Genomic DNA, 57,671 nt, shown 5'->3' with positions numbered 1-57,671 from the left:
GTCCGGACGCCCGGCGGCGCGGCTGGCAGTTCGCGCACTGGGCGGTGGCCAACGCCTCCGCGCTGCACATCGAGCGGGTCACCTACGCCGGGCGGGAGTGGACGGCCGGTTCCTCGGGCAGCCGGTGGCACACCAGCGACTCGGACGGTGCGCAGGGCGCGGAGCGCGACGGCGGCTCCGGGGCGGTCCGGATCGTCACCGCCCAGTAGACCGGACCCACTCTCCCGGGTGACTCGCACGGCGCGGGAACGACGGGGTGTGCAGATTTTCGCGGGGTCACCCCGCTGATCGCCGGAAGCCTTGGAATCACGGCGCCGGAAGGATTCAGCAGACTTTCCGACCGAGCCCCGTTTGCCCGTTTTTCGGTGCAACCGATAATGCGACACATTGCCATTTCTTTACGTTGTCCCGCCGCAACCTTCGTGGAGTTCGAGCGGTAGTCACTGCGTCCGAGCCCGGCCGGTCAATGGCCGGGCACGGTCGGAGAACCCAGTCGGACAACTCACCGTTCACTCCCGTCGAAGGAGCATCATGTCCCTCCCCCTGACCCGCCGGATCGCCCGTGCCGCGCTGCTCGTCGCTGCGGGAGCGGCCGCCGGGGTCGGTGCGGCCGGCTCCGCAAGCGCGGCCCCGGAGCTGCCGACCACCCCGAACCTCAGTGGGCTGACCGCCCTGGACGCCGCGAACGCGGCGAACACCGTGGACGCCGCGGCCCAGAACGTCACGGAGACCGCGGGCGAGAGCGGAAGCAAGGCGCTGAAGGAGGCGGTGCCCGCCGCGGGCAAGACCGGTGGCTCGGTCCTCAAGAAGGCCACCCCGGCCGCGCAGGACGCCGCGGGGGACGCGGCGGGGACCGCCGGGGACATCGTCGGCGGCGCGGCGCAGACCGCAACCCAGGGTGGGCTGCCCACGGACGCGGTGGGAGGGCTGCCGACGGGGGCGCTGCCCACGTCGGGGCTGCCCACCTCGGGTCTGCCGCTCGGCTGAGGCCGGCTGCACGCCTTTCCGCCCGCTTGCCTGCTCGAAGGGGCCCGGGGTTCGCTCCCCGGGCCCCTTCGGTGTGCCCGCGTCCGTGCAGGGGCCGTGTGCCGTCCGGTCACCAGGTACCGCGGCGGGCGCGGCGGGGCGGGGCGGGGGGGCCGGTGTCAGGTGAGGCGGGCAGCCGCCGCCTGGACCCGTTCGTCCGTGGCCGTGAGGGCGACCCTGACGAAGCGGTCGCCCGCGGGGCCGTAGAAGTCGCCCGGGGCCACCAGGATGCCGAGGTCGGCGAGGTGGGCGACCGTGTCCCAGCAGGACTCGTCCCTGGTCGCCCACAGGTAGAGGCCGGCCTCGCTGTGCTCGATGCGGAAGCCGTGCCGCAGCAGCGCCTCGCGCAGAGCGGTGCGGCGCGCCGCGTAACGCTCGCGCTGGACACGGACGTGCTCGTCGTCGCCGAGGGCGGCCACCACCGCGGCCTGGGTCGGCGCCGAGGTCATCATCCCGCCGTGCTTGCGGATCTGCAGCAGCGGGCCGAGGACCTCCGGATCGCCGGCGAGGAACGCCGCGCGGTAGCCCGCCAGGTTGGAGCGCTTGGACAGGGAGTGGACGGCGACGATGCCGTCGTAGGAGCCGCCGTTGACGTCGGGGTGGAGGACCGAGACCGGGTCGGCCTCCCAGCCCAGCTCCAGGTAGCACTCGTCGGAGACGACCAGGACACCGTGCTCGCGGGCCCAGGCGACGATCCGGGCGAGCTCCGCACCCGGCAGCACCCTCCCGGTGGGGTTGGACGGGGAGTTGAGCCAGAGGAGCTTCAGGCCGGCCGGGTCCGCGGCGGTCGGGTCGTCGTAGGCCTCGTGGTCCGCGCGGGCCAGGCGGGCGCCGACCTCGTAGGTCGGGTAGGCCAGCCGCGGGAGGGCCACCCGGTCACCGGGGCCGAGGCCCAGCTGGGTCGGCAGCCAGGCGACGAGCTCCTTGGAGCCGACGACCGGCAGGACGTGGCGGTGGGTGACGTCCCGGGCGCCCAGCCGGCGCTCCAGCCACCCCGTGATCGCGTCCCGCAGTGCCGGGGTGCCCCACACCGTGGGATAGCCCGGCGAGTCCGCCGCATCGACCAGCGCCTTCTGGATCAGCTCGGGGACCGGGTCGACCGGCGTGCCGACCGACAGGTCGACGATGCCGTCCGGGTGTGCGGCGGCCGTCTTCTTGTAGGGCTCCAGCTTGTCCCAGGGGAAGGTGGGCAGCCGGTCGGAGACTGCGGACACGGGTACTCGCTCACTTTCTGATACGGCAAACGCCCCGGTCCCGCGCAGGCGGGACCGAGGCGGCGCGGGTGCGGGCCGCTTTCGACGTCAGTCGGCCTGCGGCGGCAGCGCGGCGATGAAGGGGTGGTCGCGCTCGATCAGCCCCAGCTTGCTGGCACCACCGGGCGAGCCGAGCTCGTCGAAGAACTCGACGTTCGCCTTGTAGTAGTCCTTCCACTCCTCGGGAGTGTCGTCCTCGTAGAAGATCGCCTCGACCGGGCAGACCGGCTCACAGGCACCGCAGTCGACGCATTCGTCCGGGTGGATGTACAAGGACCGCTGGCCCTCGTAGATGCAGTCGACCGGGCACTCCTCGATGCACGCCTTGTCCTTGACGTCGACACAAGGCTGCGCGATGACGTAGGTCACGCTGTCGTTCCTCCTCGATACGGGCGCTGGCGGGGCCACCTCAGGCTCCGCCGCCTGGCGCGCGGGAGCGCGGCGTCGTCGATGCCCGCCCCTAGTATCTCCGTTCCGGGGCATGATCCGAACAGGAGGGGTGTACCGACCCGTGGAAATCTCTGCCGCTGGGCGTCTCGAGGTCCGTATCACCACTGCTGACGTGGGTAAACGCGTTTCCGTGCGCTGCTTGAGGCAACCTGTGGTCACGGGTGGGAGGTTTACCGACACGGTCGGTGTTCTCACATCGTGGGACCAGGGTGTGCTGGTGATCACACGAAAGAGCGGTGAGACCGTACGGATTCCCGAATCCGCGCTCGTCGCGGGCAAGGTCGTGCCGGCCGCGCCGGCGCGCCGGCGCGGCCCCGCCGCCTCGTACGAGGAGCTCGCCCGGGTCGCCGCCCGGGCCTGGCCGCCGGTCGAGAGCGCGCGGCTGGGCGAGTGGGAGCTGCGGGCCGCGTCCGGGTTCACCCGGCGCGCCAACTCCGTGCTGCCGCTGGGCGATCCGGGCATGCCCCTGGACGAGGCGCTGGGCACCGTGCGCCGCTGGTACGGCGAGCGCGGGCTGCCCGCCCGGGTGCAGACCGCGACCGGCGCCGAGGGCACCGAGGAGCTGCTGTGCGCGGAGCTGGAACGGCGCGGCTGGGTCCGGGAGGTCACCGCCGAGCTGTGGACCGGCGCCCTGGCACCGGTGGCCGACCGGGCCGAGGGGGCGGGCGTGCTGCTGTCCCGGACGGCGGACGAGGCGTGGCTGGCGCGCTACCAGCGCAAGGGCGTGCCGGAGGCGGCGCTGCAGGTGCTGGGCGGCGGGCCGTCGGTGTGGTTCGCGACGGTGCCCGGCGAGACCGCCCCGGCCGCGATCGGGCGCTGTGTCGTCGACGGCCGGTGGGCCGTCTTCGGTGCCGTGGAGGTCGATCCGGCCGAGCGGCGGCGGGGGCTGGCGACCATCGTGATGGCCGCGCTGGCCGGCAGGGCGCTCGACGAGGGTGCCTCGGCGGCCTGTCTGCAGGTCGAGACGGACAACACGGCGGCGCGGGCCATGTACGCCGGGATGGGCTTCGCCGCGCACCACGTGTACCACCACTACCGGGAACCGGCCGGAGCCGGGCCGGAGCGGTACTGATCGCCGTGAACGGGCACGAACCTGCTATGCGGTCCCCCTGGCCCCCACCGCCCGAGCGCTCCGCCGAGCTGCGGCACCGGTTCGCCGAGGAGGCGCGCTCCGAGCAGCCGGACCTGTCGGCGCTGTGCCTGCTGGTGGGCGGGGTGGCCGACGGGACGCTGGACGAGGCGGGCATCGACGCCGCGCAGATGGAGCTGGACCGGCTGGCCGGGCAGCTGCCGTACCGGCCCGGCGGACCGCGCGCCTGGGCCGAGGCGCTGCGGGAGCTGCTCGGACGGCGGTACGGGTTCCGGGGCTCTGCGGCGGAATACCGGCGGCTGGAGTCGTCGCTGCTGCACGAGGTGCTGCTGCGGCGGCGGGGGCTGCCGATCCTGCTGTCGGTGGTGTGGATGGAGGTGGCCCGGCGGGCCGGGGCCCCGGTGTACGGGGTGGCGCTGCCGGGGCACTTCGTCGTCGGGTTCGGTCCCGACCGTCACCCGACGACCGCCCCTCAGGGAGCCTCGCCCGGTGCCTTCCCCGAGGAGCAGGTGCTGGCCGATCCGTTCGACGGGGGGCGGCTGCTGACCGGGACGGACGCGGAGCTGCTGGTGGCCGGGGCGACGGGGGCGGCGCTGGATCCGTCGATGCTGACGCCCGCCGATCCGCTGGACGTGGTCCTGCGGATCCTGAACAACGTCCGGGCGTGGGCCGCGGCCCGGCCCGAGCGCTCGGACGTGTCGCTGTGGGCCGTGGAGCTGTCCCTGCTGCTGCCGTCCCACCCGGCCCGGCTGCGCTACGAGCGGGCCCGGCTGCTGGTGCAGCGCGGCGACTTCCTGGCGGGCGCGGCCGAGCTGGAGGCCTACGCCGAGATCGCCGCCGCGGTGGACGAGCAGGCGGCGGAGCAGGTGCGGGGGGAGGCCCGGGCGGCGCGGGCCACCCTGAACTGAGCCGTCGGCTCGCCGTCCTGCCGGGCGAGCACGGCGAGGGGGCGGCCGGCGCGTGCCGGTACCCCCTCGGCCGGTGCGGCGTCAGCTGGGGTCGGTGTCGATGACGCCGACGCGGTCGGTCCTGCTGGTCAGTGCCGGGCGGAGGGCGGCGTACACGTCCTGGGGGGTGACGGGTGTCCGGTCACCGTTGCCCCGGGCGATGAGCACGCCGTCGAACGCCTTGCCGTAGAGCTCCTCCAGGGCGGCCAGGTCGGGCTTGTCGACGAGTTTGCCGTTGACCGCCTCCACCCTGAGGAACTTCCACAGTGACTTCTCCGGGCTCATCGGAACGGAGTGCGCCGCATCGGACTGCACGGTCACCCGGGCCGACATCGCCGGCTCGGCGAACTCCTTCATCATCCGGTCGACCTCGGCCTTGGAGACCTTCGGCTGCCGGGTGGTGGTGGGGACCTGTACCGGTGTGGCGGTGCCGGACCTGATCTGGGTGCGGTACGCCTCGGTCACGGCGTCGGTCGACCTGGCGGCGTCGATGCCCTTGCCCGCCTTGGGGTAGACGGGCACCGCACGGCCGGACTCGAAGGTGATCGAGCCCTCGGTGACCGATCCGGCGCCGCCCGCCGCCTGCTCCAGGGAGGCGTGCAGCTTCTCCTTGTCGACGGGCAGGACGGGCTCGACGACCCGCTCGTTGCCGAAGAGCGAGCCGATCACGGAGACCGGGTTGTAGTCGCTCTGCGCCGCCGCGGCGACGGTGGCCTGCATGTCGAAGCGCAGCCCGGCCTGGTCCGGCCGGAGGGAGACGGTCTCGCCGTCCACCGTGAGCTCGAGCGGCCGGCCCGTCCGCTCCTCGAAGGCGGCGTCCAGCTTCTCGACGGCGTCGTCGCGGGTGCCGCCGCCGATGTCGACGCCGAGCACGGTGGTGCCCTTGGGCACGTCGGAGTGGTTCATCAGCAGCCCGGCGCCGTAGGCCACACCGGCGACCGCGATCACCCCGCCGCCGAGCAGGACGAGCTTGTTCCGCCCCTTCTTCTTCGGGGGCCTGGACGAGCCCGCCGGGGGCGGCGAGACCGGCTCGGGCAGCTTCGGGGGGGTGTGCGGCAGCGGTCCGTCGCCGGGCGCGCCCGGGGCGAACGGGCCGGCGCCGCCCCGGTCCCCCGGCACGACGGGGATACCGCTGCTGAGGGTGTCGCCGGAGACGTTGCCTCCGGGATTGCCGTAGCCGGGGGTGCCGGGCTCCGGGGCGGGCTTCTGCGGGGTGAGGATCGCGGTGTCGTCGCTCAGCCTGCCGCTGCCACCGGCGGGACCGGGGGTGCCGGGGCCCGCCGGGCCGCGCAGGTCTCCGGGACCGCTGGGACCGGGGAACGGACCGGAGCCCGGGGCAGCGCCCGGCCTGCCGGGCGTGCCGGGGCCGGACGGGACGCCCGGGGCACCCGGACCGCCGGGGGCCCCGGGAGCACCCGGACCGCCGGGGGCGCGGCCCGCCTGCGGGGGGAGCAGTCCGTCGCCGGTGGCCGGGCCGCCCGTGGGGCCCGCCGGACCGCTCCGCCCGTGGTCCGGGAAGTACGGCAGCCCGTCGCGGCGCGTCTCGGGCCCGGCGTCGGGGGCCGGTGCGGAGCCGTTGCCGCGCGGTCCCGCCGCGAGGGCCTCGGTCACGTCGAAGGAGCCGGTGCCGCCGCCGTGCCCGGGGGCCACGGGGCCGCCGGTCGCACCGGGCAGGCCCGCGCCCTGGGTGCCGCCGGTCCGGGAGCCGCCGGGGGCGTTCATGGAACCGACGACGCCGCCGGGCCGTCCGCCACCGCCTTCGCCCGGCCGGGGACCGGCCTGCGCGCCGCCGCCGGTGCCGGGGATTCCGGGAGCGCCCTGGGTACCCGCTCCGGCGCCGCCCGCACCGGGAGCTCCCGCGCCGGTGGCCGAACCGGGAGGCGCCCCTGCGCCGTTGCCGGCGGCGGGGCCCTGGCCGCCCTTGGTGGAGGGGGACTTGCGGGGGGCGAACCAGTCGCTGGCCGGCTTCTCCTCGGCCGGACGCGCGGGCTCCGCCGGGGTCTCGCCGGGGCCGGCGGGCGTGCCTGCCCCGGGGACGGGCGTCGCCGCGGTGGTCTCCGGGCCGGCCGCGCGGTCCTCGCCGGCCGCGCCGCCGTCGACGGGCTGGCGCACCACGACCGGCGGGATGGGCCGGGACCCGGGAATGTTGATCCGGATCCGGGTCGTCAGCGTCGTCTCGGTCTTGCGTTCCTCGGGGCGCGTGGCCGAACGACCCGCGTCCGCACCGGCGTCGGAAGCCATGGGCGTTCCGTAGGGCGGTGTGCCCGACGGGTATGCGGCTCCGCCGCGCCCGTTGGGCCCGGAGGACGGACTGTCAGTTTCACGACTCAAGGCAGGTTCTCCCGGTTGGCTCCGCCGCCCGCACTACATCAAGCTGGGGATCCCCCTGCTCGGAGAGCTCGGGGGCGGCTCGGCGGCGCGCACCACCATACTGTCCGCTTCTCATGCGTATCCCGGGACCGCTGGGGAAACCCACACCGGACTCCCACGCCCGCGTCACGGCGCACTGGTGCGTCATTTGCCATGTCGGACGGGGTCGTCGTCCGGTTGCCGTACCGGGGCGAGGGTGGCGCACATCACAGCGAGTGCGATACCGCCGAGCAGGAAGAGATAGGAGCCGCTTCCCGCGGCGAAGACGAAGTCGCCCTCCGGGCGGCTGACGGTGAGCAGGACGACCGCGAGCGCCCAGCCCGCGGCGGGCGACACGGCCGCACCCCGGGTGCCGACGGCACGGGCCGCGCCGAGGCAGAGTCCGGCCTCCGCGGCGAGGGCGAGCAGCAGCCCGCCCGGGAACCACGCGGGCTGCACCAGGGCACCCGCCACACCGACCACGGCTCCCGCGGCGAAGAGGACCACGTGGAGCAGGGCACCTCCGAAGGAGGGCGGCCGCAGCGGCCGGGCGAGCGGCGACGTCGTACGGCCGGTCACGCCACGGTCTCCGCGATTCCGGCGAACAGGTCGGTCAGCGGGGCGGCGGCCGGGGCGGCGGCGCCCGCGAGCTCGTAGTACTCGGTGGTGAACAGCGGCTGGGCCAGCTCGTTGGAGAGCACGAAGTACGGTTCCGCGACCGTGATCTGGGTGGCGTGCGCCCGCATGGCGGCGGCCTTGGCGGCGGCGTACGGGGTGCCGTCGGCGGTGATCCGGGCGGTGATCCGCTCGTCGGCCACGACACCGGGCACGTCGTCCAGGGTGGCCGCCTCGGCGAAGGGCAGGCCGGGCAGGTCGTCGTGGAGCCGGGCGAAGGCCCGCTCCCCGGCCGAGCGCGGGACGCGGTTCCAGTAGACGCGGTCGACCGGGCAGCCCTCCTCGGCGGCGAGCTCGGCGGCGCGCATGGCGACGCGGTGGGCCTGGATGTGGTCCGGGTGGCCGTAGCCGCCGTTGTCGTCGTAGGTGACCAGGACCTGCGGGCGTACCTCGCGGATCACCCCGACGAGGAGGGCGGCGGCCTCGTCGACGTCGGCCTGCCAGAAGCAGCCGGGGTCGCCGTTGTCGGGCAGGCCCATCATCCCGGAGTCGGCGTACCGGCCCGGCCCGCCGAGCAGCCGGACGTCGCCGACGCCGAGGGCGCGCATCGCGGCGGTCAGTTCGCCCAGGCGGTGCCGGCCGAGCGCGGCGCCGGTCAGATGGCGCAGCTCGGGCGGGATGACCTCGCCGCGCTCGCCGAGGGTGCAGGTCACCAGCGTCACCTGGGCACCTTCGGCCGCGTACCGGGCCATGGTGGCGCCGTTGTTGATCGACTCGTCGTCCGGGTGCGCGTGCACCAGCAGCAGACGCCGGGAGGGCTGTTCCGTCATGGCCCCACCCTACGGTCCCGTCGTCCTCGGGGGCCCGTCCGTCAGGGGCGCCCCGGTGACGCCGTCAGAACTTGATGCTGCCGATCATCCCCGCGATGTTCGAGGTCACCTCGCTGATCGTGGGGGCGATCGTGGAGGAGGCGAGGTAGAAGCCGAGGAGCATGCAGACGATCGCATGGCCGGCCTTCAGGCCTGACTTCTTGATCAGCAGGAAGACGATGATCGCCAGCAGCACCACCGCCGAAATCGAGAGTGCCACGGCGGCTCACCTCCAAAGAGCCCGGGGGGACAGGGGGTCGGACGGTCGATCCGCGGGGGACGGATCCACGTACGTAACTCCACACAGGGGGCAGCCGGTTGATACCCACTATGCGCTAGCGATCATAACTATCCGTACGCGTGCATCGATCGGCGCACAGCCGCACAAGGGGGCGCATGGCCAATATGGTCAAGGCATGACGACTGAGCCTGACTCCTTCCCCAGACGGCACGCCCGCACCCAGCGGTTCACGCTCGGCGCGCCGCGTTCGTTCACCGTGGCTCCCGACGGTTCCCGTGTCGTCTTCCTGCGCTCCGCTTCCGGCACCGACCCCGCGGGGGCGCTGTGGGTGCTGGACACAGCGGACGGCCGGGAGCGCACGGCCGCCGACCCGCGCGCCCTGCTGGGCGATGCGGCGGAGCAGCTGCCGCCCGAGGAACGGGCGCGCCGCGAGCGCAGCCGCGAGGGCGGCGCCGGCATCGTCGGCTATGCCACCGACACGGCCGTGGAAGTGGCCGCTTTCGCCTTGTCAGGGCGGCTTTTCACGGCCGAGCTGCGGGTCGGGACGGCCCGCGAACTGCCGGTGTCGGGGCCGGTGGTCGACCCGCGTCCGGCGCCGGACGGGCGCCATGTGGCCTATGTCGCGCGGGGCTCCCTGCGGGTGGTCGGCGCCGAGGGCGACGGCGACCGGGCGCTGGCCGAGCCGGACGCGGAGGGCGTCACCTACGGGCTGGCGGAGTTCATCGCGGCGGAGGAGATGGGCCGCAGCCGGGGCTTCTGGTGGTCTCCGGAGTCGGACCGGCTCCTGGTGGCACGCGTGGACGACACGCCGGTGCAGCGGTGGTGGATCTCCGACCCGGCCCGTCCCGAGCGTGACCCACAGCACGTGGCGTATCCGGCGGCCGGCACCGCCAACGCGGACGTGCGGCTGTTCGTGATCGGTCTGGACGGGGCGCGCACGGAGGTGCTCTGGGACCGCGAGCGGTACCCGTACCTGGCGCGGGTGCACTGGTCAGCGGCGGGTGCGCCGCTGCTCCTGGTACAGGCGCGCGACCAGTGCAGCCAGCTGTTCCTGGCGGTGGACCCGGAGTCGGGCTCGACCCGGATGGTGCACGCGGACGAAGATCCAACTTGGCTGGAACTTTTCCCCGGGGTGCCCTGCTGGAGTCCGTCCGGGCAGCTGGTGCGGATCGCCGACGAGGGCGGCGCACGGGTGCTGGCGGTCGGTGAACGCCCGCTGACGGGGCCGCAGTTGCAGCTGCGGGCGGTGCTGGACGTCTCGGACGACGATGTGCTGGTCACCGCGTCGGCAGGTGAGGAGGCGGTCGCTCCCGAGATCGGCGAGGTGCATGTCTACCGGGTCAACGAACTCGGCGTGGAGCGGCTGTCGCAGGAGCCCGGCGTGCACTCGGCGGTGCGCGCCGGGGACACGACCGTCCTGGCGTCCGCCGCCCTCGACCGGCCCGGAGCGCGGGTCCAGGTGCTGCGGGACGGGAAGACGGCGGCGGCCATCGCCTCGTACGCCGAGGATCCCGGCCTGTCCCCGCGCGTGACCCTGACCCAAGGGGGCGCACGACGTGTCCCGTGCGCCGTGATTATGCCTACGGACTACCGGGGTGACACTCCCCTGCCCGTCCTGATGGACCCCTACGGCGGTCCGCACGGCCAGCGGGTGGCCGCCGCGCACAACGCCCACCTCACCTCGCAGTGGTTCGCCGACCAGGGCTTCGCGGTGGTCGTCGCCGACGGCCGCGGCACCCCCGGCCGGTCCCCCGCCTGGGAGAAGGAGATCAAGGACGATCTCGCCGCGGTGGTGCTGCAGGACCAGGTGGACGCGCTCCGGGCGCTCGCCGACGACTTCCCGCTCGACCTGGGCCGGGTGGCCGTCCGGGGCTGGTCCTTCGGCGGCTATCTCGCCGCGCTCGCGGTACTGCGCCGGCCGGACGTCTTTCACGCGGCCGTGGTGGGCGCCCCGGTCACGGACCTGCGGCTGTACGACACCCACTACCAGGAGCGCTATCTGGGCCATCCGGACGCGCAGCCGGATGTCTACCGCCGCAACTCGCTGATCGACGACACGGGCCTGGTCGACGCGGCCGCACCGCACCGGCCGATGATGATCATCCACGGGCTCGCGGACGACAACGTGGTGGTCGCCCACTCGCTGCGCCTGTCCTCGGCGCTGCTGGCGGCCGGCCGGCCGCACGAGGTGCTGCCGCTGTCCGGGGTCACCCACATGACCCCGCAGGAGGAGGTGGCGGAGAACCTGCTGCGGCTTCAGCTCGACTTCCTCAGGCGTTCGCTGGCGCCGGCCTAGCGCCACGAAGATGCCCGAACCTCTTTAACACCCAGGCAACTTGACCGACGCGGTTCCGATATACGGACGCGGAAGGCTGTACAGCGTACGGCCGTGCGGGTGCCGTAGACGGGCCGGGGTGCGCCATGTCACCCCGGCCCGTTCTCACTCGCCGCTCCCGCCCGCGCGACCTGCTTCTCCTCCGCGAACAGACAGGCCGAGGCGTGCGCCGTGGGGCCCGTCGTCAGCCGGTACCCGGCGGGCACGGCCAGCGCCGGGATCTCCAGCGCGCACTGCTCCCGCGCCTTCCAGCAGCGGGTGCGGAAACGGCAGCCGGAGGGAATGTCCGTCGGGGAGGGCACGTCGCCGGCCAGGATGATCCGCTCGCGGTGCTCGCGGGACCGGGGGTCGGGCACCGGGACGGCGGAGAGCAGCGCCTGGGTGTAGGGGTGTGTGGGGTGGTCGTAGATCTCGGTGTGGCTGCCGGTCTCCACGATCCGGCCCAGGTACATCACCCCGACCCGGTCGGAGATGTGCCGGACGATCGACAGGTCGTGCGCGATGAAGACGTAGGACAGCTCGAACTCGCTCTGCAGCCGCCCCATCAGGTTGATCACCTGCGCCTGCACCGAGACGTCGAGCGCGGAGACCGGTTCGTCGGCGACGATGATCTCGGGGCGCAGGGCGAGGCCGCGGGCGATGCCGATGCGCTGGCGCTGGCCGCCGGAGAACTGGTGCGGATAGCGGTTGATGTACTCGGGGTTGAGGCCGACCACGTCCAGCAGGTGCTGCACCCGGCTGCGGCGCTCGCCCTTCGGCGCCGCCTCGGGGTGGATCTCGTAGGCCTCGCCGATGATGTCACCGACCGTCATCCGGGGGTTGAGGGAGGTGTACGGGTCCTGGAAGACCATCTGGATGTTGCGGCGCACGGCCTTCAGCGCCCTGCCGGACAGCCGGGTGATGTCCTCGCCCTTGTAGCGGATCTCCCCCGCCGTCGGCCGCTCCAGGTGCACCAGCATCCTGGCCAGGGTGGACTTGCCGCAGCCGGACTCGCCGACGATGCCGAGGGTCCGGCCGCGCTCCAGGCGGAGGTCCACACCGTCGACCGCCCTGACCGCGCCGACCTGCTTCCGGAACAGGACGCCGCGGGTCAGCGGGTAGTGCTTGACCAGGCCGCGTACCTCGAGGATCGGCTCGGCGCCGGGCTCAGCCATGCAGGCACTCCCTCCAGAAGTGGCAGGCGCTGCCCCGGCCGGCCGCGGCCCCTTCGGGCCCGGTGACCTCGTACAGCGCCGGCTCGTCGGTGCGGCACTCGTCCCGGGCCGCCGGACAGCGCGGGTGGAAGGCGCAGCCGGGCGGGATGCGGGTGAGGCCGGGCGGCAGGCCCTTGATGGCGTACAGCTCGCGGCCCTTGTGGTCCAGGCGCGGGATCGAGTCCAGCAGGCCCCGTGTGTACGGGTGGGCGGGCGCCTTGTAGAGGTCGAGCACCGGCGCCGACTCCACGATCCTTCCGGCGTACATCACGGCGATCCGGTCGGCGACGTCGGCGACCACCCCGAGGTCGTGGGTGATGAGGATCAGGCCCATGTGGTACTCCCGCCGGAGTTCCGCGAGCAGATCCATGACCTGGGCCTGGACGGTGACGTCGAGCGCGGTGGTGGGCTCGTCGGCGATGATCAGCTTGGGCCGCAGGGCCAGCGCCATGGCGATCATGATGCGCTGGCGCATGCCGCCGGAGAACTGGTGCGGATACTGTCCGACCCGCTCCCTGGCGGCCGGGATCCGCACCCGGTCCATCAGCTCGACGGCCTCGGCCCGGGCGTCCTTGCGCGACATGCCGCGGTGCACGACGAACATCTCGCCGAGCTGGTCGCCGACGGTGAGCACGGGGTTGAGGGAGGACAGCGCGTCCTGGAAGATCATCGCCATCTCGGCGCCGCGGACCCTGCGCCGCTCCTCCCTCTTGAGGGTCAGCAGGTCGCGTCCCTCGAAGAGGACCTCGCCGCCGGTGATCCGGCCGGGCGGCGTGTCGAGGATGCCCATGACCGCCTGGGCGGTGACGGACTTGCCGGAGCCCGACTCGCCGAGCACGGCGAGGGTCTCGCCGGCGTCCACGTGGTAGCTGACGCCGTTGACGGCCCGGGCGACGCCGTCCCGGGTGTGGAACTCCACGTGCAGGTCGCGTACGTCGAGCAGCATGACGGCGGCTCACCTCAGCTTCGGGTCGAGGGCGTCGCGCACCGCGTCGCCGAGCATGATGAACGCCAGCACGGTCAGTGCGAGGGCGCCGGAGGGCCACAGCAGCGCGTGCGGGGCGTTGCGGACATAGGGGGCGGCCGAGGAGATGTCGATGCCCCAGGAGACGCTGGGCGGTTTCAGTCCGACGCCGAGGAAGGACAGGGTGGCCTCCAGGGCGATGTAGGTGCCGAGCGCGATGGTGGCCACCACGATGACCGGTGCGACGGCGTTGGGCGCGATGTGCCGCAGCAGCAGCCGGGAGGGGGAGGCGCCCAGGGCGCGGGCGGCCTGGACGTAGTCGTTCTGCTTGGCGGTGATGACGGAGCCGCGGGCGATACGGGAGATCTGCGGCCAGCCGAGCAGCACGATGAACCCGATCACCGGCCAGAGGGCGTTGCTGGTGATGACGGAGAGCAGCACCAGCCCGCCGAGGACGACGGGGACGGCGAAGAAGATGTCGGTGATCCGGGACAGGAACGAGTCCCAGACACCGCCGAAGAACCCGGCGAGCCCGCCGAGGACGCTGCCGAGGACGGCGACCCCGAGCGTGGCGAGGACGCCGACCGCGACGGAGGTGCGGGCGCCGTAGACGGTGCGGGTGTAGACGTCGCAGCCCTGGCCGTTGAAGCCGAAGGGATGGCCGGGCCGGGAGCCCTCCTGGGCCTTGGACAGGTCGCAGTGGAGCGGGTTGCCGGAGGCGATCGCGGACGGCCAGAGGGAGATGACGACCAGGAACAGGATCAGCAGCCCGGAGACGAGGAAGACCGGGTTGCGGCGCAGGTCGTGCCAGGCGTCGGACCACAGGCTGCGGGCCCGTCCGCCGGGCGCGGCCGACGGGTCCGGCTCCCCGGGGGCGCCACCGGCGGGTGCGGGCGGCTGCTCCAGGGTCTCCGCCCCGCTCGCGGCGAGATCCGGGTGTCCCACGGTGCCGGCGCCGGCGATGGCGCTCCGCAGCTCGTAGGGGTGCTCGTCAGACATAGCGGATCCTCGGGTCGAGTACGGCGTACAGGAGGTCGACGAGGAGGCCGGCCACCAGGAAGACCAGCACGAGGACGGTCACGAAGCCGACGACCGTCTGGGTGTTCTGCCGGATGATCCCCTGGTAGAGCTGGTAGCCGACGCCGTGGATGTTGAAGATCCGCTCGGTGACGATGGCGCCGCCCATCAGCGCGCCGATGTCGGTGCCGATGAAGGTGACGACCGGGATGAGGGAGTTGCGCAGCAGGTGCCGGGTGACCACCCGGCGGCGCGGCAGGCCCTTGGCGATCGCCGTACGGACGTAGTCGGAGCTCCGGTTCTCCGCGAGGGAGGTGCGGGTGAGCCGGGTGACGTAGGCGAGCGAGACGGAGGCGAGGACCAGGCCGGGGACGATCAGTTCGCCGAAGCCGGCCTCGGCGGAGACGGACGGTTTGATCCAGCCCCACTTGACGCCGAGCAGCAGTTGGAGCAGCAGGCCGGTGACGAAGGTGGGGACGGAGATGACGACGAGGGTGAGCACCAGCACCGAGGTGTCGACGGGCCGGCCGCGGCGCAGCCCGGTGATCACGCCCAGGGTGATGCCCACGACGAGCTCGAAGAGGATCGCCACGACGGTCAGCCGGGCGGTGACCGGGAACGAGTCGGCCATCAGCTCGGTGACCGGCCGGCCGTTGAAGGCGGTGCCGAAGTCGCCGGCGAGGACGTTGCCCATGTAGGTCAGGTACTGCTGCCACACCGGCCGGTCGAGGCCGAACTCCTTCCTGAGCCGGGCGGCGGTCGACGGGTCGCACTCCCGGTCCCCGCACAGGCCCGCGACGGGGTCTCCCATCACGTTGACCATCAGGAAGATCAGCAGCGTGGCCCCGAGGAACACCGGGATCATCTGGAGCAGCCGCCGGACGACGTACCGTCCCATGGGTCGCCCCCTCAGCTGACCTTGATCTCGTTGTAGACGGGGACGCTGAACGGGTTGAGGCGGACGTCGGACAGCCGCTCCGAGTAGCCGGCGCTGCCGTTCTGGTACCACAGCGGGATGGCGGCCATATGGGCCAGCAGCACCTCCTCGGCCTGCTGGAACGCCTCCGTCGCCTTGCTGGCGTCGGTCTCGGCGTTGGCCCGGTCGACCAGGTCGTCGAACTTGCGGTTGGACCACTTGCCGTCGTTGGAGGAGCCGTTGGTGTAGTAGAGCGGCTGGAGGAAGTTCTGGATGAGCGGATAGTCCATCTGCCAGCCGGCGCGGAACGGGCCGGGCATCTTCCTGTCGCTGATCGAGCTGCGGAAGTCGGCGAAGGTGCCGAAGGGGTTGCCGACGCAGGCGCGGTCGTTCTCCAGGGCGTTGTTGATGGAGTGGCAGACGGCGTCGACCCACTGCTTGTGGGAGCCGGTGTCCGCGTTGTACGTGATCTTGATCTGTCCGCCGGGCAGCCCGCCGCCCTCGTCGATCAGCCGCCGGGCCTCCTCGGGGTCGTACTCGCACGCCGTCCCGCACAGGCCCCGCTTGTAGCCGCCGGCCTCGCCGAGCACCGGGGAGGTCCAGTCGGTGGCCGGGGTGCGGGTCTGCCGGAAGATGGTGTCGGTGATCTGCTCGCGGTTGATCGCCATGGACAGGCCCCGGCGGACCTTCTCGGAGCCGCTCCTGTTCCATTCCTCGTCGTAGAACGGGAAGGCGAGGGTCTGGATGATGCCGGCCGGTGCGGTGATGTACCGGTCGCCGAGGTCGCTCTCGACGTTCCTCAGCTGGGCGGCCGGGACGTCGTCGACGAGGTCGAGGTTGCCGGCCAGCAGGTCGGTGTAGGCGGTGTTGTTGTCGGTGTAGACCTTCAGGTCGACGCCGCCGTTCCGGGCCGCGTCGTCGCCCGGGTAGTCCTCCCAGGTGCGCAGCGACATCTGGGAGCCGCGCCGGTAGGAGTCGACCCGGTACGGGCCGTTGCCGACCGGCTTGGCCAGCCAGGCGTCGTGGTCGTCGAAGAACGCGCGGGGCAGCGGGGCGTAGGCGGCGTAGCCGAGGGTCTCGGGGAACATGGAGAACTTCTGGCTGAGCCGCACGGTGAAGGTCCGCTCGCCGGTGACCTCGAGTCCGGAGAGGGTCCGGGCGGTCTGCTCGCCGCCGTCCTCGGGATGGACCGCGTCGTAGCCCTCGATGTAGCTGAAGAAGTAGGCCCCGCGCTGGTTGTTCTCCAGACCGGCGCCGTAGTTCCAGGCGTCGACGAAGGACCGGGCGGTGACCTGCTCGCCGTTGCTGAAGGTCCAGCCGTCCTCGACGGTGATGGTGAAGGTCTGCGAGTCGTCCGTCTCGATGCTCTCGGCGAGCATGTCCCGGGCCTCGCCGGTCTCCGGGTCGTACCTCTTCAGCCCCCGGAAGATCATGTCCAGGACCTTGCCGCCCTGCACCTCGGTGGTGTTCGCCGGCTCCAGCGGGTTCTGCGGGTCCCCCCAGGAGGAGCTGAGCACCGCACCGCTGTCTCCGCCGCCGCTGCCGCCTCCTGAGCAGCCGGTCGCCGCGAGGACGACGGCCACCGCACATGCGGCCCACTTGCCGGGCCTGGCTCCGCGCATGGAGTGCCTCCTCGGGTGCGCTGTCCGTAGAGGCCAACATGGAGGCGGCTCACCCGCCGCGCACGCCGGCGGCGACCGTCCGGGGCGCCACGGCATCCGGATGGCGCAGCGCACGGCAGGGGCCCGCTCCCGGATCGGGAGCGGGCCCCTGCCGTCGGGATCCGCGGACGTCAGCGGGCGTCCGAGCCCTTCTCCAGCGAGGTCAGGGCCGGGTCCATCACGACGTCACGACGGGCGTGGGTGGTGGGGTCCTCCGGGAAGTGGCACGCCGTCAGATGGCCGTCGCCGTTTCCGGAGATCTGCACCAGCGGCGGCTCCTCGGTCGCGCACTTGTCCTGCGCCTTCCAGCACCGGGTGCGGAAGCGGCAGCCGGACGGCGGCATGATCGGCGAGGGCACGTCCCCGGTGAGCCGGATGCGCTCGCGGCCCTCGCCGTCGTCGTCGACGGAGACCTCGGGCACGGCCGACAGCAGGGCGTGGGTGTACGGGTGCCGGGGGCGGTTGTAGATCGCCTCCCGGTCGCCGACCTCGACGACCTTGCCGAGGTACATCACCGCGACCCGCTGCGAGAAGTGCCGGACGATCGCCAGGTCGTGCGCGATGAAGACGAACGCGACGCCGAGCTCCTCCTGCACCTTCTGCAGCAGGTTGACGACCTGCGCCTGGATCGACACGTCGAGCGCGGAGACCGGCTCGTCGGCCACGATCAGCTTCGGGTTCAGGGCCAGTGCGCGGGCGACGCCGATGCGCTGGCGCTGACCACCGGAGAACTCGTGCGGGAAGCGGTTGTAGTGCTCCGGGTTGAGACCGACGGTCTCCAGCAGCTCGCGGACCCGCTTCTCCCGGCCGCCCTCCGGATTGATCCCGTTGACCTCCATCGGCGACTTGATGATGCTGCCGACGGTCTGCCGCGGGTTCAGCGAGGAGTACGGGTCCTGGAAGATCATCTGGATCTCGGACCGCACGGGGGCCAGCTGCTTGCGGCTGGCGTGCGTGATGTCCCGGCCCGCGTAGGTGATCGACCCGGCGGTCGGCTCCAGCAGCCGGGTGATCAGCCGCCCGGTGGTGGACTTGCCGCAGCCCGACTCGCCGACCACGCCCAGGCTCTCGCCGGGCAGGACGGTCAGGTCCACCCCGTCGACGGCCTGCACGGCACCGACCTTGCGTTTGAACGGGAATCCGCCGTAGATCGGGAAGTGTTTGGTCAGCCCCTTGACCTCCAGGAGCGGTTCCGTGCCGGCACCGGTGGAGCTCTGCTGTGCGGGGAGGGTGAGGTTCTCGCTCATGATCTCGGTTCTCCCTAGCGCAGCCGGGGCTGGATCTCGTCGATGAAGATGGTCTGCTTCTGCTCGGCCGTCAGATGGCAGGCGGCGGCGCGGCCCTCGGCGAGCGGCGGCCGGGTGTCCGTGCACAGGGTGCCGGCGACCTTGCCGCGGTGGGCGCACCGCGGGTTGAAGGGGCAGCCGGTGGGCGGGTTGAGCAGGGAGGGCGGGGTGCCCGGGATCGGTGTCAGCTCCTCGTCGACGTCGCCGTCCAGGCGCGGCATCGAGCCGAGCAGGCCCCAGGTGTAGGGGTGCTGCGGGGTGCCCAGCACCTCCTTGGTGGTGCCCCGCTCGACGGCCCGGCCCGCGTACATCACCAGCAGGTCGTCGGCCATGTTGGCGATGACGCCCAGGTCGTGGGTGATGAAGATGATCGCGGAGCCGAACTCCTGCTGGAGGTCCTTGAGCAGGTCGAGGATCTGGGCCTGCACGGTCACGTCGAGCGCGGTGGTCGGCTCGTCGGCGATCAGCAGGTCCGGGTCGCACATCAGCGCCATGGCGATCATCGCGCGCTGGCGCATACCGCCGGAGAACTGGTGCGGGTAGTCGTCGAAGCGCGTCCTGGGCTGCGGGATGCCGACCTTCTCCAGCATCTGCACGGCCCGGTCCTTGGCCTCCTTCTTGGAGGCGCCGGTGTGCTTCATGTACGGCTCGGAGAGCTGGCGGCCCACCGTGTAGTACGGCGAGAGGGCGGTCAGCGGGTCCTGGAAGATCATCGCCATCTTGTTTCCGCGGAGCTTCTCCAGCTCCTTCTCGGAGGCGGTGAGCAGTTCCTTGCCGTCGAGGACGATCTCGCCGTCGATGGTGGTGGTCCGCGGGTTGTGCAGGCCCAGGACCGTCAGGTTGGTGACGGACTTGCCGGAGCCCGACTCGCCGACGATGCCCAGGGTCTTGCCGCGTTCGACGTCGAAGGAGAGGCCGTCGACGGCCTTGACGATGCCGTCCTCGGTGGAGAACCGCACCCTCAGGTCACGGACCGAGAGAAAGCTCTCGGACCCGGTCGGGGCCGGGGCGTTCTCGGTGGTGGTCTGTGTGGTCACGGTGGTGGGTTCTTCCTAGGAGAGCCGGACGCGCGGGTCGATCCAGGCGTACGCGATGTCGACGAGCATGTTCATGAGCAGGATGAAGAAGGCTCCGACCAGCATGACGCCCATGGTCAGCGGGAGGTCCTTGTTGGTCGCCGCGTCCACGGCGAGACGGCCGATGCCCTGCAGGGAGAAGGTCAGCTCGGTGACCACACCGCCGCCGAGCAGGGCGCTGATGTCGATGCCCAGGACGGTGACGATCGGGATCAGCGAGCCGCGCCAGGCGTAGCGGAAGAAGACGTACTTGCGCGACATGCCCTTGGCCCGGGCGGTGCGCACATGCTCCTCCTGCAGCTGCTCGATCATCGAGGAGCGCGACATACGGGTGTACTGCGCGGTGAAGATCGTCGACATCACCAGGATCGGGATGGAGAGCCCGACCAGCCAGCCCACCGGGTCCTGGGTGAAGGGTACGTACTTGGGGTCGTCCATCCAGCCCGTGCTGTACACGAAGACCAGCAGCGCGATCGGACCGAGGAAGTAGATCTGGAAGGAGCTGAGGACCATGGACGTGCCGGTGGCGACCTTGTCCACCAGGGTGCCGCGCCGGTAGGCGGCCAGCATGCCGGCGCCGATGCCGACGGTGAGGAAGCAGACGATGCCGCCGACGGTGAGGGACAGGGTCAGCGGGAGCCGGTCGACGATGAGGTCCCAGACGTTCTCGTTGAAGTAGAAGGACCGTCCCAGGCACGGGGCGGGGCAGTCGCCCTGCGGGAAGTCACGGCCGGCGACGATGCCGGACATGAATTCCCAGAACTGCTGCGCGAGCGGCTGGTCGAGGCCCAGGGCGTGCCGGATGTCCTCCAGTCTCGTGGGCGAGCAGTCCTTGCCACAGGCCAGGGAGGCGTAGTCGGACGGCGCGGCGACGAAGAGGAAGAAGGTGGCGGCACCGATGAGGATCAGGGTGGCTGCGGCACCGACTGAGCGCCGGATGATGAACTGAAGCATGGCGGTGGGGGCTGCTCTCTGCGGAGACGGTGGACGGTTTCACGGATCCGCGGGAGCGCGCTCCGCCTGGTGCGCGCTCCCGCGATCAGCCGTAGAGAGTTACGACTTCAGGAACACTCGGGTGATGTCCATGTAGCTGGACTCGGTGCTGTAGCGGGCACCGCCGATGTTCGAACCGTAGAGCTGGAACTGCTTGACGTACCACAGCGGAGCGGCCGGGTTGACCTCTTCGAGGATGCGCTTGTGCGCCTCATCCCAGGTCTTGGCGGCCTCCTCGGGCTGCTGGGTGATCGCCTTGTTGATCAGCTCCTGGACCTTGGCGTCGTTGATGTGCGAGTAGTTCGACTGCCCGTCGCCGATCAGCTCACCGTCGTAGACCGGGGTGACGACCGTGGCCGGGGACGGCCAGTCCTGGCCCCAGCCGGTGATGTACATGTCGTACGGGTTGTTGACCTTGCCGATCTGCTCGTAGTAGCTCGCGGAGTCGACCTCCTTCGAGACCACGTCGATGCCGACCTTGCCCAGCGCGTCCTCGATGGCGACCTTGCGCTTCTGGCCGGCCTCGGAGTTGGCGTAGGCGAAGACGAGCTTCTTCTCGGCCGCCGGGACGTCGGCCAGCAGCTCCTTGGCCTTCTCGATGTTGCCCTGCGGCGTCTTCAGACGGCCGTACGGGTCGTAGGTCGCGTCGTAGCCCGGCAGGGTCGGGGCGAACAGGTTCGGGGCGACGTCGCCGCCGTAGGCACCGCCCTCACCGGCGATCAGCGACTTGGAGTTCACCGCGTAGGTGATGGCGTCCCGGACCGTCTTGTTCTTGACGCGGTCCATGTTGAAGGACAGCTGCATGACGTAGGGCGCGTAGCCCTGGATCGTGCGCTTCTTGACCTCCGGGTCGCCGATGACGTCCTGGATCTGGGTGGCGTCGACGGTGCCGGTGAACTGGATGGCGTTCTTGGAGTCGCCCTGGTCGGCGATCAGACGCTTGGTCTGGGTCGACTCGGTGACACCGAACTGGAAGTTCCAGCCGTCCACGTACTGGTGGCGCACGGCGTCGGTCTTCGGGTCCCAGTTCTCGTTCTTGACGAGCTTGAGGGACTTGCCGGCCTTGAACTCGGCGATCTTGTACGGACCGGTGGCGACGGGGGCCTGGTCGTACTTCTCCTTGGTGTCGGTCTCCTCCGGCACGATGGAGTAGCCCGGCATGGCCAGTGCCATCGGCAGGTCCGGACGCGGCTTGTCGAAGTGGAAGACGATCGTCTTGTCGTCCGGGGTCTCCAGGACGCTGTCCGGCAGGTGCTTGTCGCCGAAGCCGCCGTCCGGCAGGGCCTTGCGGTAGTCGGCACCGCTCAGCCAGGACTGCAGGAAGGTCGGGCCGTCGAAGATGAACTCGGCGTACAGACGCTCGATGGTGTGGCGGACGTCGGCCGAGTTGATCGGGTTGCCGTTCTGGTCCTTCAGGTCGTCCTTGAGCGTGAAGGTCCAGGTCTTGTTGTCGTTGGACGCCTTGCCCGAGTCGGTCGCGAGGTCACCGACGACCGCGACGTTGCCCTTGCCGTCCTCCTGGAAGTTGGTCAGGCCGCGGAAGACCAGGTTGGAGAACTGACCGGCGTCGGAGACGTAGATCTGACCCGGGTCCATGTGGGTCAGGGCCGACTCCTGGTAGACCGTGACGGTGCCGCCGGACTTGGCACCCGGGACCTCCTCGGCCGGACCGCTGGACGCCGCGGCGTCCAGGTAGGCAACGCCCTGGGACTGCTCCTTGGCCTTCTTCTGGTCTTCCTTGGAGTCCTTGCCCGAGCTGCCGCCGGTGTTCTCCGAGCAGCCGGTGAGCGCGAGTGAGCCGGCCGCGATCGCGACCAGAATGGCGCGCGCTCTGCGCGAGTTGAGCGACTTCATGAGGCGTATGCACCTACCTGTCGTTGATATCCGTGATTACTGCCTGACGCGGCTGGTAGGCCGACGCGGGGGCGGCAGCCACCCCCCACCAATGGACGGTTAGCGCCCGGACTTGGGGTCGAAGGCATCCCGTACCGAGTCTCCGAGGAGGTTGAAGCACAGGATGAAGATCACCAGCGCCACGCCCGGGAAGAAGATGAAGGCCGGGTCCTGCTGGGTGTACTGCGCGCCGGCGGCGAACAGTCGGCCCCAGTCGGGGGTGGGCTCCACGAAGCCGACACCCGCGAAGGACAGGAAGGCGATGGTCAGGATGGTGCTGGGCAGCTGGTACGTGTACTGGACCAGCACCGGGGTGACGATGTTCGGCAGGATCTCCTTGCGGATGATCCGGGCCGGCGAGGCCCCCGAGACCTTGGCGGCCTCGATGAACTCGCGCTCCCGCAGCGCCAGCACGACGGAGCGGACGAGGCGGGCCATGCCCATCCAGCCGAGGACCCACAGGACGATCAGGATGGCCAGCGCCCGGAAGTAGGTGGGCGTCTCCTCCCTGGGGTCCACGAAGAAGGCGGTCACGACGGGCATGAAGGCGATGAAGAACAGCTGCGACGGGAAGGACAGGAAGAAGTCCGTGACCCGGCCGAGCCAGTAGTCGGTACGGCCGCCGAAGTAGCCGCCGACGACGCCGATGATCACGCCGGTGACCGTCAGCAGCGTGGACACCGCGACCGCCATGTACAGCGACGTCCGCATGCCGTACATCATCATGGCGAACAGGTCACGGCCGTACTGGGGCTCGACGCCGAACCAGTGGTCGGCCGAGACGCCGCCGAAGTAGCCCAGCGGAAGACCGAATTCGTCGAGTACGGGCTTGTCCGCAAAGGTGGGGTCCTGTCCGTACAGGGTGTACGGGTTCGTCCCGCTGATCGCCGTGAGCACGGGCGCCAGCAGCGCGATGACGAAGAAGAAAATCACTACGCCGGCGCAGATCATCCCTGTACGGTCACGCTTGAAGCGCTGCCACATCAACTGCCCGGGAGAGCGCCCCTCGAGCTTCTTGGGGCCCTCGGCGACCTCGGAGGTCGCGTCGAGTTCAGGGTCCAATGCGGCCACGGACCCGGAGCCCTCGGCCTTCGTCGGACTTGTCATGAGTGTTCTTCCCCCGGGGGATGGAGAGTTGAGCGCAGCACAGATACCGGCAGGTTCTGTGGTTTGGGGGAACTTTCGCCAAGCGACTCAACGCGCGTCAAGGGTGGAAGACACAGGGATCTCCCTACCGTCGATATTTTGAGCAAAAATTGCAACTATCGACACCTGAGCGCGCTTGACAGCTAGCGCTTACACTTCGCCAATCGGACATCGAAGGAAGTTTTTTTGTTTACATGTCCGAAACTTGATCACCAGATCACCGATATACGAACAGTGACCGTGTCGTACCTGAACGCCCCCCTCCGAGCGGGCCGACGACACGCCGAGAGCCCGGCCCCCCGCCCTGCCGGGCGGAGGAACCGGGCCCTTCTCGGTATGTGATCGACTACGTAACGCCACCGGCCCCGCGTCAGCCGTGCTTGGCGCGGCTGGCCGCACGCGCCCGCTCACGGGCGTCCAGGTTCACCTTGCGGATGCGAACCGCCTCCGGGGTCACCTCGACGCACTCGTCGTCCCGGCAGAACTCCAGGGACTGCTCCAGGGACAGCTTGCGCGGCGGCACGATCGACTCGGTGACGTCGGCCGTGGAGGAGCGCATGTTGGTGAGCTTCTTCTCCTTGGTGATGTTCACGTCCATGTCGTCGGACCGCGAGTTCTCACCGACGATCATGCCCTCGTACACCTCGGTGCCGGGCTCGGTGAACAGTACGCCGCGCTCCTGGAGGTTCGTCATCGCGAAGGCGGTGACGGAGCCGGCACGGTCGGCGACCAGCGAGCCGTTGTTGCGGGTCGTCAGCGTCCCGAACCAGGGCTCGTGGCCCTCGTGGATGGAGTGGGCGATACCGGTGCCCCGCGTCTGGGTCAGGAACTCGGTCCGGAACCCGATGAGGCCGCGAGAGGGCACCACGAACTCCATCCGCACCCATCCGGAGCCGTGGTTGGACATGTTGTCCATCCGTCCCTTGCGCACGCCCATGAGCTGGGTGACGGCACCCATGTGCTCCTCGGGCACGTCGATGGTCATGCGCTCGACGGGCTCGTAGACCTTGCCGTCCACCTCCTTGGTGACGACCTGGGGCTTGCCGACGGTCAGCTCGTAGCCCTCCCTGCGCATGGTCTCCACCAGGATCGCCAGGGCCAGCTCACCACGCCCCTGCACCTCCCAGGCGTCCGGCCGGTCGGTGTCCAGCACCCGCAGCGAGACGTTGCCGATCAGCTCGCGGTCCAGCCGGTCCTTGACCTGGCGGGCGGTGACCTTGCGGTCCTTGACGGCCGCCTTGGCCTCGGCGCCCTTGCCGCTGCCGCCCCGCCCCACCAGCGGCGAGGTGTTGGTCCCGATGGTCATCGAGATCGCCGGCTCGTCCACGGTGATCAGCGGCAGCGGAACCGGGTTCTCGGCGTCGGCGAGCGTCTCACCGATCATGATGTCCGGGATACCGGCGACCGCGCAGATGTCACCCGGCCCGGCCTTCTCGGCCGGCTTGCGGGTGAGCGCCTCGGTCATCATCAGCTCGGAGATCCGGACGTTGGCGACGGACCCGTCGCGCTTCATCCAGGCGACCGTCTGGCCCTTCTTCAGCTCGCCCTGGTGCACCCGGAGCAGCGCGATACGGCCGAGGAAGTTGTCCGCGTCCAGGTTGGTGACGTGGGCCTGCAGCGGCGCGTCCGCGTCGTACGTCGGCGCGGGGATGTGCTCCAGGATCGTGGAGAAGAACGGCTCCAGGCTGCTGGAGTCGCCCGGCACGGTGCCGTCCTCCGGCTTGGTCAGCGAGGCGACGCCGTCCCGGCCGCAGGCGTAGACGATCGGGAACTCGATCTGGTCCTCGTCCGCGTCCAGGTCCAGGAACAGGTCGTAGGCCTCGTTGACGACCTCGTCGATCCGGGCGTCCGGGCGGTCGGTCTTGTTGATGCACAGGATGATCGGCAGCCGCGCCTGGAGCGCCTTGCGCAGCACGAACCGGGTCTGCGGCAGCGGCCCCTCGGAGGCGTCGACGAGCAGCACGACCCCGTCCACCATCGACAGACCCCGCTCGACCTCACCGCCGAAGTCGGCGTGGCCGGGGGTGTCGATGATGTTGATGGTGATCGGGTCCCCGCCGTCCTTGGGGTGGTACTTCACCGCCGTGTTCTTGGCGAGGATCGTGATGCCCTTCTCACGCTCCAGGTCGTTCGAGTCCATGACCCGGTCGTCGACGGAGTCGAGCTGGTGGGCGGCAAAGGCGCCGGCCTGCTTCAGCATGCCGTCGACGATGGTCGTCTTGCCGTGGTCGACGTGGGCGACGATGGCGACGTTGCGGATGTCGTGACGCGTTGAGGTCACAGCCATAGTGCGGCGTACTCCCGGAGTGGTGAGGACGGCCCTGCTGCGTACGTCGGTGTTACGCGGGCCCTGCCGGGCGGAACGTGCCACGGCCTCACCCCATGGTACGGGGCCGCCGCGGCTCGGGCCCGCGCGGGAGGGTACGGGCTCGATCGTCACCGGTCCACGCGGTGCGGATACGCCCGCGGGCTCCGGCCTCGCCGTCTCCCGGGCCGGGGTCCACGCCCCCGGGGGTGACCGCCGCGGGCAGTCCGCCCGGCGCTGCGGTGCCCTCCGGGGGTGGACAGGTCGCCCGGCGCTGCGGTGACCGCGGGGGTGGGGTGCGCAGCCCGGCGTTACCGGGGTGCCGCCCGCGCCCACCCGTGCCGCCCCTGGGGGTACCTACCAGGCCGTTGAGTCACTGGGGGAGGCACGGCTGCCCGCGGTTGGCCGAGGGGGGGCGCCGTCCCGGCGGCACGCCGGGCACCCCACCCGCACCGCGCACCACCCGCACCGCAGACACCACCCACACCCGGCCCCCCACCGAACCGCGGGAGGCACCCGCACCCGGCGTCAGTCGTCGGCGGGGCTGGGCCTCGAGCCCGCCGTGCCCTTCTTCAGGAAGCCCATGTCCTCGTACACCGGCGTCTCGAACCCGAACGCGCCCGCGTTGGCGAGGTTCTTGCGGGCCGCCGAGAGCTGGGGGCGCTGGTACAGCGGCAGCGACCCCGCCGCCGCCCAGATCCGGGAGTCGGCCTTCCGGAGCAGATCGCGCGCCTTGCCCTCGTCCAGCGTGCCGAGCGCCTGCTCGAAGAGCTGGTCGACCTGGTCGGTCCCGACCCGCGTGTAGTTCTGCCCCACGTTCAGCGAACCGTCCGCGGCCGGGACGGGCTTGCGGTAGATGGGACGGGCGTCGGTCGCCGGGTAGGCCGAGGCGGGCCAGGAGTACAGCGCGAGATCGTACTGGCCGGACGCCACGTGGTCCTTGAAGTAGCTCGCGTCCGCCACCTTCGTGAGGTCCGTGCTGATACCGACCCGCTTCAGCATCCGGGAGATCCGCTCGGCCACGGTCCGCAGCGACTCCGACCCGGGTCCCGACGGCACCACGAAGCGGAGGGTGAGCGCCTGCCCGTCCTTGGCCAGCGGAGCGGCCTGCGGCCCGCCGCCGGGAGCGGCCGTGCCCTTCGGGGCGTACGCCCCGGGAGCACTCCCCTGCGCCTTGTCCTCGCCCTCGCCCTCGGGCTTCCCGTCTCCGGGCTTGTCGTCCTGGCCGACGATGTACGTACCGTCGTCGCCCCCGGGCGACTCGTCCCCGGCCGTCGCCTCCTCCCCTCCCCCTTCCCCTTCCGTCTCCCCTTCCGCGTCCCTTTCCCCTTCCGCCCCGGCCGCATCCTCGCCCTCGCCCTCACTCTTCTTCTGCTCCTTGACCGGCCCCCCGGGCACCCACCCGGCATCCGCGAGCAGCGCCCGCGCCTCCTGTACGTCGGGGCCGCCGAGCGCCCCGCTGCCGTCGGCGTACGCGGCCTGCCCGGAGAGCGCGAGATGGCTGCCGACCGGCTCGGTGGGCAGCCCCAGCGGCCCGAGGACGGCCTCGGCCAGCTTCTCCCGGTCGATGGCCCTGGCCACCGCCCGCCGCACCCGCTCGTCGGCGAGCGGCCCGTCCGCCCCGTTCAGGGCGAGCTGGGTGTACGCGGGCTCCAGGGAGCTACGGACCTCGAACCGCCGCAGCTCCTCCCTGCGGGCGTCCGCCCGCGCGACGGCCGCACGCCGCTCCTCACGGGCGAGGCTCTCCTCGTGTGCGGCATCCGCGTCGGAACCGTTCGCCACCGCCCAGGACCGCAGCGCCTCCGCAGCCGCGCTGCCGCCTGGACCCATGTAGGGGGTGCTGCTCAGAGGCGTACGGGACCGCTTGGCGCCACGCGGCGCCGAGGACGCCCGGACCTTCCGCGCCGCACCGGGGCCGATCTCGGCCAGATCGACCGTGCCCTCGACCAGTGCCTCGACCCGCTCATCACTCGGCACGGCCTTCAGCACGATCTTCGTCAGCTTGGCCGGCTCCCCCCACCAGCGCGGATTGCGGGTGAGGACGACCTCCTCGGCGTCCCGGTCGACCTTCCCGACGCCGAACGGACCGGCGGTCGTCTTCAGCTTGCGCCGCGCGCCGTCGTTGAACGCGTCCGGCGTGCCCATGACCTCCTTGGGGTACAGCGGGGTGAACAACGACGTCCAGTCGGCGTAGGGCCGGCTGAAGGTGACCTTGACCTCGAGGTTGTTCGCACCGCGTTCGATCTTCTCGATGCGGTCGTAGCCGGCGTTGCGGGCGGTCCAGTAAGCGGTGTCCCGCCCCGAGAGGGCGCGCCACTGCGCGGCGAAGTCGGCGGCACCGATCTCCCGCCCGTCGCTCCAGACGGCCTGCTGGTTGAGCTTGTACAGGACGACCTGCTTGGGCTCGGTCTCCACCACTTCCGCCGACTCCAGGTAGTCGGCGTTGCGCACCGGGCGGCCGGACGCGTCCATCCGGTACATCGACGGCAGCACCGCCTGCGCGACGCGGGTCGTGGTCGCGTCGGCATCGGCCTGGAAGGTGTTCAGGGTGTCCGGCAGGGAGTCCACGGCCCAGCGCAGGGTGCCGCCGTCGGCCACCCGGGCGCGGGCGACCGCGGCGATGTCCGGTCCGGCCAGCGGCGCACCGGCCGGATCCTCGGAGCTGCACCCGGCGAGCACGGGAACCGCGAGCACCCCCGCGGTGAGGAAGGCGACCGAGCGCTTGACCGCCCGGGGTCCGACGCCGACGTGGGACATCTCTGCTACCTCCGAAGGCCGCGGGGCGTTATGATCACTTTTGGCGGTATTTGGAGTTGATCATTTGTATCCAGATGTATGCGGCCACTGAAGAGGAAAGGGTTCGGCAACACCGGGCGACACGGCGACGACTCCTCGTAAGCCCACCCGTGCGGCGCAACGCACCGGGGAATGCACCGACCGGCCTCAGCCAATCGGTGCACATCCCTTCCCACCACCCGGTGTGACGCGCAACACTCGCAGGCGCATGAACGTCGCCGCCCAAGGCCGGCCCATGGCCGTGTCCGACGGAAGTGAGGTCACGTCATGTCCGTGCACGACGAACTGACAAGGATGCAGCACAGCCTCGACGATCTGAGGCGCTCGCTGGGCCGGCTGGAACAGCAGCTGGGCAGCGGCGGCCTGGAGATCCGCCGGGTCCGCACCGACGCCGACCACCTGCGCGAGAGCGTCGCGCTGCTGCGGGAGGCCTCCGCGGACGCGCCCGAGACGCAGAAGCGGCCCGACCTCGTCACCATCTCCGACGCTCCGTACGACTTCTCGCTGTGGACGGACTCGGACGACGAGGGCCTCGGCGCCCGCGACCGCCACGCCCCCTGAACCCGACCCGGAGTCGCCCGTGGCAACTGGTACGGAACCCCCCGCCACAGAACCCCATCCTCGAGGCGGCGGCGTCCGCACTCCGACGCGCGCCGCCATCGCCGCCCCGCACCTGCGGACGGACCGCTGGTGGCTGGCCCCGGCCGCGACCGCGGCCGGGCTGCTGGCCTTCGTCGTCTACTCGACCTGGCGGGCGTTCGCGAACGCCGACTACTACGCGGCACCGTACGTCTCGCCGTTCTACTCCCCCTGTCTGGCGGAGAACTGCGAGCCGATGAGGGGCGGCCCCAACTGGGAGATCTTCGGCTCCTGGTGGGGGATCTCGCCCGCGATCATCATCCTGATCTTCCCGCTCGGCTTCCGCCTGACCTGCTACTACTACCGCAAGGCCTACTACCGCGGCTTCTGGGCGTCCCCGCCGGCCTGCGCGGTGGCCGAGCCGCACCGGAAGTACACCGGTGAGACCCGCTTCCCGCTGATCCTGCAGAACATCCACCGGTACTTCTTCTACGCCGCGCTGGTGGTGGCGGTCATCCTGACCTACGACACGGCGCTCGCGTTCCGCGACGAGAGCTACGAGTGGGGCCACATGGGCCTGGGCACGCTGGTGTTCCTGGCCAACATCGCGCTCATCTGGGCGTACACGCTGTCCTGCCACTCCTGCCGGCACATCGTCGGCGGGCAGCTGAAGCACTTCTCCCGACACCCGGTGCGCTACCGCATGTGGCGGGCCGTGGGCAGGCTGAACGAGCGGCACATGCTGCTCGCCTGGGCCTCGCTGGTGAGCGTGGCGCTCGCCGACTTCTACGTCTACCTCGTCGCGTCCGGCGTCTTCGACGACCCGCGCTTCTTCTGACCGCTGGCCCGACAACCGAGTGAGGACTGACTGCATGTCCGTGGTCGACCGACAGGAGTGGGACGTCGTCGTGGTCGGGGCCGGTGGCGCGGGCCTGCGCGCCGCCATCGAGGCGCGCGAGCGGGGCGCCCGTACGGCCGTGATCTGCAAGTCGCTGTTCGGCAAGGCGCACACCGTGATGGCCGAGGGCGGCATCGCCGCGGCCATGGGCAACGTCAACGCCGGTGACAACTGGCAGGTCCACTTCCGCGACACCCTGCGCGGCGGCAAGTTCCTCAACCAGTGGCGGATGGCCGAGCTGCACGCCCGGGAGGCGCCCGAGCGGGTGTGGGAGCTGGAGACCTGGGGCGCCCTGTTCGACCGTACGAAGGACGGCCGGATCTCGCAGCGCAACTTCGGCGGCCACGAGTACCCGCGCCTGGCGCACGTCGGCGACCGCACCGGACTGGAGCTGATCCGCACCCTGCAGCAGAAGATCGTGGCGCTGCAGCAGGAAGACCACCGGGCGACCGGTGACTACGAGTCCCGGCTGAAGGTCTTCCAGGAGTGCACGGTCACGCGGGTGCTCAAGTCCGGCGACCGCGTCTCCGGGGTCTTCGGCTACGAGCGCGAGTCCGGCCGCTTCCTCGTCCTGGAGGCGCCCGCCGTCGTCATCGCCACCGGCGGCATCGGCAAGTCGTTCAAGGTGACGTCGAACTCGTGGGAGTACACCGGCGACGGGCACGCGCTGGCCCTGCTGGCCGGGGCGCCACTGCTGAACATGGAGTTCGTGCAGTTCCACCCCACGGGCATGGTCTGGCCGCCGTCGGTGAAGGGCATCCTGGTCACCGAGTCGGTGCGCGGCGACGGGGGCGTGCTGCGCAACAGCGACGGCAGGCGGTTCATGTTCGACTACGTCCCGGACGTCTTCAAGGACAAGTACGCCGAGTCGGAGGCCGAGGCCGACCGCTGGTACGACGACCCGGACCGCAACCGCCGCCCGCCCGAGCTGCTGCCCCGGGACGAGGTGGCGCGGGCGATCAACGCCGAGGTGAAGGAGGGCCGGGGCTCCCCGCACGGCGGGGTGTTCCTGGACGTGTCGACCCGGATGCCGGCCGAGGTGGTCAGGCGTCGGCTGCCGTCGATGTACCACCAGTTCAAGGAGCTGGCGGACGTCGACATCACCGCGGAGGCGATGGAGGTCGGGCCGACCTGCCACTATGTGATGGGCGGGATCGCCGTGGACTCGGACACGGCCGCCGCGCGCGGGGTGCCGGGACTGTACGCGGCCGGTGAGGTGGCCGGCGGGATGCACGGCTCCAACCGGCTCGGCGGCAACTCGCTGTCCGACCTGCTGGTGTTCGGCCGCCGCGCGGGCCGGTACGCGGCCGAGCACGCGGCGGGCGCGGCCGGGGCGCGGCCCCGGGTGGACGACGCGCAGGTCGACGCCGCCGCCGCCGAGGCGCTGCGGCCGTTCTCCGCCGAGGCCGAGGCCGGAGCCGGGACCGGAGCCGTTGCCGGGACCGGAGCCGGGGCCGAAGCCGTCGGGCCGCCCTCCGGTGGCGCGCCGGAGAACCCGTACACCCTGCACCAGGAGCTCCAGCAGACGATGAACGACCTGGTCGGCATCATCCGCCGGGAGCCGGAGATGCGGCAGGCCCTGCGGAAGCTGGCGGAGCTGCGGGCACGGTCCCGACGGGCCGGTGTCGAGGGGCACCGGCAGTTCAACCCGGGCTGGCACCTCGCCCTGGATCTGCGGAACATGCTGCTGGTCAGCGAGTGCGTGGCGCGGGCCGCGCTGGAGCGCACGGAGTCGCGCGGCGGGCACACCCGCGAGGACCACCCGTCGATGGACCGCACCTGGCGCAACGTCAATCTGCTGTGCACCCTGGCCGACCCGGACGACACGGCCGCCGCCCCGGAGAGCGGTACCGCGGCCGGACCGGCGCGCGGCCGGATCGCCCTGGAGCGGCAGACCACCGAACCCATCCGCCCGGACCTGCTCGCCCTCTTCGACAAGGAGGAGCTGGTCAAGTACCTCGCCGAAGAGGAGCTGTACGAATGAGCAGCTACGAGGCCCGTTTCAAGGTGTGGCGGGGGGACGCCGAGGGCGGCGGCCTCGAGGACTTCACCGTCGAGGTGAACGACGGCGAGGTGGTCCTCGACATCGTGCACCGCCTCCAGGCCACCCAGGCCCCGGATCTCGCCGTGCGCTGGAACTGCAAGGCAGGCAAGTGCGGTTCGTGCTCCGCGGAGATCAACGGCCGGCCCCGGCTGCTGTGCATGACCCGGATGTCGGTGTTCACCCGCGAGGAGACGGTCACCGTCACCCCGCTGCGGGCGTTCCCGGTGGTCCGGGACCTGGTGACGGACGTCGGGTTCAACTACGACAAGGCCCGCGAGGTCCCGTCGTTCGTCCCGCCGGACGGGCTGGGGCCCGGCGAGTACCGGATGATGCAGGAGGACGTGGACCGCTCGCAGGAGTTCCGCAAGTGCATCGAGTGCTTCCTGTGCCAGGACACCTGCCATGTGGTCCGCGACCACGAGGAGAACAAGCCGGCGTTCGCGGGCCCGCGGTTCCTGATGCGGGTCGCCGAACTGGACATGCACCCGCTGGACTCCGCGGCCGGTTCCGGACTGGACCGGAGCCGGACCGCCCAGGACGAACACGGCCTGGGCTACTGCAACATCACCAAGTGCTGCACCGAGGTCTGCCCCGAGGGCATCAGGATCACGGACAATGCCCTGATCCCGTTGAAGGAGCGGGCCGTGGACCGCAAGTACGACCCGCTCGTCTGGCTCGGCAGCAAGATCCGCCGCAGGTCCCCGGCCTCCTGACGCCCGCAGGGCGGATCAGCGGGGCCGGCGGGCCCGCCTGGACCGGTGCCTAGTCCGAGCGTCGGGCGCGGGTGTCCGGGCCGCCGAAGCTCGGCGGCGGGCCGCCGTCCGGACCGTTGCCCAGCAGCACCCCGCCCAGCAGAGCACCCGCCGCGCCGCTCTCCTCCCCGGCCGCACCGGCTGCGGGGTGGCCGTACAGCCGTACGTCCTGCTCGGCCAGCTCCCGGGCCCGGCCGGCCAACTCGTCGGCGGCGACCGGGTCAGGCGCATCAGGCGGCCCCGCGCCGAGCAGCCGCTGGGCCTCCGCCAGCCGGGTGCGCGCCGCGGCGCCCACCGCCGCCCGGTGCGTCGTGACCGTGTCGGCCGCGGCGGCGGTGCTGTCCCGGGCGACGAACAGCGCGGCGGCGGACAGTACGCCGGTCTCGGGCGCGGGCGTCGGCGCGAGGGCCCGTACGATCCGGCGCAGCGCGGCCAGCGGATCGTACGGGCCGCCCGTCAGCTCCTCCCGCACGGCCGCCAGCACGTCGTCCGCGTACCGCAGCCGCACCCGGGCCTCGCCGACGGGCATGTCGAGATCCGCCCCGGCCGCTGGGACGTCCACCCGGTGCCTGGCCCGGGCGAGGGCCGCCTCAGCGCCGGTGAGCGCAGCCGGCACCAGGCGGGCCGCGGCCCTCAGCGCGGTGGCCCGCCGCTCCACCCCGGTCAGCAGGACGTCCGCCTGGGCGATCGCACCCTCGGCGGCCCGCAACTGCGCCGCCGCACGCGGAAGGTCCCCGGCATCGGCTGCCTGGTGGGCGAGGTTGAGCCGCGAGGTGGCGAACACCAGCCTGTCCTTGGCCTGTTCGACGGCCCCGGCAACGGGGGCGGTCGCGGACGGCGGGTACCGGGTGCCCAGGTCCGCGAGAGCGCCCTGCGCCGTCCCCGTCCGGGCGGTCAGTTCCCGGAAGCGGGCCTCGGCGAGCGCAAGCGCCGGTCCGACGCCCGCCTCCAGGCCGCGCAGCCGGTCGGACCCGGCCGCCTCCGCGTCCAGCCGTCGGCCCGCTTCCTGGCACCGGCCGACGATCCCGGCCAGGGCGTGCCGCCGGGCCGCGGGCTCCTCCGGGACGCCGTCGTCGTAGCGCTGCCGCATCCGGAACGCTGCCGCCAGCTCGGACTCCGCCTCCCGCAGCGCCCGCGCGAACGGTTCCACGGCGCCGGTGCCGTGCAGCGCCCCGGCGAAACCGAGTTCCTCGCGGGAGGCGCGCACGCAGTCGTCGGCCTCGGTCAGCGCGGCTCCGGCCTGCCGGTCCAGGGCGTCGAGCCCGTCGTACGGCGGACCCGCCGACCCGGCCTCCGCCCCGCCCGGAGTGGTACGGGTCCGGGCGCGCCGAGTGCGGCGGAGGTAGCCGTACCCGGCGAGCACGGCCGCCGCGCCGACCGCGACCAGGGGCAGCACCAGGTCGGCGGTGGCCGTGCCGTCGTCCACCGGGTCGTCCTGCGCGGGGGCGCTCGCCACCGGGACGGCGTCCCTGACCGGAACCGGCCCCCCGGTGGGCGTCGTCATCGCGGGCAACACCAACCACACCAACCCGGCCGCGCCCCCCAGCACAACGTGTGCCACCCGCACGGCGAAGTGCCCGGTGGCAGTCCGTGGCCGGCCCCGGATCAAGGATGGCGTCACATACCGGAGCGTATGAGCAGAAACACGGCATCGCGACCGGAGGGGGGTGGCCGACACGAGAGGTACGCCGATGAACGAGCCGGAGACACGGACGGGACCGGACCAGGACCCGGCACGGGACGACTCCGCGGGGCCGTCCGACGGGCCGTCGACGGGGCCGTCCGCGGTGCCTGACGGGCGGACGGCCCCGTCGGCCTCGGGATCGCCGGCCTCGGGATCGTCGGCCTCGGGATCGCCGGCTCCCGAGACACCCGCACCCGAGGGACCGGTCCCCGAGCGACCGGCTCCCGGGGCACCCGCGTCCGGGCCGCCCGGCGAGACGTCGGCTCCCGGGCCGCCGACCGCGCCGTCCGCTTCCGAGTCGCCGGCCGGCTCGCCGGCTGCGGAGGGGGCCGGCTCCGGACCGCGGTTGGCGGACGTGAAGGTTCCTGAGGGACCGGCACCCGGGGCACCCGGCTCCGGGCCGCCGCCGACCGGCCCGTCCACTTCCGCGCCGCCGACCGACCTGCCGGCTCCCGAGTCACCCGCCGGCTCGCCGGCTTCCGAGGCTGTCCCCGGGCCGCGGCCCTCCGACCTGGAGGCTCCCGGTCCCTCGGCACCCGGGGCACCCGGCTCCGGGCCGCCGATGACCGGCCCGTCCGCTTCCGCGCCGCCGACCGGCGCGTCCGGCGCCGAGCCGAGCCCCGAGCCGAGCCTCGAGCCGGCCGTCGTCCCGGCCGGTCGCGAGGGGTCCGGTGGGCAGACGGCGCCGGGGGGCCGAGGTGCCGCCGCGGGCCCCCGGCGGTGGGTGACGTGGGCCCGGCGCAGTGCCCTCGGCCTCGTCCTCGCCGTGCTGCTTCCGCTGCTCGCCGCCGAGACCGCCCTGCGGATCAACTACACGGGCGACCCCGCCGACGGCACGTACACCAGGAACCGGGACGCGCTCTGGCTCGGTCACGCCTGGGTCGACGGGCGCAAGGACGACGCGGATCTCGCCGCCCTGGCACGTCGGCTGCGCGGTACCGGGATCCGCGACCTGTACGTCCACTCCGGGCCCATGGAGCACGACGGCACGCTGCCGGCGTCGAAGTACCCGAGGGGGCGCTGGCTGACCGACGCCGTCCACCGGGAGCTCCCCGGGGTCCGTGTCCAGGCCTTCCTCGGCCACGTCCTCGCCACCGAGAGCCCCGACGGCATGCGGCTGGAGCGCGCCGCCACCCGGGCCGCCGTCGTCGGCTCCGCCCGGCAGGTCCTGGACGCGGGCTTCGACGGCGTCCACCTCGACCTGGAGCCGCTGCACTCCGGCGACCGCCACTACCTCGGCCTCCTCGACCATCTGCGCGACGTCACCCGGGAGCGCGGCGCCCTGCTCTCCGTGGCCGCCCACCAGATCGACCCGCTGCCGGGCTTCCACTCCGTCTGGGGCACCTTCACCGGGCACCCGAAGTGGTGGTCCCAGGGCTTCTTCGGACAGGTCGCCCGCCGCGTCGACCAGATCGCCGTCATGTCGTACGACACCATGCAGCCCCTGGAGACCACCTACGGCGGCTACGTCGCCCAGCAGACCTCCCTCGCCCTGGAGGCCACCCCGCCCACCACCCAGCTGCTGATGGGCCTGCCCTTCTTCCACGAGAACCGCTTCGGCCACTGGAACCACGCCGAGACCGTCCCCGCCGCCGTCCGCGGCGTCCGGCTCGGACTGTCCCGCACCGACGCCGACCGGGCCCGCTTCGGCGTGGCCCTGTACATCGACTTCGCGGCGACGGAGGACGACTGGGCGGCCTACACGAAGGACTGGGTCGACCAGCGCGCCGGTGAACGTCCGTGATGGATGTCGCACCTTGCCTTGCGTCGCCGGTTCTGGTCAGGCTCGCAGCCGCCCGGATTCGTCCGCGTCGGCCATGTCCTGTGTACCGATGACGGAGAGGAGTTCCAGCTTGCCGGCGCCTTCGGTGCCGGGTGGGGCGGTGAACCACAGCAGGCGTTGGCAGCCGTCCTCGCTGAACAGGCTGTGGCAGTCCAGCTCGATGACGCCCAGGGCCGGGTGGGCGATGCGCTTGTGGTCGGTCCGCCGGAGAGCGACGTCGTGGGTGTCCCAGAGGGCGGTGAACTCCTGGCTGCGGTTCCGCAGGTCGTCCACCATCCGTTTCACCTCGGTGTCACGTCCACGCCGGGCGGCGACGGCCTGGAGGTCGGCGACGAAGACCCGGGAGTGGTGGGGGTGGTCCTCGGCGGGATAGACGGTGCGGGTGCCGGGATCGGTGAACCAGCGATGGACGAAGCTCGCCTCGCGGCCTCGTGTCACCGGGGGCCGGCCGACGAGCGCGGCGGCCAGGGGGTTCTGGACGAGGACCTCATGCAGGTCGGTGATGACCTGGGCGGGCGTGGTGGTGAGCCGGTCCAGCAGGGCGAGCAGTCCGGGCTGAACGTGTGCGGCCGGTCCGTGGGCCGTGGGCGGAACGGGGCGCTCGGCGAGGTGGAAGAGGTGATCGCGGGCGTCGCCGTCGAGCCGCAGCGTCCGGGCGAGGGCCGCCAGGACCTGGGCGGAGGGCTGCGCGCCGCGTCCGCGTTCGAGCTCGGTGTAGTAGTCCGCGGACAGGCCGGCCAGTTGGGCGACCTCCTCGCGCCGCAGACCGGGCACCCGCCGCCGGGGGCCGGCCGGCAGCCCGACGTCGGACGGGCGGATCCGGTCGCGGCGGGACCGCAGGAAGGCGGCGAGTTCGGCGTGCTTCATGCCGCCCATCCTCGCGCGGGCTGAGGCGACCGAGCCAGGGGGCGGCGACCCCAGGGTGGCGAGAGCCCTGGCTCGCCCCGGGGGCCCGGCTCAGGCTGAAGAGGCAGTCAGGAGCGCCATCGACGGCGAGCCCTGCATCTCGCTCCGCGATCCAGTCGTCGTGGCGCCCTCCGATTCCCGCCTTCTCGAGGAGCCTCATGTCATCCCAGGAGTTTTCGAAGAGCCCCGTCGTGTCCTCCCGCGGTGCCGACCGGCCCCGTGTCGCCCTGGTCACCGGCGGCTCCGGCGGTATCGGCCGGGCGGTCGTCGAGCGTCTGGTGCGCGGCGGCTTCGCGGTCGGCGTGCACTACGCGGGCAACAAGGCCAGGGCGGAGCAGACGGTCGCGGAGGTGACGCACGCGGGCGGCCGGGCCCTGGCGGTCGGCGGGGACGTCGCCGACGAGCACGCCATGTCCGACGCCTTCGACGCGGTGGAGCGGGAGTTCGGCGCTCTCGACGTCGTCGTGCACACCGCCGGCGTCATGGAGCTGTCGCCGATCACGACCCTGGACCTCGACGACCTCGACCGGATGCACCGCACCAACATCCGCGGCACCTTCGTGGTTTCCCAGCAGGCGGCCCGCCGCGTGCGGGCCGGCGGCGCGATCGTCAACTTCTCCTCCTCCGTGACCCGCCTCCGGTTCCCGGCGTACGGGGCCTACGCGGCGAGCAAGGGCGCGGTGGAGGCCATGACGCTCATCCTGGCCCGGGAGCTGCGCGGCAAGGACATCACGGTCAACGCCGTGGCCCCCGGCCCCACCGCCACGCCGCTGTTCCTGGAGGGCAAGGACCAGGCCACGATCGACAACCTGTCCAGGGCGGCCCCGCTGGAGCGTCTGGGCACCCCGCAGGACATCGCCGAAGCGGTCGCTTTCCTGGCCGGCCCGGCCCGCTGGATCAACGGCCAGGTTCTCTACACCAACGGTGGCCTGGCCTGACGTCTCACCCGGATATCCGGGTTCCACCCCGAGGAGAGCAAAGCCATGAGCAGCATTGTTGTGATCACCGGTGCGTCCAGCGGCTTCGGCGCGCTGACCGCCCGGGCCCTCGCCGACACCGGCAGCACCGTCTACGCCGGCATGCGGCAGACCACCACCCGTAACGCCCAGCAGGTCGAGGCGGCATCCGAGTACAGCAGGCAGTACGGGGTCGATCTGCGCCCCGTCGAACTCGACGTCTCCTCGCAGGACTCCGTCGACGCGGCGATCGGCGGGATCGTCGCCGAGCACGGCCGTATCGACGTCCTCGTCCACAACGCCGGACACATGGTCACCGGCCCCAGCGAGGCCTTCACGCCCGAGCAGCTGGCCGAGCTGTACGACGTGAACGTGCTGTCCACCCAGCGCGTCAACCGCGCCGCGCTGCCCAGCATGCGCAAGGCCGGCCGGGGTCTGGTGATCTGGGTCTCCAGCACCAGCGTCAAGGGCGGCACTCCCCCCTACCTGGCTCCGTACTTCGCGGCCAAAGCCGCCATGGACTCCCTTGCCGTCTCCTACGCGGGCGAGCTGGCCCGCTGGGGTGTGGAGACCTCCATCGTGGTTCCCGGCGTGTTCACCAGCGGCACCAACCACTTCGCCCACTCCGGCCGCCCGGCCGACACGGACGTCGCCGCGGCCTACGAGTCCAGGTACGCCGGCCTGATGGACCAGGTGGGCGAGAAGCTGGCCGGCCTCACCCCCGAAGGAGCCGACGCCTCCCTCGTCTCCGCCGAGATCGCCCGCCTCGTGGCCCTCCCGGCCGGTGGGCGCCCCTACCGGGTCACCGTCGACCCGGTCGACGACGGCTCCGAGGAGGTCTCGAGCGTGGCCGACCGCGTCCGGCGCGAGTTCCTCGCCCGGATCGACCTCGCCGACCTGCTCACCGTGACCCCGGTGAGCGCCGCCTCTGCCACGCTGTAAGGAGCCCTGCGATGTCACACGCGCACGTCACCGACCTGACCCCGGACACAGCCGCGACACCCGCGGCGGGCAACGGCGGCGGCATCGGCTTCACTCTGATCGCCGCCGCCGTCGCCTCCGTCGCGGTGTTCCTGGTCGCGCTCGCAGGGCTGCCGCCGTGGGCCATGTTCGTCGGATGGGTGACGTGGTTCACCCGGCCCGCCTCCGTCCGGCAGGGGGCGTACTCCGTCGTCTGCCTCTGGTGCGGTCTGGCGCTCGCCGTAGCCGCGCAGCTCTCCATCGCCTCTCTGGCCCCCGTCGTCGGGCAGGCCGCCCTGCCGATCACGGTGTTCGCGGTGGCCACGCTCGTCGTCGGCCTGCGCTCGGCCCCGGTACTGGACAACCCCGTGGCCTGGTTCCTCGGACTCATCGGGTCCTTCGCCCTGCACGCGAGCGACCGGCTGGAGGGGACGATCGTCCTGGTGGAGGCCACCGGAATCGGCGCCGCGGCAGCCTTGCTGTGCGGGCAGCTTCAGCGCCGCCTCACCGGCTGAGCAGGGATCCGCCCACCGGGCGGGTGACTTGACGGGGCCGGACAGGACCGGTTCCCCAGGCACCGGCATTCGCTCTCGCGGGATCGCGGTCCCGCGAGAGCGGACAGCCGTCGCCGCCGTCACCCCGACCCGGCCGCCACAGCCTCTGGAGGAGCAGCCCGACGAGCCGCCGGGCGTCCCCCGGGGCGGCGTCGAGCAGCTCCGCGCAGGCGTCCGGGACGGGCTCGGCGGAGTGCTCGGGAGCCGGCCGGGCAGGGCCGGGTTTCGGCTCAGAAGAGGCTGAGCAGCGCCTCCGCCGGGTCGGTCAGGCCGGTCTCGCCGCCCGGGAGGGGGAGTTCGAACCAGACCGTCTTGCCGCGATGGGTGCGACGGGAGCCCCAGGCCGCGCTGAGCAGCCCGACGAGCTGCAGGCCACGGCCGCCCTCGTCGGTGTCGCGGGCGCGGCGGCGGCGCGGCTGGACCAGGCCGGAGTCCCAGACCTCGCAGACCAGGGTGCGGTCGAGCAGCAGCCGAAGTCTGATCTCGCCCTCGCCGTACCGCAGAGCGTTGGTGACCAGCTCGCTGACCAGGAGTTCGGTGGTGTCGACCAGCGGCTCCAGGTCCCAGCCCTGCAGTTGGGCGCGCGCGAACTCGCGGGCCCGGCCCACACTGCGCGGCTCGCGCGGCAGCGTCCAGTCGCCCACGGACTCCGCGGGCAGCCCCTGGACGCGGGCCATCAGCAGCGCGATGTCGTCCTCGCCGTGGTGGGTGTCGAGGGTGTTGAGGACGTGGTCGCAGACGTCCTCCAGGGGACGCACGGGATCCCGGAGCGCACCGACGAACGCCTGCAGGCCCTCGTCCAGGGGGTGGTCGCGGCTCTCCACCAGGCCGTCCGTGTACAGCGCGAGCAGGGCGCCCTCCGGCAGTTCGACCTCGACCTCCTCGAAGGGCTCCCCGCCGACGCCGAGCGGCATGCCGGGCGGCACGTCCAGCATCAGCGCGGTCTCGCCCGGCTCGACCAGGACGGGGGGCAGATGGCCGGCGTTGGCGAAGGTGCAGCGCCGGGTCACCGAGTCGTAGACGGCGTAGACGCAGGTCGCCAGGTAGACCTCGGACAGGTCGGCCTCGCGCGGGCGGCGGGCGGCGCGGGTCGCCTGCTGGACGCCCCCGGGGGCACCGAGGCCGCGGGCGATCTCGTCCAGGTGGGAGAGCACCTCGGCGGGTTCGAGGTCGAGCTGGGCCAGGGTGCGGACGGCGGTGCGGAGTTCGCCCATGGCGACGGCGGCGCGCAGCCCGCGGCCCATGACGTCGCCGACCACCAGCGCGGTGCGGTGGCCGGGCAGTTCGATGACGTCGAACCAGTCGCCGCCCACCTCGCTGGGCCGGCCGGTGGCCGCGTTGCCGGGCAGATAGCGGCAGGCGATGTCGAGGCCGGAGGCCTCCGGGTCGCCGGGCGGGAGGAGGGACCGCTGCAGTATCAGGGCGCGTTCGTGCTCGCGCCGGTACAGCCGGGCGTTGTCGATGTAGACGGCGGCCCGCGCGGCCAGTTCGACGGCGAGGTCCCGGTCGCGGTCGCCGAACGGCTCGCTGCCCTTGACCCGGGCGAACTGCACCAGTCCGACGACGGTGTCGTGGGCGACCATGGGCACGGCGAGCGTGGACTGCACCAGCCCGCCGTCCTCGGCGGGCACGCTGCGCGGGCGCGCGGTGCGCAGCGCGTCCGCACAGGGCGAGTTGAACGGGTAGTGGTGGACGGCGCCGACGGCGATCTGCTCACCGGTGCCGTGGAACGGCGCGGCGGCCACGGCGCTGGCGAAGGCGACACGGCGCAGTTCGGCGCTGCCGTCGGCGAGGCCGGGCGGGGTCTCGTCGCCGGCCAGGAGTCCCTGGTAGAGGTCGACGGTGGCCAGGTCGCAGAAGCCGGGGACGACGACGTCGAGGAGCTGACGGGCGGTGGTCTCCAGGTCGAGGGAGTTGCCGATGCGGGCACCGGCCTCGTTGAGGAGGGCGAGGTTCCGCCGGGCGGCGGCGGCCTCGCGGGCGGCGGCGCGGCGGGCGGTGATGTCGGTGCCGAGCCAGGCGACGCCGATGGGCCGGCCGGTCCCGCTGTGTACGCGGTAGAGGTTGACGGACCAGTGGCGGCGTTCCTCGGAGTCCGGGACGTAGCCCGTGATGTGCATGTCCGTGATGGAGTCGCCGGTCTCCAGCACCCGCCGCAGGGTGGCCGCGACCCGGTCGGCCTCGCCGCGCGGCAGATAGTCGTGGACGCCCTTGCCGCGGTGGTCGTCCGGGGTGCCGCCGAAGACGGAGGCGAACCGTTCGTTGGCGCGGCGCACCCGCAGTTCGGTGTCGATCAGCAGGAAGCCGAAGGGGGACTGGCCGAAGATGGCCTGCGAGGCGGCGAGGTCGGTCTCGATGCTTCGCAGCGTCCGGACGTCGACGACGATGCAGACGGCGGCCTTCTCGCCGTCCTCGGTGCGGGTCGGCATGACGTAGACCTCGGCGAGGCCGCGGGTCCCACGCCCACCGGCGGCGCTCCCTCCGCGCTCTGCGTACTCGCCGTACTCGCCGTTCTCCCCGCGCTCGCAGGGCGGGTCGGACGGCAGCCGGACGGGGATCACTCCGGTCCACTCGCGTCCGTCGAGTATCTCGGCCATCTTGCGCTGACCGTGCTCGCGGAGGTCGGGGTCGATGAGGACCTCGATCGGATCCGCTCCGACCGCGCGTTCGGCGCTGATCCCCAGGAGCTGCTCGGCGCGCCGGCTCCACTGGTCGACGAGGCCGTCGGGGCCGATGGAGAAGGACGCGACCTTGATGTAGTCGTAGATGGAGCCGGGCGGGTTGCTCTGCCACGTCGCGTCCTGGGCCGACATGCCGTCGGACTCCGTGGCCCTCGCTGGTATCTCGCTCACGCGAACCGTCCCCTCCAGCTCACCGCGTTCGGCACCGGTCACCGAAAGGCGGCTGCCCGCAGTATCCAGCACTACGACGCCGCGCAACACGGTGTTCACGATCACAGCACGGTCCCGATGGTTTTCAGACCGGACCGTGGCAACACTTCCAGTCTTCTAACCAGCGGACACGCCCTCGAATCACGGTTGCGGACAATGGTTGTCGGCCGATGCCGCGGGGGCGTCAACGGGGCACGGCGAGTTCGAACCACACCGTCTTTCCGGTCTCGCCCGGCCGGGTCCCCCAGCGGCGGGCGGAGGAGGCGAGCAACTGCAGCCCCCGGCCGCTCTCGTCCTCGAGGTGGGCGACGCGTTCCCGGGGCGGGTCGGGCAGCGGGTCGGAGACCTCCACGCGGAGCACGCCGTTGACCCCGGAGGGGCGCACCAGCCGGACACCGATGGGGCCGGTGGCGTGCCGCAGGGCGTTGGTGACCAGTTCGCTGACGAGCAGCGCGGCGATGTCGCCGACCGCCTCGAGCCCCCAGCCGCGCAGCCGGCCGCGGACCAGCGAGCGGGCGGTCCGTACGGCGTCCGGCTCCGCGGGAAAGGTCCACTCGGCGCAGTCGCCGTCGGTCTCGATCACGCCGATCACTTCCCCGGCCAGCGGGCCCACTCCATGTCCGGTTTCATGGGGTTAATGGGCACATACCCGATATCCGGGTCGGGGTACCGCATGGGGCGGCGCACTGTGGCACGAACGGCGTACGGGTTGCTCGCGCCGGGCTCGCCGTACGGGACGCGCTCCCGTGCGCCGTGTCATGCTCCGGGTGCGGTCTCCCGGCGGAGGCGGCCGGAGTCGCCCAGGTGACCGGAGCGGGTGAGGTGGCCGACGACCGCGCGGACGGCGGACACGTCCTGGTCGAGCCAGTGCACGTCCCAGATCTCGGCGGGTGTCAGCCAGCGCAGCGCGTCATGGTCCTGGAGCGGCCGGGGCGCGGGCGATCCGGGGAGCAGCCGGGCGGTCCACACCTGCAGGACGTACGGGGCGCGCAGCGGCCACTGCCCCCGGACCCGCTCTCCGGCCGCGGTCTCGGCGCCGAGTTCCTCGCGCAGTTCGCGCACGAGGGCGGCGTCGGGTGCCTCGCCCTCCTCGACCTTGCCGCCGGTTCTCTAGGCTACTCTCTGCTGTTGGTTCGCTACTCTCCATGCACGGAGCTGTGCACATGAACGTCCTGGAACACTGGACCGTCGACTTCTACGACTTCACCGCCCCACCGCCTGTCACCGAAGACCCTGGGCTTCCTGACTTCGGAGACCTACACGCCAGGGCCATCCGCAACGGAGCCCGTCACGGCACACCCGTCGTCCTGTCGCCGTCGGGCCGCCCGGACACCCGCATCAACCTCTTCTTCCGAGAGGGGCGGATGGCGACGTCCCAGCCGGGGACCTGGCGGCGCTACGCGTACACGCTCGTGGTGTGGCTCGACTTCCTCGATGCCATCGGCGCCACGTGGGACCGGGCCACTGTGCGCGACGTCGAGGCGTTCAAGGACTGGCGCATTACCGACGCACGCAACGAGGAGCGTGTGAAGGCCACCTCCTTCGACACCGACCGTGCAGGGCTCAACAGCTTCTACACCTGGGCAAGCTCCCGATTCGGCATCACGAACCCGGTCGCAACCGTGCGCGCCGACGAGGAGGCGCCGGCCCGGCAGGCGTACGGCCGGGCACGACGAGACCCGCTGCGTCCGGCAGGGTCGACGAACCGGCAGGTCAAGTGGTTGCTACGGGATGCCCTGGAGCAATGGCGGGACATCGGCCTGCGTGGATACGGCTTCGACGAACTGCGTCGTCCCTCTTACCGAGCAGGCTTCAACGAGGACCGGGACACCGCCTTCGTCGACGGCCTGTACGGGACCGGGCTCCGACTGCGCGAGTGGGCCAGCATCCTCGACGTCGAGCTTCCCGCCGCTGGCAGCGAGCGGATGGGGACCGCGTGGCTCGCGGCGAAGTGCATCAAGGGCGGGAGGGAGGGGCGTACGTACTGGATTCCCCGGCGGGTGCTGCAGTCCGTCGAGGGGTACCTGGATCCACTGGAGGGGTCCAGGACGGAGGTCGTCCGCCGCGCGCAGCAGCAGGGGCGCTACGAGCGGCTGCACGGGGTACGTATCGTCACCGGCCACGATCCCCGCACCCGGCAGGTGTACGTCGCCTCGGCCGACGGCTCCCAGCCGGTGGCGCTGGACGGGCTCTCGCCGGACGACCGACGTCTGCTGTTCCGCCGTACCCCGCAGGGCCTCGAACCGCTGTGGGTGTGGTTGTCGGTGAACGGATTGCCGAAGAAGCCTCACAGCTGGGAGGACACCTTCGACGCGGCGAACCGGCGGATCGCCGACGCGTGGTTGTTGAAGGACGATCCGCAAGGGCGACTGGACGAGGCACAACGCGAGCAGCTGCGGCGCGAGTGCCCGCTGTGGATGACGCCCCACATGTGCCGACACTCCTTCGCATTGAAATGGTTCTCGATCCTTTCGCTGCTGGAGGAGCGCCGCATCGAGGGTTTCTCCCCCGACGAGATCGAGGACTTCCGCGACCAGCTCGGCGACATCTGGCTCCAGCTCGCCGTCCTGCTCGGGCACCGCCACCCGGACACCACTCGGGAGCACTACCTGGAGCCCTTCACCGGGTTGCAGATCTCCTACCTGGTGGCACTGCTCGACGACGACGAAAAGGCAGGCGTGGACACATTGGTACGGATCTTCGCCCGGCACGGCGGTTCCGTAGTGGGCCCGGTCGCCGCAGCGAGGGCGCCGCAATGAGGGGCGGTCGACGGGCTTCGCTGCCTGCCCCCGGCTGGTCGCCTCCGGAGCGGCTGCCTGAGGGAACTTCGGGTGCCGTGGTCATCTTCCACGAGGAGGGCACCGGCCGGGCCGTCCGGTTCGACTGCTCGGATCTGCCGGTCACGGAACCGGTACGGCGATGGCTGGTGGAAGTCCTGGCCGAACGGGCCGGACCACGCAGCGGCGTGAAGCGCGCCAAGTCCTTCCGCAGCAGCTTCCAGACAGTCCGTGATTTCGCCAGGGCGCTCGGTTCCTGTGAACAACCGCCGGCTCTCCCCTCGGACATCGGCGCCGTCCACATGAAGGCGCTCCGCTCTCTGTTCCCGGATCCGCAGGCCCAGCGGACCTGTGTACAGCGCCTGCGCGTCGTCCTGCGCGACCGTACGGACCTCCCAGAGGCGGCGCGGCGCGAGTTGTTCGGCACCAGAGTCGCCACGAAGAAGGTGTCGGATCAGGTCACGGCCTACTCCGAGCTCGAATGGCAGCAAGTCATGACCGTGCTGCGACGCGACGTACGGCTGTGCCGCGATCGGATCCGGTCCGGGATCCGGCTCCTCGATCGCTTCCGTGCTGGCGACCTGGAAGAAGGCACCCGCGCCGCTGAACTGGGTCTCCTGCTGGACTGTCTCATGCGGACCGGCGACCTTCCCCGGCAGAGCGACGGCGGCGGTACCGACATCGTGAAGCGGTGCGGCGGCGTGACCGCCGTGGTGCGCATGCTGACGCTGTCTCAGCAGGAGGCCAGCGCTTTCGCCCTGCTGCTGGCCGCCCTGACGGCGGAGAACGTGGGCACTGTCGCCAGGTGGCCCGCCCTGCATCGTCGGCCGGACGGTGCTTCGGAGAACCTGCCCGTTGCGCTGGTGGAGCAGCGCAAACCCCGACGTGGCCCGGACCGTGAGCACCGTGTCGTCGCCGTGGAGGATCTCCCGGTGTCCCTCCGGTCCGTGCTTGAACGGGCGTACGGAAGCGAGCCGCTGTTCCATTCACCGCTGCGCGTCTACGAACTGCTCCTGGAGCTGACGGCGCCGGCCCGGCTGATCAGCGGCCTGACGGGAGCCTTCGTCCACCGCAGGCTGTCGAACCCGGCCGGGCGGGCCTCACTCTGGTCTCAGGAGATCCGGGTCGAACGGTGGGCCCGGACCCGGGGATTTCCGCCCGTCAACCACGAAGGCCAGGGCGGGCTGCCCGGCATCGACGTACGCCGCGTCCGCCAGACCGCTCTGGAGGTCCAGCGTCGACCTGTGTCGCACACCCGGAACACTCTTCGGGACCACTACCTGCGGCGCAGCGAGACCGTGCGCGAGCAGAGCCAGAAGGTGGTCGCCGAGGCGCTCGTGGAGGAAGTCGGCAAGGCACGTGCGATGGCAGGCGTCGTCGTCCTGCCATCCCGTCTGCTGGAGTTCGCCGCCCAAGACCTTGAGGCGGCTGCCGCCGAGGCCGGACTCGCCCCGCAGACGCTGAAGAACATGATGGCGGGCGAGCAGGACACCGCTGTCGTCGCCTGCCGCGATCACCTCAACAGCCCGCACGCGCCGATCGGGCAAGCATGCCCGGCCTCGTTCCTGAGCGGCTGCCTGAACTGCGTGAACGCCCGCGCACTGCCGCACCATCTGCCGGTCCAGACCGTGCTGTACGACCGGCTGACCGCGCTGCGGTTCAATCTCGATCCGCAGCTGTGGCAGGCGCGCTACGCCGGGCCGCTCGCCAGGCTGGACGACATCCTTGGCCACTACGGCGCAGCCGAACGCGAACGCGCCCGCTCCTCGGTCACCCCAAGCCAACTCCTGCTGATCGACGCCCTGCTCGAAGGACGGACCGACCTGCGATGAGCACTCCCGCCCACCTCCCCGTACCGCGCGAAGCACCCCCTGTCACCTGGCCGGATGATCAGGTGCCGGTGCTGCGTAGCCGGTCCGTCCGGATCGGCACCGAGACGGCCCGCCTCTCGCGCTTCGGCGACGACGTCTGGCACATCCGCCCGGCGCACCGAGACCCACACGTCTCGGTCGCCAACGTCAACTTCCTGGCCTTCCCCGAGCCCCTGCGCCGGCAGTTCCGGGCCGTCATGCTGGCCGCCCTCGATCACCCGCTGCCGGTCGAACCAGGAGGACGCCAGCGCCCGGGGCAGCAGATCGGCATCGGCTCATTCTCCACTCTGGCCTGCGATCTCCAACTCTTCGCGCACTGGATGCACGGACAGAGCCTCGGACGCATCGCCGACGTGACCGACCGCGACCTGGGCATCTACCTACGGCACGTCAACGCGCTGGACAAGTCGCCGGTGCGCAAGGCGGATGCCTTGTGCGCGGTGCGGACCGTGTGGCTCTTCCGCCCCTTCCTCCCCGCTCCCTGCCGCCTCGTGAGTGGCTTTCCCTGGCACGGGCGGACTGCCAACGAGCTCGTCGGCTTCAGAGCGAGACAAGGCGAGAACAAGCGTCCCCGCATCCGTGAGGCGACCATGGAGGCACTGCTGGCGTGGTCCCTGTTGATGCTGGAACAGATCGGACCGGATGTCCGCAACGCCTGGCACGAGTACACCTTGCTCAGCCATGGTGAGCACCCATCGCAGTCGATCTACTCCGGCGGCCCCGGGCCCCGCTTGCACACCTACGCGGAGAACTGCCGACGCAACGGCAACGCTCTTCCTGGCAAGCCCGGCCCGGACAGACCGCAGATCAACTACGGTCACGTCCTGCGCCTCGTCGGCCTGGACGGCAAGAGCCAGTTCAGCCCTGCCCAGAAGCGCTGGCTGGCCCAGCAGGGCCTGCCCGTCGCCCCCGACAGCACCGTGGGCACCATCAACGGCCAGATCCAGGGACGCCCCTGGTGCGACACCCCCGTCAGCATCGCCGAACTGCCCGGCCTGTGGCGTCGCCTGGGAGCCGCCCTGTTCATCATCATCTGCTACCTGTCCGGTATGCGCCCGGGCGAGGTGCTCGCGCTGCGCCGTGGCTGCCGCGGGGTGGACGAGACAACCGGGCAACTCGTCGTCAACGGATATCGGGGCAAAGGCTTTGACCGCACCCCGGACGCGCCGGGAAAGGCCGAGCCCGAGCGCCCCTGGGTGGTGGTCGGCGTCGTACACGAGGCCATCGCCCTGCTGGAATCCCTGCACGACCAGCCCTATCTCTTCCCCGCCCAGCTCTACGCGGGCACGCTCCGCTCATCCACCACTCACGCCCGCACCTGCCACTCCATCAACCGCGACATCGCCGACTTCGCCGCCTGGGTGAACCAGCACTTCCGCCGCGCCGACGGCAGCGACCCCATCCCGGAGGACCCGGCCGGGAACCTCAATGCCAGCCGCTTCCGCCGTACCCTGGCCCGCTTCATCGTCCGCCGCCCGCGCGGCCTGATCGCCGCGGCGCTTCAGTACGGGCGCGTCGACACCAAGGTGACGCTCAACTACGCGGGCGCCCCGGACACCGAGTGGCTGCAGGACGTCGCGGTGGAGAAACTCGAACTCGTCCTGGAGCAGATCAACGAGGACGTACAGCGTCTGGAGGCAGGCGAACACGTCAGCGGGCCGTCCGCCGACGCATACCGCCGGAGGGTTACCGAAGCGGCCCACTTTCCCGGCCGTACGGTGGTCAGCCCGCGCAACGCCGCACGCCTCCTGGCCAGCACCGACCCTCAGGTTCACCACGGCGAGGGCATGACCTGCGTATGGCGGCCCGAGACAGCGGCCTGCCGTGCAGCCCGCCTCGCCCAGGAACTGCCCGAGCCCTCGGGGCCGGACGAGGGCGAGTGCCGCTCCACCTGCACGAACCTGGCCTTCACGGACCGAGACATCGCCAGCCGCAAGAGGGAGCTCCAGGACTTGGTTTCGACCAGGGAAAACCCGCTGGCGCCCCAGCCTCTGCGCGACCGGGCCGCAGACCGTGCCGAGCGGGTCGCCGCTCTCATCCGCCGCCACGAACACCCCGACGCCGAAGGAGTACCGGCATGACCACCCGCCGACCACGCGACCCTGACACCGAACGCGCTGTTCTGCGGGCTGCCGCCGACCGCCTCCTCGACGGCACTCCGCTGCGCTCTGAGTCCGGCCGCCTGACCGTCACGGAGTTGCTGCGCGAGTCCGGTCTGCGCCGGGACGTCGTCTACGGCGACCACAAGGACCTCGCCGAGGAGTTCCAGGCACGGGCGCGGGCCCAGAACCACACCCCCGCCCTCGCCCGATCCCTCGCCGAAGAGAACGCCCAGCTGAAACAGAAGCTGGCTGAGACCGCGTCCGCACTGGCCAGAGAGCGCGAGACAACGGCGGCCCTGCGCCGACTGGTCGGCGAACTCGATCTGGAACTGCATGCCGTCCGCGAGGGCGACGGCCCAGCGCGAGTGGTCTCCCTGCCCCCTCGTCGCCGCCCCGCTGCCGGGCGGTAGCACCGGTGAAATTTGCGTGCGTGTCATCCCCCTCCTCCCTACTCTGCGGCCATGGAATCCGTACGGATCAGACCGATGCGCGAGGACGACCTGACCGCGGCGGAGCACGTATCCGCAGTGACCTTCTTGGCAGGTGACCGGCTCACCAGGCGGGTCAACGAACCCGAGCCGGAACCAAGATCCGCTGAAGCCTCACGCCAGTGGATCAAGCGGATGCGGTTCTTCCTCTCCATCGATCCGGGGGGATGCTGGGTCGCCGAGGATTCCGGTGACGTCGTCGGTTTCGCCATCTCGCAGAATCGAGGGCCACTCTGGTACCTCGCCACCTACGGCGTGCTCCCGGACCGGCAGGGCAAGGGGGTCGGGAGCCGACTCATGGATGCCGTTCTGGCTCACGCGCAGGAGCGTCCAGGGCTGTTCTCGTCGACGGTGCACCCCGCCGCGACCCGGCGCTACCGCCTGGCCGATTTCTTCCTGTATCCGCAGATGAGGATGGTGGGCGTGGTCGACCGGTCCACCATCCCGAAGGTCAGCGGCCTCCATGAGGGGGGTGCGGAGGACCAGGAATGGATGGACCGGCTGGACCACGAGCTGCGCGGGTCAGGCCACGGCCCGGACCACACCTTCATGCGGAAGTCCTTGCGGCTCGTGGTCTCCCGTGCCTCCGGCCGACACGGCTACGTCTACATCGACCCGGACCAGGGGCGTCCCGCCCTCCTGGCCGCCGCGGATCCGGAGACCGCCCAGAGACTGCTGTGGGAAGCACTGGCCGCGTCGCGGGGGCCAACCCTCGTCAACTGCATCACCTCCGCCAATCACTGGGCGGTGGACGTCGGCCTCGCCGCCCGCCTGGACATCGGCCAGGAGGGATATCTCGCACTGCGCGGCATGGCGGAGCCCTCGCCCTACCTGGCCAGCGGCCACTTCCTCTGAGTGAGCTCCGGCCGCCCCCGCGCGGGAGCGGCCGTCACGTCAGCCGCCCGGCCGCGTGAAGGTCGTCGAAGAGGAGCTGGTCCACCGGCGGTACCTGGTCGCGATCGCCGTACGAGAACCAACCCACCTCGTCGATCTCACTGCTGGGGACCAATTCCCCGTGGTGTTCGGCGGTGTAGCAGGCCATGCGCACGGTGACGCCATCCGGGGAATCGGGGGCCCCGGCCTCGTACGTGCCCACGTGAACCACGGTCTCCGTGTCGAGGGAGACCGTGAGCTCTTCCTTGATCTCACGCACCAGGGTCTCCAGGTCGCTCTCCGCGCCCTCGCGCTTGCCACCAGGGATGTAGAAGACATCCTTGCCCCGTGGACGGGCGCACAGGATCCGACCGTCCTCGATCCGTACCCAGGCGACCGTGTCGATCAGCACCGGCAGCGCTCTCTTCCCTCTCGTCCGAACCTGGCCAAGAAAGAACCCTACCGAGGCGGAGTGAACCGACGAGCTTGGCCGACCCCCTGCCGACACGCCCCGTCCCGACAACCGACTTGCCTAATGAACGCCGGGCAGTTCCCAGCGTCCGGCGAGCTCGGCCGGCGCGCTGCGCCGGGCGGCCAGCAGCCGGCCCGCGTCGTACAGGGCGGCGCCCACCACGATCCGTTCCGTCATGAGCACGAGCCTAGAGCCTGGCTCAGAACGTGCTCTCCGGACCGCGCCGGCGCGGTCAGCCGTCCCCGCCCGTGCCGTTCTGGCCGATCCTCTCGACCCAGTAGAGCTGTTGGTGTCCGCGGTCGTCGAGGCTGTCGGCGATCCGCTGGGCCTCGGCCCGGGTCGCGTACCTGCCCACGCGATAGCGGTTGCCGTTGTCGTCCTGCCGGACTACCTGCCAGACCAGAGTGACCGTGCCGTCGTTCATCGCGCCCCTCCCTTTCCTGCCCACGGCATGTGCCGCGCCCCACCCGGTAAGGAAACCGCAATCCGCATATGCCCGAGCCTACGCCCTACCTTTACGCAGCGAACACGCCTTTACACAAAGAGGTACGCAACCAGCCGAAACGCAGGGGGCGCACGGTACGGAACGCGCCGCCCTGCGCGCCGATGTCTCCGGTCAGAGGCATACCGGGGACCTGGAGGACGACCTGGGAGAACGGCCGGATCGCCGCGCCGGTCCGGACGGCCGCCGGGGCCCGCCGCGGCCGGGGGATCACGGGGAGGCGCACAGGAGGCGTGCGCCATCTCACAACCGCCGCTGCCCGCACCGCCGCTGTCCGCGCCGCCGCTGTCCGCCTCCACTCCCCGAGGGGCGGGCCATGTCACGTGGGAGCAGGGCTACTTCACGGCGGCGGGGCTATCTCACGGGGAGGTGGTACGCCACCCGGTACCGGTCGGCGGGGACGACCACGTCGGCCGTCTCGACGGGGCGGCCGGAGGCGTAGAAGGTGCGCTGGACCACCAGGACCACATGGCCGGGGACACCGCCGAGGGCGAGCAGCTCCTCCGCGAGGCCGGGGCGGGCGCCGACCTCCTCGGTGACGTTGTCCACGACGACGTCGATGGCGGCCATCCGCTCGACGACGCCCATGCCGCCGAGCGGGCCCTCCTCGGGCAGCATCACGGGGGTGCGGCCGGTGAGCGCGAGCGGCTCCCAGGAGGTGGAGAGCATCATCGGCTCGCCGCCCTCCCGGAACACGTACCGCGTGCACATGACCCGCTCACCCGGGCCGACACCGAGCCGCTCGGCGACGGCGCCGCTCGCCTCGGCCTGCTCGCTGCGCGACTCCCAGGTGCCGCGCACCTCGCCGTCGGCCTGCTCCTGGCGGAACGGGGTGGCTCCGCCGGCCGGACGGTAGCCGGAGCGGGCGATCGGGCGGGGCACCGGGCGCTCGCGCACATAGGTCCCCGAGCCGGAGCGGCCCTCCACCAGCCCCTCGGCCATGAGCACCTTGCGCGCCTCCAGCGCGACGGTGTCCGAGACGCCGTACTCCTGGCGGATCCGGGCCTGGGAGGGGAGACGGGTGTGGGGCGGCAGCAGGCCGTCGACGATCTTCTTACGGAGATCACCCGCGACACGCAGATACGCCGGCTGCTCACCGAATGTCACTGGCCGCTCCCATCAGGTTGTACAGACAGCAACAGAGTGGCAACCCTAGGTTGGACACGGCAAGCGAAGGCCAGAGAATCACTCGATGTGATGACATGGGCCGCTGGAGGCCTTTACGCAGGCACTTTCTCCCCGGTATAGCCGCGGTCACACGTCGAGACCGGAGCCGTCCCCTCCGCCGTCGCCGGCCACCGGGTACGACGGCGGCTCGGTGGCCAGCCCCAGAGCCTTGCGCGTGGTGACCGTCGTGGTGGGATCGAGAAGCTCGTACCCCTGGTCGTAGTGCGTGTAGAAGGTGTCGGCGTCCGTGGCCTCGGCGGCCTTCGCCCACTCCTTGCGCGCCTTGTCCAGCCCGTCGGCCAGGTCGGCGACCGGCCGCTCGGCGGCGGCGGGCCAGGTGTGGGCGCGCAGCATCCCGGACTGCTCGGTGAGCGCGTCCGTCATGCGGTCCGCCCAGGCCCGGTGGCCGGGCAGGTCGTCCTCGACGTACTCGGTCATCGGCTCCGACTCCATGGCAGTGTTGAGGACCCTGGCCGCCTCCAGGTAGGCGATCTGGTGCGGGTCGAGGGTGTGGGCGTCGCGGCGCAGCGACCCGGTCAGCCGGCTCCCCTCGTCGGTGTGGCCGAACACGCAGGTCACCTCCCGGTCGCCGAACGCCCAGCTGTCCTTCGTCGGCGTGAAGTGGTAGACGGCGACGTGCTCCGGGACCGCCCAGGAGTCCATGGCGTAGTCGCTCTGCAGCTCGGGGCACCGCTCCTCCGCGGTCCGCGCGATCGCGTCGTACCCGGGGAACCGCCCGTCGTCCAGGTCGAAGGCGGCGAACACCTCGCCCTGGTGCGGCTTCTCGCACGGCACCTCGTCGACGTCGTAGGTCACCCCCTCCAGCGAGCCGCCCGGCTCGTCGAAGCACTGGCCCACCTGCAGCGCGAACGCCGTGCCCTCGCCGCGTACACCGTCCTTGAAGCCCTGCCAGAAGTCCGCGGCGGCACCCGTGGTGAACATCAGCAGCCACAGCGCCAGCCCCACCGACGACAGGACGCTTCCGGCGACGGCGAACCCCTTGCCGCGCTCGCCCTTCTTCCGGATCCGGGCCAGCGCGACCAGCCCCAGCACCAGGCCGGCGGCCGGCACGAAGCACAGCAGACCCAGGACGAACGCGGCGATGGCGATGCCGTTGACCGGCGGCCGCTGCGGCCACCCCGGGTACTGCTGCGGGGCCTGGGCGTACGACGGGTACGGCGGGTGCGGACCGGCGGGCGGCGGCGGTATGGACACGGGTACCGTGCTCCTGACTCGGGGGACGCGCCGGGCCCAGCGGCTCCGGCGGGACTGCCGTACGGGCACACGGCCGTACGGACAGCGCATCGTAAGCGGGGCGACGGGCGGCACCTGCACAGGGGGGACCGTCCGGCACACGGCGGCGGTGCGGGCGGTGTACGGCCCGACCGCACGCCGGGCGGCCACCGCGGGCGGCGGCACGGTGTTCTCGGCAGCTGCCCGCGCGGGTGAGGGACGCCACCGGGACGGTGCTCGCGGGTTCGCCGGCGCTGCGCGCCCGGCGGCGGCCGCCCTTCCGGGGGAAGCCGCCTCTGCCCGAGCGGGGCCGTGGAAGGGGGCGGAGCTCAGGGCCTGTTCCGCCGCAGCGGGCTGCTGGGCCCGATAGGCGTGGCGGACATGCCGCACGGTCCGGTCACCGGGCCGAGGGTACCGGGCGACAGCGCGGTCGAGGTGCGTCCGCCGCTCGGCGAGGAGGGCACGGCGCCGGGCCGGGTGCTGGGCGCGGGGCTCGGCGTCCCCGCCGGAGCGTCACCCGGTGCTGCCTGGCCGCAGCAGCCGTACGGGGAGGCGGGCCCCCGGCTGCGGGGCTGCGGAGGCTCTCGGCGGCGCCCCGGCCGCCGGTGCCGGACGGGACGACGGCGGCGTACGGCATCGCGGCGGACCACGATCTGCTGGACCGGGCCGGGCTGTTCGGTGCACCGCCACACGTGGCTCGTCCTCGCGGCGGGCCGGGTCGGTGACCCGGGCCGTGCCGCGAGGACGAGTTCGGCCGGCGCCTGTTCCGGCGCCCGCCAGGGGCGTCAGTTCAGAACCGCACGCCTCAGAACTGCAGCGCCCAGGCGTCGATCCGCCCGGTGTCCCACCAGGCGTTGTCGCTGACGCGCAGCTTCCACGTGCCGTTGGCGCTCTCCGAGGAGGCGTCGACGGTGTACGTGGTGTGGATGTCGTTCGAGCTGCCGCCGGAGCCGTACGACTTCAGCGTGTACGCCGTGCCGTCGGGGGCGATCAGCTGGATCCGCAGGTCACCGATGTAGGTGTGCAGGATGTCCACCTCGACGGCGAGCGACGACGGGGCGTTGCCGGAGACACCGGAGACGGTCACCGGGGACTCCACGGTGGAGTTGTCGTTGATCGCGTAGTCGGCGGTGTTCTCGAAGCGGTCACCGGGCGGGTCGGGGTTGCCGCCGCCCTCGCCGACGTACAGCAGCCGGTTGGGCGAGCCGGAGCCGGGGCTGCCGACGACGCCGGTGGTGGCGGCGGAGGTCAGCGCGGAGCCCACCTGGGCGGGCGTGGCCGAGGGGTTGTCGGCCAGGTACAGGGCGGCCGCTCCGGCGACGTGCGGGGTGGCCATCGACGTACCGGAGATGGTGTTGGTGGCCGAGTCGCTGCTGTTCCAGGCCGAGGTGATGGACGAGCCCGGGGCGAACAGGTCCAGGACCGAGCCGTAGTTGGAGTAGTACGCGCGGGAGTCACCGGAGTCGGTGGCGCCGACCGTGATCGCCTCGGTGACCCGGGCCGGGGAGCGGGTGGAGGCGTTGGTGGACTCGTTGCCGGCCGCGACGGCGAAGGTGACGCCGGAGGCGACGGCGTTGCGGACGGCCGCGTCGAGGACGCTGTCGGCGCCGCCGCCGAGGGACATGTTGGCGACGGCCGGCTTGACGGCGTTCTGGGCGACCCAGTCGATGCCGGCGACGACCTGGGCGGTGGTGCCGGAGCCCTGGTTGTTCAGCACCCGGACGCCCACGATGTCGGCCTTCTTGGCCACGCCGTGCGCGCTGCCCGCGACGGTGCCGGCGACGTGGGTGCCGTGGCCGTGGCCGTCCTGGGCGGTGTTGTCGTCGTCGATGGCGTCGTAGCCGTAGGAGGCCCGGCCGCCGAAGTCGTTGTGCGTGATGCGGACGCCGGTGTCGATGACGTACGCGGTCACACCCTCACCGGCGTGGTCCGGGTAGGTGTAGGAGTCGTCCAGCGGAAGGTTGCGCTGGTCGATGCGGTCCAGGCCCCAGGAGGGCGGGTCGGTCTGGGTGGCGGTGATGCTGAAGGTGCGGTTCTGGACGACCGACGCGACCGCGGGGTCGGCGGCGAGCCGCTTCGCCTCGGTCTCGGAGGCCTCGACCGCGTAGCCGTTGAGGGCCTTGGTGTAGGTGCGCTCGATGTCGGCGCCGTGCCTCTTCGCCACGGCGCGGCCCTCGGCCGAGGATGCCTTCGCGGACCGGAGGGTGACGATGTAGCTGTCGGTGACGGCGTTCGGGGCGCCCGCGTACTGGACGGTGCCCTCGGCGGCGCCCGGGGCGGCGCCCGCGGGGAGAGCGGTGACCAGGCCCGCGGTGAGCGCCGCGGTGCCTATCGCGCCTATGGCGGCCAGTCTTCGCCGGGTGGTGCGCTCGGGTCTGCTGGGGTGACGCAGCACTGCCATGTGAGGGGTCCTCCTCAGTCGGTGGTGCGTGGTGGGGTTCGTGCACGCCGAGCAGACCGGTCCTTTAGTCATGGTCATGTCAACCAGAGAACCGGCACTTGTGCGTCAGCCGAAAAGATTGAGGCCTGTAGAGGAATTGCACAAGAGCCCCTGCGGCGCTTTGGCGCGATACGCCAGGTTCTTGCGGGGCCCACCGGCACGGACGTGGCCGGAAGTGTCGGTCCGAAGCGGCCCGTTGACCATGGCGGCTCCGGCGGGCCCGCCGGACGCCCCGGAGCCCGCGCCGCCTCCCCCGGCCGCGCGCGGGGGTCCGTTACGCTGGCCCGGCCACCGCCCCCTCACCGCCCCGGAGTTGCGCGATGTCCGTACGCCGCGTGGTGCCCAATGTGCAGACCGAGTCGCCGCAGGACGGCGCGGAGTTCTACGCGGTGCTGGGCCTGGCGGAGGTCATGGACCTCGGCTGGATCAGGACGCTCGCCGCGCCCGGCAACCCCACCGCACAGGTCGGCCTGATGCGCGAGGACCTGACCGCCCCCGTGGTGCCGGACCTGAGCATCGAGGTGGACGACGTCGACGCCGCGTACGCCGCGATGCGGGACCGCGGTGCCGAGATCGTCCACCCGCTGACCGACGAGGACTGGGGCGTGCGCCGGTTCTTCGTCCGGGACCCGGACGGGCGGGTGGTGAACGTCCTGCGCCATCTCCGCCACGGCTGACCGGGCCGCGCCCCGCCGCGCCCGGACGCTCCCCCGTTCCGCCCGGACGCTCCCCCGTTCCGCCCGGACGCGCGCCCGACGCCTCCGCGCCTCAGCGCTCCGCGGCGAGCAGCCTCTCCGGGGTCAGGGGCAGCTCGCGGATCCGCCGGCCGGTGGCGTGGAACACCGCGTTGGCGACGGACGGCGCGACGCCCACCGCGCAGACCTCGCCGAGGCCCTTGGCGCCGAGCGGGTTGGCCTCCGTCTCGGCCCGGCCGACGAACCGCGCGTCGATGCTGCCTATGTCGGCGTGGACGGGCACGTGGTAGTCGGTGAGCGCGGGGTTGACCATCCGGCCGGAGACCGGGTCGGGCACGAGCTGCTCCATCAGGGCGCTGCCGAGGGCGTAGATGATGCCGCCCCGGGCCTGGTTGCGGGCGGTCCGCGCATTGAGGACCAGCCCGCAGTCGAAGACCCCGACATGCCGGGTGACCCGGACCCGCGGCAGGTCGCGGTCGATCCGCACCTCGGTGAAGTGCGCGCCGAAGGTGGACAGCGCCAGGTCCTGGTCGGCGGCCGGGACGTAGTCGCCCTCGCCGCGGATCGACCGCCTGCCCTGCCGGGCCAGCAGCGCCTGGTACGTCTCCCCGCGCCCCGGGTCC

At 71.8% G+C, this 57,671-nt stretch carries 47 protein-coding genes and 2 pseudogenes (2 of these 49 running past the window's edge); 19 read left to right on the top strand and 30 right to left on the bottom strand.

The window, feature by feature from the left end:
• Positions 1 to 209, top strand: the end of a protein-coding gene (locus tag V5O46_RS18700; protein WP_332885755.1) for a heavy metal transporter. 787 nt of this gene lie to the left of the window's left edge; 209 of the gene's 996 nt are visible here — the last part of the coding sequence; its start codon lies off the left edge, out of view; it ends in the stop codon at positions 207 to 209.
• 322 nt (positions 210 to 531) lie between these two features.
• Entirely contained in the window at positions 532 to 987 is a 456-nt protein-coding gene (locus V5O46_RS18695; RefSeq protein WP_332885754.1) for an ATP-binding protein, read from the top strand.
• Between the two features lie 158 nt (positions 988 to 1,145).
• Here the strand turns inward: V5O46_RS18695 and V5O46_RS18690 are convergent, their stop codons facing one another.
• Positions 1,146 to 2,240 (bottom strand): bifunctional succinyldiaminopimelate transaminase/glutamate-prephenate aminotransferase, encoded by a 1,095-nt coding sequence (locus V5O46_RS18690; RefSeq protein WP_332885753.1) that lies wholly within the window; start codon positions 2,238 to 2,240, stop codon positions 1,146 to 1,148.
• Between the two features lie 87 nt (positions 2,241 to 2,327).
• The gene (gene fdxA / locus V5O46_RS18685; RefSeq protein ID WP_332885752.1) at positions 2,328 to 2,648 is read right to left on the bottom strand and encodes a ferredoxin; all 321 of its coding nucleotides are present in this window, start codon (positions 2,646 to 2,648) and stop codon (positions 2,328 to 2,330) included.
• Positions 2,649 to 2,790: 142 nt separating this feature from the next.
• On the opposite strand from fdxA, the gene V5O46_RS18680 reads away from it, so the two are divergent.
• A complete protein-coding gene (locus V5O46_RS18680) occupies positions 2,791 to 3,801 on the top strand; it encodes a GNAT family N-acetyltransferase (protein WP_332885751.1) in 1,011 nt (336 codons plus the stop codon).
• Between the two features lie 26 nt (positions 3,802 to 3,827).
• The gene (locus V5O46_RS18675) at positions 3,828 to 4,727 is read left to right on the top strand and encodes a transglutaminase-like domain-containing protein (protein WP_332885750.1); all 900 of its coding nucleotides are present in this window, start codon (positions 3,828 to 3,830) and stop codon (positions 4,725 to 4,727) included.
• Between the two features lie 81 nt (positions 4,728 to 4,808).
• Here V5O46_RS18675 and V5O46_RS18670 read toward each other — a convergent pair whose 3' ends face one another.
• The 4 genes from V5O46_RS18670 to V5O46_RS18655 all read right to left on the bottom strand — a co-directional run bounded on the left by V5O46_RS18670 (position 4,809) and on the right by V5O46_RS18655 (position 8,819).
• Positions 4,809 to 7,097: a hypothetical protein gene (locus V5O46_RS18670; RefSeq protein WP_332885749.1), complete on the bottom strand. Its 2,289-nt coding sequence runs from the start codon at positions 7,095 to 7,097 to the stop codon at positions 4,809 to 4,811.
• Positions 7,098 to 7,280: 183 nt separating this feature from the next.
• Positions 7,281 to 7,694: a DUF6113 family protein gene (locus tag V5O46_RS18665; RefSeq protein ID WP_332885748.1), complete on the bottom strand. Its 414-nt coding sequence runs from the start codon at positions 7,692 to 7,694 to the stop codon at positions 7,281 to 7,283.
• Positions 7,691 to 8,560: an N-acetyl-1-D-myo-inositol-2-amino-2-deoxy-alpha-D-glucopyranoside deacetylase gene (gene mshB, locus V5O46_RS18660; RefSeq protein WP_332885747.1), complete on the bottom strand. Its 870-nt coding sequence runs from the start codon at positions 8,558 to 8,560 to the stop codon at positions 7,691 to 7,693. The genes V5O46_RS18665 and mshB overlap by 4 nt, the downstream gene beginning before the upstream one ends.
• A gap of 64 nt (positions 8,561 to 8,624) precedes the next feature.
• The gene (locus V5O46_RS18655; RefSeq protein ID WP_332885746.1) at positions 8,625 to 8,819 is read right to left on the bottom strand and encodes a hypothetical protein; all 195 of its coding nucleotides are present in this window, start codon (positions 8,817 to 8,819) and stop codon (positions 8,625 to 8,627) included.
• Positions 8,820 to 9,015: 196 nt separating this feature from the next.
• Between V5O46_RS18655 and V5O46_RS18650 the strand changes: the two genes are divergently transcribed.
• The gene (locus V5O46_RS18650) at positions 9,016 to 11,136 is read left to right on the top strand and encodes a S9 family peptidase (protein WP_332885745.1); all 2,121 of its coding nucleotides are present in this window, start codon (positions 9,016 to 9,018) and stop codon (positions 11,134 to 11,136) included.
• A 128-nt stretch (positions 11,137 to 11,264) separates the two neighbouring features.
• Here the strand turns inward: V5O46_RS18650 and V5O46_RS18645 are convergent, their stop codons facing one another.
• From V5O46_RS18645 to V5O46_RS18590, 12 genes are all read right to left on the bottom strand, one after another.
• The gene (locus V5O46_RS18645; RefSeq protein WP_332885744.1) at positions 11,265 to 12,329 is read right to left on the bottom strand and encodes an ABC transporter ATP-binding protein; all 1,065 of its coding nucleotides are present in this window, start codon (positions 12,327 to 12,329) and stop codon (positions 11,265 to 11,267) included.
• On the bottom strand, positions 12,322 to 13,314 hold the full coding sequence (locus tag V5O46_RS18640; protein ID WP_332885743.1) for an ABC transporter ATP-binding protein: 993 nt from the start codon (positions 13,312 to 13,314) through the stop codon (positions 12,322 to 12,324). The genes V5O46_RS18645 and V5O46_RS18640 overlap by 8 nt, the downstream gene beginning before the upstream one ends.
• A 9-nt stretch (positions 13,315 to 13,323) precedes the next feature.
• Positions 13,324 to 14,331, bottom strand: a complete 1,008-nt coding sequence (locus V5O46_RS18635; protein WP_332885742.1) for an ABC transporter permease — start codon at positions 14,329 to 14,331, stop codon at positions 13,324 to 13,326.
• Positions 14,324 to 15,247 (bottom strand): ABC transporter permease, encoded by a 924-nt coding sequence (locus V5O46_RS18630; RefSeq protein WP_332885741.1) that lies wholly within the window; start codon positions 15,245 to 15,247, stop codon positions 14,324 to 14,326. The genes V5O46_RS18635 and V5O46_RS18630 overlap by 8 nt, the downstream gene beginning before the upstream one ends.
• 11 nt (positions 15,248 to 15,258) lie before the next feature.
• A complete protein-coding gene (locus tag V5O46_RS18625) occupies positions 15,259 to 16,887 on the bottom strand; it encodes a peptide ABC transporter substrate-binding protein (protein ID WP_332885740.1) in 1,629 nt (542 codons plus the stop codon).
• 170 nt (positions 16,888 to 17,057) lie between these two features.
• Positions 17,058 to 18,173: an ABC transporter ATP-binding protein gene (locus tag V5O46_RS18620; protein ID WP_332885739.1), complete on the bottom strand. Its 1,116-nt coding sequence runs from the start codon at positions 18,171 to 18,173 to the stop codon at positions 17,058 to 17,060.
• 14 nt (positions 18,174 to 18,187) lie between these two features.
• The gene (locus tag V5O46_RS18615; RefSeq protein WP_332885738.1) at positions 18,188 to 19,249 is read right to left on the bottom strand and encodes an ABC transporter ATP-binding protein; all 1,062 of its coding nucleotides are present in this window, start codon (positions 19,247 to 19,249) and stop codon (positions 18,188 to 18,190) included.
• Positions 19,250 to 19,264: 15 nt separating this feature from the next.
• Positions 19,265 to 20,242, bottom strand: a complete 978-nt coding sequence (locus tag V5O46_RS18610) for an ABC transporter permease (protein WP_332885737.1) — start codon at positions 20,240 to 20,242, stop codon at positions 19,265 to 19,267.
• A gap of 99 nt (positions 20,243 to 20,341) precedes the next feature.
• On the bottom strand, positions 20,342 to 22,135 hold the full coding sequence (locus V5O46_RS18605; protein ID WP_332885736.1) for an ABC transporter substrate-binding protein: 1,794 nt from the start codon (positions 22,133 to 22,135) through the stop codon (positions 20,342 to 20,344).
• Between the two features lie 99 nt (positions 22,136 to 22,234).
• Positions 22,235 to 23,281, bottom strand: a complete 1,047-nt coding sequence (locus tag V5O46_RS18600) for an ABC transporter permease (RefSeq protein ID WP_332885735.1) — start codon at positions 23,279 to 23,281, stop codon at positions 22,235 to 22,237.
• Positions 23,282 to 23,690: 409 nt separating this feature from the next.
• Positions 23,691 to 25,607, bottom strand: coding sequence for a translational GTPase TypA (gene typA, locus V5O46_RS18595; RefSeq protein WP_332885734.1), 1,917 nt, complete (start codon positions 25,605 to 25,607; stop codon positions 23,691 to 23,693).
• Positions 25,608 to 26,153: 546 nt separating this feature from the next.
• Positions 26,154 to 28,382, bottom strand: a complete 2,229-nt coding sequence (locus V5O46_RS18590; RefSeq protein WP_332885733.1) for an ABC transporter family substrate-binding protein — start codon at positions 28,380 to 28,382, stop codon at positions 26,154 to 26,156.
• Between the two features lie 306 nt (positions 28,383 to 28,688).
• Here V5O46_RS18590 and V5O46_RS18585 point away from each other — a divergent pair, with 306 nt between their 5' ends.
• The 4 genes from V5O46_RS18585 to V5O46_RS18570 are packed head-to-tail and all read left to right on the top strand — an operon-like array spanning position 28,689 to position 32,655.
• Positions 28,689 to 28,982 (top strand): hypothetical protein, encoded by a 294-nt coding sequence (locus V5O46_RS18585; protein WP_332885732.1) that lies wholly within the window; start codon positions 28,689 to 28,691, stop codon positions 28,980 to 28,982.
• A gap of 19 nt (positions 28,983 to 29,001) precedes the next feature.
• Positions 29,002 to 29,838 (top strand): hypothetical protein, encoded by an 837-nt coding sequence (locus V5O46_RS18580; RefSeq protein WP_332885731.1) that lies wholly within the window; start codon positions 29,002 to 29,004, stop codon positions 29,836 to 29,838.
• 34 nt (positions 29,839 to 29,872) lie between these two features.
• Entirely contained in the window at positions 29,873 to 31,882 is a 2,010-nt protein-coding gene (locus V5O46_RS18575; RefSeq protein ID WP_332885730.1) for a fumarate reductase/succinate dehydrogenase flavoprotein subunit, read from the top strand.
• The gene (locus V5O46_RS18570) at positions 31,879 to 32,655 is read left to right on the top strand and encodes a succinate dehydrogenase/fumarate reductase iron-sulfur subunit (protein WP_332885729.1); all 777 of its coding nucleotides are present in this window, start codon (positions 31,879 to 31,881) and stop codon (positions 32,653 to 32,655) included. Before V5O46_RS18575 ends, V5O46_RS18570 begins: the two co-directional genes overlap by 4 nt.
• Before the next feature lie 49 nt (positions 32,656 to 32,704).
• Here V5O46_RS18570 and V5O46_RS18565 read toward each other — a convergent pair whose 3' ends face one another.
• Positions 32,705 to 34,198, bottom strand: coding sequence for a hypothetical protein (locus V5O46_RS18565; protein ID WP_332885728.1), 1,494 nt, complete (start codon positions 34,196 to 34,198; stop codon positions 32,705 to 32,707).
• Between the two features lie 742 nt (positions 34,199 to 34,940).
• On the opposite strand from V5O46_RS18565, the gene V5O46_RS18560 reads away from it, so the two are divergent.
• On the top strand, positions 34,941 to 36,122 hold the full coding sequence (locus V5O46_RS18560; RefSeq protein WP_332885727.1) for a glycoside hydrolase family 18 protein: 1,182 nt from the start codon (positions 34,941 to 34,943) through the stop codon (positions 36,120 to 36,122).
• A gap of 36 nt (positions 36,123 to 36,158) precedes the next feature.
• Here V5O46_RS18560 and V5O46_RS18555 read toward each other — a convergent pair whose 3' ends face one another.
• Positions 36,159 to 37,028 (bottom strand): helix-turn-helix transcriptional regulator, encoded by an 870-nt coding sequence (locus V5O46_RS18555; protein ID WP_332885726.1) that lies wholly within the window; start codon positions 37,026 to 37,028, stop codon positions 36,159 to 36,161.
• Positions 37,029 to 37,225: 197 nt separating this feature from the next.
• Between V5O46_RS18555 and V5O46_RS18550 the strand changes: the two genes are divergently transcribed.
• Genes V5O46_RS18550 through V5O46_RS18540 form a run of 3 tightly spaced genes read left to right on the top strand, consistent with a single transcriptional unit; the run spans position 37,226 to position 39,498 of the window.
• On the top strand, positions 37,226 to 38,005 hold the full coding sequence (locus V5O46_RS18550) for an SDR family oxidoreductase (protein WP_332885725.1): 780 nt from the start codon (positions 37,226 to 37,228) through the stop codon (positions 38,003 to 38,005).
• Positions 38,006 to 38,050: 45 nt separating this feature from the next.
• Positions 38,051 to 38,965 carry an SDR family oxidoreductase gene (locus V5O46_RS18545; RefSeq protein ID WP_332885724.1) on the top strand — a complete coding sequence of 305 codons (915 nt, stop codon included), beginning with the start codon at positions 38,051 to 38,053 and terminating at the stop codon, positions 38,963 to 38,965.
• 11 nt (positions 38,966 to 38,976) lie between these two features.
• Entirely contained in the window at positions 38,977 to 39,498 is a 522-nt protein-coding gene (locus V5O46_RS18540) for a DUF1097 domain-containing protein (RefSeq protein WP_332885723.1), read from the top strand.
• A gap of 269 nt (positions 39,499 to 39,767) precedes the next feature.
• Here V5O46_RS18540 and V5O46_RS18535 read toward each other — a convergent pair whose 3' ends face one another.
• The 3 genes and pseudogenes from V5O46_RS18535 to V5O46_RS18525 form a co-directional block, all read right to left on the bottom strand.
• Positions 39,768 to 42,389, bottom strand: coding sequence for a SpoIIE family protein phosphatase (locus V5O46_RS18535; RefSeq protein WP_332885722.1), 2,622 nt, complete (start codon positions 42,387 to 42,389; stop codon positions 39,768 to 39,770).
• A gap of 223 nt (positions 42,390 to 42,612) precedes the next feature.
• The gene (locus V5O46_RS18530) at positions 42,613 to 43,041 is read right to left on the bottom strand and encodes an ATP-binding protein (protein WP_332885721.1); all 429 of its coding nucleotides are present in this window, start codon (positions 43,039 to 43,041) and stop codon (positions 42,613 to 42,615) included.
• 143 nt (positions 43,042 to 43,184) lie between these two features.
• Positions 43,185 to 43,532, bottom strand: a pseudogene (locus V5O46_RS18525) (NUDIX domain-containing protein); the annotation flags it as partial.
• A gap of 59 nt (positions 43,533 to 43,591) precedes the next feature.
• Here V5O46_RS18525 and V5O46_RS18520 point away from each other — a divergent pair.
• The 5 genes from V5O46_RS18520 to V5O46_RS18500 all read left to right on the top strand — a co-directional run bounded on the left by V5O46_RS18520 (position 43,592) and on the right by V5O46_RS18500 (position 50,521).
• A complete protein-coding gene (locus V5O46_RS18520; protein ID WP_332885720.1) occupies positions 43,592 to 45,187 on the top strand; it encodes a site-specific integrase in 1,596 nt (531 codons plus the stop codon).
• A 77-nt stretch (positions 45,188 to 45,264) separates the two neighbouring features.
• Positions 45,265 to 47,037, top strand: a complete 1,773-nt coding sequence (locus V5O46_RS18515; RefSeq protein WP_332885719.1) for a hypothetical protein — start codon at positions 45,265 to 45,267, stop codon at positions 47,035 to 47,037.
• Positions 47,034 to 49,157, top strand: coding sequence for an integrase (locus V5O46_RS18510; protein ID WP_332885718.1), 2,124 nt, complete (start codon positions 47,034 to 47,036; stop codon positions 49,155 to 49,157). The genes V5O46_RS18515 and V5O46_RS18510 overlap by 4 nt, the downstream gene beginning before the upstream one ends.
• Positions 49,154 to 49,588, top strand: a complete 435-nt coding sequence (locus tag V5O46_RS18505) for a hypothetical protein (RefSeq protein WP_332885717.1) — start codon at positions 49,154 to 49,156, stop codon at positions 49,586 to 49,588. Before V5O46_RS18510 ends, V5O46_RS18505 begins: the two co-directional genes overlap by 4 nt.
• A 51-nt stretch (positions 49,589 to 49,639) precedes the next feature.
• Positions 49,640 to 50,521, top strand: coding sequence for a GNAT family N-acetyltransferase (locus tag V5O46_RS18500; protein WP_332885716.1), 882 nt, complete (start codon positions 49,640 to 49,642; stop codon positions 50,519 to 50,521).
• A gap of 34 nt (positions 50,522 to 50,555) precedes the next feature.
• Here V5O46_RS18500 and V5O46_RS18495 read toward each other — a convergent pair whose 3' ends face one another.
• The 6 genes and pseudogenes from V5O46_RS18495 to V5O46_RS18470 all read right to left on the bottom strand — a co-directional run bounded on the left by V5O46_RS18495 (position 50,556) and on the right by V5O46_RS18470 (position 56,314).
• Positions 50,556 to 50,957 carry an NUDIX hydrolase gene (locus tag V5O46_RS18495; protein WP_332885784.1) on the bottom strand — a complete coding sequence of 134 codons (402 nt, stop codon included), beginning with the start codon at positions 50,955 to 50,957 and terminating at the stop codon, positions 50,556 to 50,558.
• Positions 50,958 to 51,080: 123 nt separating this feature from the next.
• Positions 51,081 to 51,188, bottom strand: a pseudogene (locus V5O46_RS18490) (DNA mismatch repair protein MutT); the annotation flags it as partial.
• 55 nt (positions 51,189 to 51,243) lie between these two features.
• Positions 51,244 to 51,435, bottom strand: coding sequence for an SPOR domain-containing protein (locus V5O46_RS18485; RefSeq protein ID WP_332885715.1), 192 nt, complete (start codon positions 51,433 to 51,435; stop codon positions 51,244 to 51,246).
• Positions 51,436 to 51,867: 432 nt separating this feature from the next.
• Positions 51,868 to 52,620, bottom strand: coding sequence for a GntR family transcriptional regulator (locus V5O46_RS18480; protein ID WP_332885714.1), 753 nt, complete (start codon positions 52,618 to 52,620; stop codon positions 51,868 to 51,870).
• 147 nt (positions 52,621 to 52,767) lie between these two features.
• Positions 52,768 to 53,895 (bottom strand): DUF4190 domain-containing protein, encoded by a 1,128-nt coding sequence (locus V5O46_RS18475; RefSeq protein WP_332885713.1) that lies wholly within the window; start codon positions 53,893 to 53,895, stop codon positions 52,768 to 52,770.
• Positions 53,896 to 54,718: 823 nt separating this feature from the next.
• Entirely contained in the window at positions 54,719 to 56,314 is a 1,596-nt protein-coding gene (locus tag V5O46_RS18470; RefSeq protein ID WP_332885712.1) for a S8 family peptidase, read from the bottom strand.
• A 359-nt stretch (positions 56,315 to 56,673) separates the two neighbouring features.
• Between V5O46_RS18470 and V5O46_RS18465 the strand changes: the two genes are divergently transcribed.
• Entirely contained in the window at positions 56,674 to 57,030 is a 357-nt protein-coding gene (locus tag V5O46_RS18465; protein ID WP_332885711.1) for a VOC family protein, read from the top strand.
• A gap of 91 nt (positions 57,031 to 57,121) precedes the next feature.
• Here V5O46_RS18465 and V5O46_RS18460 read toward each other — a convergent pair whose 3' ends face one another.
• Positions 57,122 to 57,671, bottom strand: the 3' portion of a protein-coding gene (locus tag V5O46_RS18460; RefSeq protein ID WP_332885710.1) for a xanthine dehydrogenase family protein molybdopterin-binding subunit. The gene runs 1,682 nt beyond the window's last position; the window shows 550 of its 2,232 coding nt (coding positions 1,683-2,232); its start codon lies beyond the right edge, outside the window; it ends in the stop codon at positions 57,122 to 57,124.

Origin of the sequence: Streptomyces poriticola (assembly GCF_036689765.1) — a bacterium.
Taxonomy (GTDB): Bacteria; Actinomycetota; Actinomycetes; order Streptomycetales; family Streptomycetaceae; genus Streptomyces; species Streptomyces poriticola.
Note: the sequence above shows the minus strand (reverse complement) of the source record. Positions and strands in the feature narration are given on the sequence as shown.

Coding starts and splice junctions, on each gene's coding strand:
- V5O46_RS18520 (WP_332885720.1), top strand. CDS start 43,592: ATGAACGTCCTGGAACACTGGACCGTCGACTTCTACGACTTCACCGCC.
- V5O46_RS18500 (WP_332885716.1), top strand. CDS start 49,640: ATGGAATCCGTACGGATCAGACCGATGCGCGAGGACGACCTGACCGCG.
- V5O46_RS18510 (WP_332885718.1), top strand. CDS start 47,034: ATGAGCACTCCCGCCCACCTCCCCGTACCGCGCGAAGCACCCCCTGTC.
- typA (WP_332885734.1), bottom strand. CDS start 25,607: ATGGCTGTGACCTCAACGCGTCACGACATCCGCAACGTCGCCATCGTC.
- mshB (WP_332885747.1), bottom strand. CDS start 8,560: ATGACGGAACAGCCCTCCCGGCGTCTGCTGCTGGTGCACGCGCACCCG.
- V5O46_RS18635 (WP_332885742.1), bottom strand. CDS start 14,331: ATGTCTGACGAGCACCCCTACGAGCTGCGGAGCGCCATCGCCGGCGCC.
- V5O46_RS18470 (WP_332885712.1), bottom strand. CDS start 56,314: ATGGCAGTGCTGCGTCACCCCAGCAGACCCGAGCGCACCACCCGGCGA.
- V5O46_RS18570 (WP_332885729.1), top strand. CDS start 31,879: ATGAGCAGCTACGAGGCCCGTTTCAAGGTGTGGCGGGGGGACGCCGAG.
- V5O46_RS18485 (WP_332885715.1), bottom strand. CDS start 51,435: ATGAACGACGGCACGGTCACTCTGGTCTGGCAGGTAGTCCGGCAGGAC.
- V5O46_RS18555 (WP_332885726.1), bottom strand. CDS start 37,028: ATGAAGCACGCCGAACTCGCCGCCTTCCTGCGGTCCCGCCGCGACCGG.
- V5O46_RS18560 (WP_332885727.1), top strand. CDS start 34,941: ATGACCGGCCCGTCCGCTTCCGCGCCGCCGACCGGCGCGTCCGGCGCC.
- V5O46_RS18585 (WP_332885732.1), top strand. CDS start 28,689: ATGTCCGTGCACGACGAACTGACAAGGATGCAGCACAGCCTCGACGAT.
- V5O46_RS18610 (WP_332885737.1), bottom strand. CDS start 20,242: ATGCTTCAGTTCATCATCCGGCGCTCAGTCGGTGCCGCAGCCACCCTG.
- V5O46_RS18590 (WP_332885733.1), bottom strand. CDS start 28,382: ATGTCCCACGTCGGCGTCGGACCCCGGGCGGTCAAGCGCTCGGTCGCC.
- V5O46_RS18465 (WP_332885711.1), top strand. CDS start 56,674: ATGTCCGTACGCCGCGTGGTGCCCAATGTGCAGACCGAGTCGCCGCAG.
- V5O46_RS18600 (WP_332885735.1), bottom strand. CDS start 23,281: ATGACAAGTCCGACGAAGGCCGAGGGCTCCGGGTCCGTGGCCGCATTG.
- V5O46_RS18620 (WP_332885739.1), bottom strand. CDS start 18,173: ATGAGCGAGAACCTCACCCTCCCCGCACAGCAGAGCTCCACCGGTGCC.
- V5O46_RS18550 (WP_332885725.1), top strand. CDS start 37,226: ATGTCATCCCAGGAGTTTTCGAAGAGCCCCGTCGTGTCCTCCCGCGGT.
- V5O46_RS18675 (WP_332885750.1), top strand. CDS start 3,828: ATGCGGTCCCCCTGGCCCCCACCGCCCGAGCGCTCCGCCGAGCTGCGG.
- V5O46_RS18650 (WP_332885745.1), top strand. CDS start 9,016: ATGACGACTGAGCCTGACTCCTTCCCCAGACGGCACGCCCGCACCCAG.
- V5O46_RS18630 (WP_332885741.1), bottom strand. CDS start 15,247: ATGGGACGGTACGTCGTCCGGCGGCTGCTCCAGATGATCCCGGTGTTC.
- V5O46_RS18545 (WP_332885724.1), top strand. CDS start 38,051: ATGAGCAGCATTGTTGTGATCACCGGTGCGTCCAGCGGCTTCGGCGCG.
- V5O46_RS18575 (WP_332885730.1), top strand. CDS start 29,873: ATGTCCGTGGTCGACCGACAGGAGTGGGACGTCGTCGTGGTCGGGGCC.
- V5O46_RS18645 (WP_332885744.1), bottom strand. CDS start 12,329: ATGGCTGAGCCCGGCGCCGAGCCGATCCTCGAGGTACGCGGCCTGGTC.
- V5O46_RS18505 (WP_332885717.1), top strand. CDS start 49,154: ATGACCACCCGCCGACCACGCGACCCTGACACCGAACGCGCTGTTCTG.
- V5O46_RS18625 (WP_332885740.1), bottom strand. CDS start 16,887: ATGCGCGGAGCCAGGCCCGGCAAGTGGGCCGCATGTGCGGTGGCCGTC.
- V5O46_RS18695 (WP_332885754.1), top strand. CDS start 532: ATGTCCCTCCCCCTGACCCGCCGGATCGCCCGTGCCGCGCTGCTCGTC.
- V5O46_RS18640 (WP_332885743.1), bottom strand. CDS start 13,314: ATGCTGCTCGACGTACGCGACCTGCACGTGGAGTTCCACACCCGGGAC.
- V5O46_RS18540 (WP_332885723.1), top strand. CDS start 38,977: ATGTCACACGCGCACGTCACCGACCTGACCCCGGACACAGCCGCGACA.
- V5O46_RS18565 (WP_332885728.1), bottom strand. CDS start 34,198: ATGACGACGCCCACCGGGGGGCCGGTTCCGGTCAGGGACGCCGTCCCG.
- V5O46_RS18605 (WP_332885736.1), bottom strand. CDS start 22,135: ATGAAGTCGCTCAACTCGCGCAGAGCGCGCGCCATTCTGGTCGCGATC.